Origin of the sequence: Yersinia nurmii (genome assembly GCF_001112925.1) — a bacterium.
Taxonomy (GTDB): Bacteria; Pseudomonadota; Gammaproteobacteria; order Enterobacterales; family Enterobacteriaceae; genus Yersinia; species Yersinia nurmii.
Window position 1 is genome coordinate 228,859 of record NZ_CPYD01000003.1, and the last position, 57,671, is coordinate 286,529.

Sequence of the window (57,671 nt, forward strand, 5' to 3'; positions counted from 1 at the left end):
GTTTGCGCCATTACGCCATCGTCACAGGCCACTACCAGCAGGGCGTGGTCGATACCGCCCATTCCTGCCAGCATATTGGATAGAAACTTCTCATGACCGGGAACATCAATAAAACCGAGACTACTGCCATCCGGCTGCGGCCAATAGGCGTAACCCAGATCGATAGTCATACCACGCTGTTTTTCTTCCGGCAGACGATCGGCATTTACGCCGGTTATAGCCTGTAATAGCGTGGTTTTACCGTGGTCAACGTGACCGGCGGTGGCAATGATCATCAAACAAGCTCCCTGAGCAAAGCATCTTCATCATCTAAACAACGTAAATCTAGCCACATGCGCCCATCCCGAAGATGACCGATCACCGGCTGATTCAGACGGCGCCAGCGGTTAGCCAGCGACAGCAGAGTGCTACCCCGCCCGTCTTTAGGTGTGAAGGTTATCGCCCAACTGGGCAAACGATCGACCGGCAAAGAACCGCTGCCAATCTGCGACCAGCATTCTTCGCTGGCAAGATCAAAATCCAGATAATGCGCGCTAAGCTCCGGTAATAGGCGCTCGGCGCTGTCATGCATCTCTTGCTGTGGACGAGTGAGTATGCGCAACGATGGCAGTAAATCTGCCAACCGATCCGGTTGTTGATAGAGACGTAGTGTAGCTTCTAATGCTGATAGGGTCATTTTATCGACCCGCAGAGCGCGTTTGAGCGGGTGCTGCTGAAGTTTGGCGATCCAGTGCTTTTTACCCAGAATAATCCCCGCCTGCGGCCCTCCCAACAATTTGTCTCCGGAAAAAGTAACTAAATCGACGCCAGCGGCAATCAGTTGCTGCGGCATTGGCTCGGCTGGTAATCCGTATTGGGTCATATCGATTAGCGAACCACTGCCCAAATCCGTGGCCGTCGGCACAGAAAACTCCTGCCCCAAGGCTGTTAGCTGAGATTCCGTTACCGCGGCGGTAAAACCTTGAATACTGTAATTACTGGTATGAACCTTCATCAGCAGACCGGTATTTTCACCGATTGCCTGCCGATAATCCTTCAAATGAGTGCGGTTGGTTGCGCCAACCTCAATCAATTGGCAGCCCGCTTGGCGCATGACGTCAGGAATACGGAAAGCACCGCCGATTTCCACCAGTTCACCACGTGAAACCACGACCTCTTTGCCCGCAGCGACCGCCGCCAGCATCAGCAATACCGCCGCCGCGTTATTGTTCACAATACAGGCGTCTTCTGCGCCGGTCAGTTCACAGAGCAAATCCGCTACCGCCCGATCCCGATGCCCGCGTCCGGCGTCTCCGAGATCATATTCCAGCGTCACCGCACCGCGCATCGCCGCCGTCACTGCGTTAATAGCAGACTCGGCCAAGGGCGCACGGCCAAGATTGGTATGCAATACCGTACCGGTGAGGTTGAATACGGGTTTCAGGGCGGGTTGGCGTTGGTTAAGCCGTTGACGTAATTCGGTAATCCAGCCGCTATGCCAGTGCGGCAGCGCCTGAGTCTGGCGGATGATCTCGCGGGCCTGCGTTTGCATTTTCCGCAGGATATCAGTGAGTAGCGTCGCACCATATTCATCCAGTAAAGGAGCCATTTCTGGCTCCCGCAACAGGCGGTCTATGGCAGGTAACTGGCTATAAAGTTGCTGAGGTTCTGCGCTCATAGTCACTCAAATCAGGGAGATAACGGAAAGTTATTCGCCGGGGAACAGGAACGGGTTAACGCTACTGCGGGCGAAACCTTCGCCTTCCATTTTGGCATCCAGAATCAGCGAGGCCAAATCATCAGCCACCGCTTCAACCTGCGGATCTTTTTCCTGATACAGAATTTTCAGATAAGTGCCGCAATCACCGCAACTTTCTGCTTTTACCGCTGCCAGTTCGCTATCCAGTGACCAGTAATTCAGATCGCGGCTTTGCTCGCAGTTACTGCATTTTATCCGCACGACGTGCCATTCGCTTTCACACAGATTGCAGTGCAAGTAACGCAAGCCATTCACTGTACCGATATGCACCACGCTGGAAACCGGAATACTACCGCAGACAGGGCAGAACTGACGGTGTTCACCATATTCCGCACGAGCTTTACCAGGGATCTGACTGGCCATTTGCGCCCAATACAGCGATAGCGCCGCCCAGATAAACGGGGATTTCTCACTGCCGATCTTGCCGAATTCACGATTCAACAATGCGTCAGCGTAGAGTTCCAGCTCATGTACCGATGATTTTTCCAGATTATCCAGCACGACCTGAATATGCTCAGGCGCATCCGGGCGCAGTTCGGCAATCAGCGCCGACAGCAACAAGCGCCAGTGCTCGGTACGAGGAAATACGCTCGCATCCAACGGCGGCTTGCCGCTAGCGGCTGAGTGCTCCAGTTCCGCCCGCATATCCAACGTCAGCGGGTGATCATGCAGCGCTTTTTGCTGCGCTTCGGTAATTTTAGCGGCAAAATCCAGATAATCAGACAACGGATTATCTAGCGCCAGTTGCCGTAAACGTTCGGTTCGGCGGGTATACAGGCTTTTTAAATTCGCGAAAAGTAACGGCGGGATTGTCCCCGCCGTTGATGCTCTTTCGCTTTGTTGACTAAGTTGGTCCTTAGGGACAATGCGAATACTCATTTCAGGGTTTCTCTTCCTGTTTTTTCTGACGGGTTTCCCGATACCAGCGCGGATGGTGCTTTTTCGCCCATGCCGCAGGCACCCAGCCTTCCACCATCGCCGTTATCGTGCCTTTCACCCAAATGGCCGCATAAATGTGAACCATGATGACGATGATTAGCCCCACCGCTGCCAATGAGTGCACCAGTAACGCCAGGCGAATCAATGGAATCGGGAAATACTCGGCGAAGTAAGGCCGCCAGATAACCACACCACTGGCCACTAACAGCACCAGACTTATAATTGCTGCCCAGAATACGCATTTCTGACCAAAATTATAGCGTCCTGTGTCGCCCACTTCCTCATTCATGGCAATTTTGTGGATATTCTTCGCCCAGACCAGGTCTTCGCGGTTGATCAGGTTATGTTTCCAGTAACGGAAAAACATGATCATAAACGCAGCGAACATAATCACCCCGGCGAAGGGGTGAAGAATTCGCGCCAGCTGCGGCGTACCGAAGATGTTCATCAACCAGTTAAAAGAAGGGAAGAAGAATCCCAGCCCGCTAATGGCCGCCAGCATAAAGCAGAAGGCCACTATCCAATGGTTGATTCGCTCCGGTGCGCTGTAGCGCTGGATCGGCTTTTCTTTTTTCATTTCCGCGTCTCCCCGTCTTGCTGTTCGGAAGATGGCTGAGTGGATGACGGTGAATCTGACGATGCAGGGACGGATTTATCCTCTTCATCCTCATCTTCTTCCACCCGGTTCGGGCCAACGCCAACATAGTGGAAAATACTGGCAGCAAAGGTGGCAGCAAAGCCCACCGCAGCCAATGGTTTCCAGATGCCTTTCCAGAAAGTAACCGTCGGGCTAATGGTCGGATTTTCAGGTAAACCGTGGTAAAGCTGAGGTTTATCCGCATGGTGCAACACGTACATAACGTGAGTACCGCCAACGCCCGCCGGATCGTATAAACCTGCGTTATCAAAACCACGGGTTTTCAATTCAGCCACGCGCCCTGCCGCCACTTCCTTCATCGACTCTTTAGTACCAAAGTGAATAGCGCCTGTCGGACAGGTTTTCACACAGGCCGGTTCCTGACCCACATTTACGCGGTCAACGCACAGGGTACATTTGTACACCCGATTGTCTTCCTTGTTCATGCGCGGTACATCGAAAGGACAGCCGGCAATGCAGTAACCACAGCCGATACAATGCTCCGATTGGAAATCCACGATACCATTGGCGTACTGAATAATAGCCCCTTCCGACGGACATGCCTTCAGGCAGCCAGGATCGGCACAGTGCATACAGCCATCCTTACGGATCAGCCATTCCAGCTTGCCGTTTTCCTCCACCTCGGAGAAACGCATTACCGTCCATGATTTAGCGGTCAAATCGGCGGGGTTATCGTACACCCCGACGTTATGACCGACTTCATCACGAATATCGTTCCATTCCGAGCAGGCAACCTGACAGGCTTTACAACCAATACAGGTGGTGACGTCGATAAGCTTCGCCACTTCAGCCTGATAGTTACGATCCTGCGGTGGTGGCGTCAGGGAATTAGTACCGGAGCGCCGAATAATGTCTTGAGATTGCAGTGACATAGTTGTTCTCCGTTACACCTTTTCCACGTTAACCAGGAACGCCTTGAACTCTGGCGTTTGCGTATTGGCATCGCCAACGAACGGCGTCAGGGTATTGGCAATAAAACCTTTCTTCGCCACCCCTTCATAACCCCAGTGAATAGGAATACCAATGGTATCCACTTCCTGTCCGTGAACGCTCAGCGTGCGAATACGTTTGGTCACTACCGCCTTAGCTTTGATATAGCCTCGGTTAGAGCTGACTTTCACCGTATCCCCGTGCTTGATACCTTTCTTCTCGGCCAGTTTTTCACCGATTTCCACAAATTGCTCCGGCTGGGCAATAGCATTCAATAACGCATGCTTGGTCCAGTAGTGGAAATGCTCGGTCAGACGATAAGTGGTACCCACATAAGGGAATTGCTCATGGGAACCCATACTTTCCAAATCGTCTTTAAATACGCGAGCGGCCGGGTTGGAAATCACGTTCGGATGCAGCGGGTTGGTACCCAGCGGCGTTTCAAACGGCTCGTAATGTTCTGGGAACGGCCCTTCCGCCATTTTGTCGATGGCAAACAGACGCCCCATCCCTTCCGGCTGCATGATAAACGGCCCGACATCACTGCCCGGTGCAGCGGCACTGTAGTCAGGAACATCAACTCCAGTCCATTTCGCTCCGTCCCATTCCAGCAACTGGCGTTTCGGATCCCAAGGTTTACCCTGTGGGTCAGCCGAGGCGCGGTTGTACAGAATACGGCGGTTCAGCGGCCATGCCCATGCCCAACCCAGCGTATTACCGAGGCCAGACGGATCGGCGTTATCACGACGTGCCATTTGGTTACCCGCTGGCGTCCAGCTACCGGCAAAGATCCAACAACCGCTGGCAGTGGTACCGTCATCGCGCAGATGAGCAAAGGTACTCAACTGCTCACCTTTTTTCACCAGCACTTTGCCATCGGCATCGGTAATATCTGCCAATGCGCGACCGTTGCTTTCCATCGCCACTTCTTCCGGCTCCGGATTGTCTGGCGTCAGGTAGTCCCAAGTCATATTGAGGACCTGTTCCGGCACCGCGCCGCCTTCACGCTGATACATCTCGCGCAAGCGCATCAGAATACCCGCCAGAATGCCACCGTCGTTCATGGCTTCGCCGGGGGCGTCAGCGCCTTTCCAGTGCCATTGCAACCAGCGGCCGGAGTTCACGATAGAACCGTTTTCTTCAGCAAAACAGGTAGATGGTAGACGGAACACTTCGGTCTGAATTTTTGACGGATCGACGTCGTTAAACTCGCCGTGGTTCTGCCAGAAATTCGAGGTTTCCGTATTCAGCGGATCGATAGTGACCAAGAATTTCAATTTGGAAAGTGAAGCTATTACTTTGTTTTTATTCGGGAACGAAGCCACCGGGTTAAAGCCCTGGCACAGATAACCGTTGACCTTACCCTGCGACATCATCTCGAAGTACTGTAGTACGTCGTAGCCTTTATCCCATTTAGGTAGCCAATCGTAGCCCCAGCTATTTTCCTTCTGCGCTTTATCCCCGTAGAAACTTTTCATCAAACTGACGAAGAATTTCGGGTAGTTACTCCAGTAGTTCACCTGACCCGGTAACAGGGTTTTCGGCGTATTGGCAGCAAGATAGGTTTCCAGATCCGGCTGTTTTTCGGACGGCAGGTTCATGTAACCCGGCAGGCTTTGCGACAACAGGCCAAGGTCAGTCAAACCCTGAATATTGGAGTGACCACGCAAGGCGTTAACCCCGCCACCGGCCATGCCCATATTGCCGAGCAGCAGTTGTATCATTGCCATGGTACGGATGTTTTGCGCCCCGACGGAATGCTGAGTCCAGCCCAACGCATACAGGAAGGACGCCGTTTTATTCGCTGCACTGGTTTCGGCAATGTATTCACAAACTTTGATAAAGTCTTCCTGCGGCGTACCACAGATATTGCTAACCACTTCCGGCGTGTAGCGGCTGATATGTTCTTTCAGCAGGTTCCATACGCAGTGCGGGTCTTGAAGGGTAACGTCCCGTTTGGCGTAGCCGTTTTCATCCAACTGATAGTTCCAGCTGGTTTTATCATATTTACGGTTATCAGCGTCGTAGCCGCTGAACAGGCCGTCTTCAAAGGCAAAGTCTTCCCGCACCAGCAGGCTGGCGTTGGTGTAAGCCTCGACGTATTCGCGATTAATTTTTTCGTTGGTGATCAGGTACAGCAATACGCCGGACAGGAACGCAATATCGGTACCGGAACGGATTGGCGTATAAAAATCAGCCACCGATGCCGTACGGGTAAAGCGTGGATCTATCACGATCAGCTTGGCATTGTTGTGGATCTTGGCTTCCATCGCCCAGCGGAATCCCACTGGATGCGCTTCTGCCGCATTACCGCCCATGACGATAACTAAATTCGCGTTCTTAATGTCAACCCAGTGGTTGGTCATCGCACCGCGACCAAATGTTGGAGCAAGACTTGCTACCGTTGGTCCGTGTCAGACACGTGCTTGGTTGTCTACGGCAAGCATGCCGAGAGCGCGACTAAATTTTTGAGTCAAATAACCCGTTTCGTTGCTGGATGCAGAGGCACACAGCATACCGGTGCTGAGCCAACGGTTAACGGTCACGCCCGCTTCGTTGGTCTTAATGAAATTCGCATCCCGGTCTTCTTTCATCAGTTTGGCGATACGAGTAAAAGCATCATCCCAACTGATTCGTTGCCATTTATCGGAGCCTGGCGCGCGGTATTCTGGATATTTAAGGCGACTTTCGCTGTGGATAAAGTCAATCAGGCCTGCACCTTTCGGGCAAAGCGCGCCGCGGTTGACCGGGTGATCCGGATCGCCTTCAATGTGGAAAATACTCTCTTTGGCGTTTTTTGCGCCATCGCCGAGGCTATACATCAATAGCCCGCAACCAACGGAGCAATATGTGCAGGTATTACGGGTTTCGCGGGCTCGCAGCAATTTATACTGCCGCGTTTCCGCCAACGCCACCGCCGGCGCAAAGCCGAGTGCCGCCGCCGTGGTTCCTGCCATACCGCCAGCGCAGATCTTAAAGAACTGCCTTCTGCTGACCTGCATGGGTCTCTCCTCAATTCACGATTGTCACAGTGTTTTTAACAGGCGCTTTCCCCGATAAAGGCGTCGGCGCTAAAATCGTTATCTCACTACCGCTTCGCAGCGATAGAGAATAAGGTTCACAGCCTTATCCTTACCGTGGAATACTACCACACTGTCATTATGGGATATAACACTCAGGATCGCATCAGTGAGCCAGATCAAACCAGCACGAACAGCCAATTCGACCACTATTTGCGGTGCCAGACAACTCGAGCTGTGGCAGCGGCAGGACTTAACCACCACTCAGCCCGACTGGCTGGCGGAAGAAGTGCCTATCGCTCTGGTATATAACGGAATTTCTCATGTCGTCATGATGGGGACGCCGAAAGATCTGGAGGCTTTTGCTCTCGGCTTTTCTTTGTCGGAAGGGATTATCAGCAGCCCGCAGGATATTTACGCTATCGACGTTAATCCCACCTGCAACGGCATCGAGGTGGCGATTGAGCTATCCAGCCGCCGTTTTGCCGGTTTGAAAGAACGACGCCGAGCCATGGCGGGCCGCACCGGCTGCGGCGTGTGTGGCATCGAGCAGCTGGCCGATATTTTCCGCCCAATAACACCTTTACCCTTCAGCCAACGTTTTGATTTAAACCAATTGGATAGAGCATTGGGGCAGCTTAAACAGGTACAAACCGTAGGCCAGCTCACCGGTTGCACCCACGCGGCGGCCTGGATCAATCCAGAAGGCGAATTATTAGGTGGCTGCGAAGATGTCGGTCGCCACGTAGCCTTAGATAAACTGTTAGGACTACGAGCTAAACAGCCGTGGCAGCAAGGCGCGGTATTGGTTTCCAGCCGCGCCAGCTATGAAATGGTGCAGAAGTCCGCCATGTGTGGCGTCGAGATTCTATTTGCCGTATCTGCCGCCACCACGCTAGCTGTTGAGGTCGCCGAGCGCTGTAATCTCACGCTAGTTGGCTTTAGCAAACCCGGCAGAGCCACGGTGTACACCCATCCGCAGCGGTTAATCTAAAGGCGGTGGTTTTTATTGGCTTAATACGGAGTTAAAAGCTGGACATAGAGGACGAAGCACACGGTTACCTTATTTCGCTTTAGTTCTGGGTAGAGGGTGCAACAGAGAAAGCCATTATTCTGAGTGTAAAGCCCCCAAAAAAGTGCCCGTCGTATCGAAGAGTGATTGAATTAAAAAGGATAGTAAAAATTTCGTCACACTTTTGCTTCATAGAAAACACGCAGTAACCACACAAAAACTACGGCATTGATAATCATTTTCAATATCATTTATTTAACTATAATGATCCGAATGCTTACGTGGCGCTCACCTTTTTGCGCCGCTCTACACTACGGAGACGATGAATATGAGTTACTCACTGCCATCCCTGCCTTATGCTTACGACGCACTAGAACCACATTTCGATAAGCAGACGATGGAAATCCATCACACCAAACATCATCAGACTTATGTCAACAACGCGAACACCGTGTTAGAAGCCTACCCGGAGCTGGCTAGCCTGAGCGTGGAAGACGTTATCAAAGACCTGAGCAAAGTTCCTGCTGACAAGCGCACCTTCATGCGTAACAACGCCGGTGGCCACGCTAACCACAGCTTGTTCTGGAAAGGTCTGGCGCTGAACACCACGCTGGAAGGCGATCTGAAAGCCGCTATTGAGCGCGATTTCGGTAGCGTAGACAAATTCAAAGAAGAATTCGAAAAAGCGGCGGCAACGCGTTTCGGTTCTGGCTGGGCGTGGCTGGTTCTGAAAGACGACGGCAAACTGGCCGTAGTGTCTACCGCTAACCAGGACAGCCCGCTGATGGGCGAAGCGGTTTCTGGCGCATCTGGCTTCCCGATTCTGGGTCTGGATGTGTGGGAACATGCTTACTACCTGAAATTCCAAAACCGTCGCCCAGACTACATCAAAGCATTCTGGAACGTGGTTAACTGGAATGAAGCGGCTAAACGTTTCGCTGAAGCGAAAAAATAAGCCCGATTAGCCAGAGTCAGCGCGGGTTTCCGCCCTTTCTCGCTAATGACCATGCCGGCAGCTGATTGCCGGCATTTTTTTGCCTATAGAAAGCCCAGTCTTATCCCTATTCCCGCTGATTGCGAAGATACACTCTAAGCACATCGCTATTTCCACGAGTTTCACCCCATCTCACCGCCGGGAATAGCTCTAGAGCGGCTATTAATACCGCTTTTTATTGCTAAAGTTTAACCATTACTTGCCGATAGATTGTACAAGAAGAACTATTGCCCACATCGCTATTGAGAAACAAATCCTGAGTAAAACAGGCTAGTGACTGCTCAATAGTTAAGCCAGCAATAATCATTCCCCAAAAACTAGACCCTTCCTTGGATTCACCTGCGCTGATTGATCTGTCTTAGGAATACCGCATAACGGAGAATAGTATGGCTGCTATGAGCAATTTATTTGGAAGCTTTGAGAACGTAAAAGTAGGGAAAAAACTGGGATTAAGTTTTTTCATTATGCTGCTGCTGGTTAGCATCATCGCAGGCACTGGTGCTTACCACTTTTCCGAGATCGAAGCGCGCGCCTATAAGGTTGACCTGAGCTATCAAATTAACGATGAAGTGAACCAGGCAAAGTACAATCGTGCGCTGTACGAACGATCTTACGATCCCGCATTTATGACCGCTAACGCCAAACATATCAATAATATCCTTACACTGTTGGCGCAAAATGAGAACATGAGCTGGAGCGCTGAAAACCGCAAAAACATCGATCGAATTATCGAGGTGATTAAAGCCTATCAGCTGGAACAGAGAGAGTTTCTGGCTACGGTTGAACGAAAAGATAACGTCCGCAAAAGCTGGAATATTTCTGAAACCCAGAAATACCTGAATCAGCTTGAACAAAACTTCCTGAATGAAGGGGCAGATACCAACACCCGCATCCTACTGGCAGAAATGAACCAGAAACTGATGGCGGTACGCTATAACGCCCGTGGGCTGCTGCTGGATCGCAATCAAGAAGCGGAAGACTCGATCATTACCGCCATTGATGTGGCGCAAAACGCCGCCAACGCATTCCTGCCGGTACTGTCTAGCGAGCAACAGAAAATGATGGCGCCGGTTATCGAGAGTTTGAAAGCCTATAAAGCGAATGTTCTGGCTTACTTACCGGCTTACGAGCAGGAAATTGCCGCAGGGAAACAGCTAGAAACTAAAGCTATCGAGCTGAATTCTCTGGTGAAAAATCTGTTTGTTCAGGAGTTACAAGGCACTCATGATGAAATCGACAATGCGCAGGCGCAGATGACCGTTGTCGCTATCGTGGCGCTTTTACTTGGTTTGTTAATCGCCTGGCGTATTACTCGCCAGATTACCGTGCCATTGCGCACCACGCTGGCGATGGCGGAACGTATTGCCACTGGCGATCTGACCGCGACCACCACTTCATCTCGTTCCGATGAACTGGGTCTGTTAATGAACGCCGTGGCGCGCATGAATGAAAATCTGCGCAGCATGATTGATGATATTCGCATTGGCGTCAGTCAGGTTTCTCATGCTTCTGGCGAGATTGCTGCTGGTAATACCGATTTATCATCACGTACCGAACAACAGGCCGCTGCGGTAGAAGAAACTGCCGCCAGCATGGAGCAGCTAAATGCCACGGTGAAACAGAACGCAGATAACGCACATCATGCCAATCAGTTAGCCACCGAAGCTTCTGATACCGCGCAGCAAGGCGGAAAACTGGTAAATGACGTAGTGCGAACCATGAGCGATATTTCCAGCAGCTCTAAGCGTATTTCTGAAATTACCTCGGTAATCAATAGCATCGCTTTCCAGACCAACATACTGGCACTGAATGCGGCAGTTGAAGCGGCACGAGCAGGCGAACAAGGGCGCGGTTTTGCCGTGGTCGCCAGCGAAGTACGTAATCTGGCGCAGCGCAGTGCACAGGCGGCAAAAGAAATCGAAGGGCTGATCGCAGAGTCGGTTTCACAGGTCAATAACGGCACATCTTTGGTGCAAAATGCCGGTCAAACCATGGAGAATATCGTTCGTTCGGTGACGCATGTACGCGATATTATGGCGGAAATCGCCTCAGCGTCCGATGAACAAAGCCGTGGAATCACGCAGGTCAGCCAGGCGATATCTGAAATGGATAGCACGACGCAGCAAAACGCCGCACTGGTAGAAGAATCTGCTGCCGCTGCCGATTCGCTGGCGGAGCAGGCGATTCTATTGGCGCAGGCCGTCGCCGTATTCCGTTTATCGGAAAGCGCTGAAGCCGGCGATTCGTCTCAGGTTGCGACTAACGCATCGCCAGCCGCATCTCGTCCAGCATCAGATAATGTAAAAGCAAATCAGCAGGATAATTGGGAAACCTTCTAATCCTCGCACTACGGGAGCCGCTTCGCGTGGCTCCCGTCCATTCACTCATATCGATTAACCCTGCGTTATCCATACCATTTTGCCATTGGTAGCCAGACTGATTGCAAGGTATTCTGAGTCTTCCCCGCGTAAGCAGACAAGGAGAGCTTAATGGTTTATCCGCAGGTTTATATCGGTAATATCGAGCCTTATCCCGGCAGCAGCCCCAGCGCCATTGGTAAGCGCCAAACGGACGGCAGCCTGATGCTGAAGCCGTTAGGATTAGAGGGTGATGAGCAGGCTGAAACACGCTTTCACGGCGGCCCTGACCGCGCTCTGTGCCACTATCCCCGGGAACATTATGCTCATTGGCGTCAGCAATTTCCAGAACAGGCGGATAGCTTCACTGCGCCCGCTTTTGGCGAAAATATCTCTACCGAAGGCTTAACCGAACAGAATGTTTATATCGGTGATATTTTCCGGTGGGGAGAAGCGCTGATTCAGGTTACGCAACCGCGTTCGCCTTGCTACAAACTCAATTTTCACTTCGCTATTGAGGATCTTTCGGTACTGATGCAGCAAACGGGTCTGTGCGGCTGGCTTTACCGCGTGATATCACCGGGAAAGGTGAGTGACGAACAGCCGATAGAGTTAGTGACTCGTTGCAGCGATATCTCGGTCGCAGAGGCGATTGCCATTGCTTTCCATATGCCATTTGATGAAGAGGAATATCACCGTTTACTTGGTGCCGCTGGGCTGTCTGCTAGCTGGAGTAAAACCATGGTGATGCGATTGACTCATGGCAAAATAGAGAATTTCAATCACCGCCTGTTGGGTCAGGCGTGAGCCTAAAGATTTGATCTACGTGTTTTACGGGAAACATCTAGATATCTGACTAATACAAAAGAAAAACCGGGTGATAGCATGGCCATCAACCCGGTTTCTATTTCACCGCGTATAAAAATCAGAACGCTTTTTTCGCGTAACCGGTCACTTCTTTCAGCCCCATTTCACGGCCTAGTGCCGTCATTGGGTGCACCACGATCAAGCCACGAGCCACTTTTTTCAGTGAACCCATATCGGCCTGTTCTTTTTTGGTGATGGCTCGGCTGAATGGCATTTTGGTCAATTCCTGCGCCTGAACGCTCAGGTTTTTTACCCGAACCTCTTTCAAACGCTGAATTTCAGCAGCCAGTTTCTCTTTTTCTTTCATATGCTGGGCGATCAAATCAACGTTACCCTGTTGAATGACTGCGGTATCTTTGTGTTTCAATGCATCCAGCATGTCGCTCAGACGTTTGATTTCTGCTTGTTCTTTCATAAAGTTGGCCCGTACATGCCACTGATGGGCACGAAAATTCGCTAAAGTTGGAAATAGGATATCACCTATAGTGTATCAGGATGCGCTTCTTTCGACAGCCCACACCTCAGCAGATCACCAGCCAACGCCTGCGGGTAATCCACTGATCTCACAGGCTGCCGCTCCTACCACCGCCAAAGCCCAAGTATAACTATCGTTAAACGGATAGCAGCATGACAGGCGGAATGCGTGACGGTAGCGCCCGCTGGGTGAATACAGCGTGCCCGGTGTCAGGCAAATATGCTGTTGCAGCATTTGATGATACAACGCAACGGTATCCACCGAGGGAGGCAATTCTATCCAAAAAACGAAGCCGCCGGCAGGTCGGGTCGCTTTCGTTCCTAGGGGAAAATGTCGATTAATTAAGATGCGCGCCTGTTCCACCTGAGTCGCGTAGCGGCGGCGCAATCCGCGTAAGTGATGATCGTAGCCACCTGATTCCAAAAATAGCGCTAGCGTTTCCGATAACAACGCCGGTTCTGCCATCGAAGAAACGGCCTTTAGCTTGTGTAAAGCTTCGGAGAAACGACCACCGTCAATCCAGCCTATACGAAAATCAGGTGCCAGCGTTTTTGTAAAACTAGAGCAGAATAGTATCCAGCCATCCCGATCGAAAGCTTTCACCGCTGGCGACAAACTGCTGCCAAACTGAATTTCAGCGTATAAACCATCTTCAATCAGCGGCACCTGATGATCGTTCATCAGGTTGGCCAGCCGTTTTTTGGCCGCCAAAGGCATTGTATAACCTAGCGGATTCTGCACCGTCGGCATTGCAATAACCGCATTCAGCCTCCCTTCTTGGAGCAGCAACTCCAACACATCCAGCGATAACCCTTGCTGCGGATCGGTCGGAATTTCAATGGTTCGCAAGCCTAAACTAGCTAACAATGGCATCAGATAGAAGTAGGTCGGTGATTCCAGGCCTACGCAGTCTCCCGGTTTAGTGGTGACACGCAGCGCCAGCTGTAACGCCTCCATACAACCGTGAGTAATGGTTATCTCTGAAGGATTTGTCACCATACCCAAAGTTAGCCCTCGACGAGCAATTTGCTGACGCAAACGATGACTGCCGGGTGGTAATGCGTATTTGCTGATTAAATCCGGCTGGCGGCGCAGCAAAGAAGCCATCACTCGCCCCAGCTTGGCGCTGGGATAAAAATCAGACGTTTGTGGGCAAGCCAATGAAATATTTGTAAAAATTGGGTTGGACTGAGCGGCAAACACCGTTTCTATCAAATCCAGCACCTCGTCCACCGGTTTACTAGCCGAAGCCGTTGGCACCAACGCACTGGAGGGAGTGCAAACATAGAAACCGGACTGCGGACGTGCCTCAATCAGGCCACGATCTTCCAACGTACGATAGGCGGCCACCACGGTATTAATGCTGACCTGATGGCTCTGGGCGCAGCTTCGCACCGACGGCAAGCGGCTTCCCGCAGATAAACTGCCATTATTTATCGCTTTGGTTAACCCATCTGCAAGTTGTAAATAGCGGATTTCATTAGTAATAGTAGACATGGTGACAATTCTCCGCTGTTCCGATGGGTACAGTTTATAGTTTTCTTTACTGTACCCATCAGAATAGAGAACTTCTGGTTCTGCCGCCACTGCCCATTGCTGGTTATGCTAATTCCTTTGTTTTATTTCACTGAGGAATACCCATGTTGGATAGCGCATTTATCAGTTATGTCACCGTTATGTCCATCACGCCCGGTCCGAATAATCTGCTGCTGGCTGCATCCGGCGTCAATTTCGGCCTGCGAAAAACCGTACCGATGATGTTAGGAGTGACCTTTGGCAGCGCCTTTCAATGCGCGCTGACCACAACGCTATTGGCATTGGTACTGAGCTGGGCCACGGTGATTCGCCTGCCGTTGGTGACAATAGGATGTGCCTATTTACTTTGGCTATCGTGGAAGATTTATATGTCTGGCGCGCCGGGAAGCAAGGAAAAACAGCAGCCAATGAGTTTTATTCAGGCCTCACTGTTTCAGGCCATCAATCCCAAAGCCTGGCTGATGAGCATCAATGTCGCGATTTTATTTACCCCTCGTCCCGGAGAAATGCTCAGCCACACGCTGCTACTGGTGACCGGATTTGCCTTACTCAATTTGCCGTGCGTGGGCGTCTGGGCAATCATGGGGGATAGGTTGCGTCATGCGTTAACGGTGAATTGGAAATTGCGGTTATTTAACGGATTAATGGCAGGACTGATGGCAACGACCGCCCTGTGGCTATTAGTCGATGAATGGATGGCGGTCTACCAATAAAAATTTAGGAAGGCAGAATCGGCGACAGTTTAGACACTTTTTTTAAGCTGATACGGGAAATGAACTCGGTAATCGACAATACCATCGTTGAACGCAAAACCTGCTGATAGCGTTGGTGCTGCATAGCAATAAGAGAAGGTTCGGCCTCTTCTGGTGTGAGAAATGTGGGAACGGGCGGTAACGCGGTAACACAGTGCAACTCCCCAAAGGGGCCGAGAATCTCATCGTCGGTGAAACGATATTCCGCGCCGTCGTGGTTCATCTCTTCACGCAGAGCCATTAAGAGTTCGGCATCTTCATATTCATGGCGGGAAATCACGCCCAAGGCATAAACCAGTTTCAAACGCACAGATAATTCGCCCAAGGGGCCGTCAACAATTAATAGCGGTTCCACGGCATACTTCACCGCATAGTCGTCCTTTCGGAAAACCTGCACCACTAAAATGTTTAAGGCTTCGGCCAGTAGATCGACGGCGGCGATAAGGAAACTTCGAACGGTTTTACCGGCGTTAAGCTGTTCCAGAACCCTATTTTCAAATGCCTGTGCTTTTTCAATCATCTGTTATCTACTACAGTGGTTGGTTAATGGCCATCCTGCGGACTTTTTTCCCCCTCGCATTCACGCGGCAGAAGCCCCGCGATAATGCAAACCCTACTGGGTTATACACCACTCACTGAGATAAATACCCTGTTGTTAAGCCGATATTTAGAGCAGAAAGACGCGTCCCACTGCTCTTATCATCATTAACAAACTTCCGTGATTACTGACGCGGTATTTATCTCCCGACGCAGGTCGGGAGGGCAAATCCGTTGGCATATCCCGTCGTGAGCCGCTTTTGCCAGCTTAACGCGCCAGGTTTTCCTGCATGGCGTTATACACATTCACCGCCTGTTCGACAACCTCGCTATTCGCAGGCAGGCCAGAAACTTGCGCCAGTGCAGCTTTTGCGCCTATTTTATCCAGTAACTCGACCCATTCCTGCGCCTGCGGGTCCTGATCACTGCGATAGCTCATGGCGGCGGCAATGCCTTTCACCAGATTATCGTGGGGCAGATGGTATTCCAGCGTGCCCAATAACGGTTTAATCAAACGATCGCCCGCGCCTAGCTTACGTAACGGCTGACGGCCCACTCGCTCAACGTCATCGTGCAGGTAAGGGTTTTCAAAGCGCGATAGGATTTTATTGATATAGGCAGCGTGTTTTTCAGGGTCAAAGCCATAGCGCTTGATCAGCACTGCGCCGCTCTCTTCCATTGCCCCTTTCACAACCTGACGAATTTCGGCGTCAAGAATGGCATCGCGAATGGTCTGTAGGCCAGACAGCTGCCCCAGATAAGCGGCAATGGCGTGTCCGGTATTCAAAGTGAACAGTTTTCGCTCCACAAACGCCATCAGATTATCGGTCAGTTCCATGCCGGCGATTTGCGGCGGCTGGCCTTTAAACTGGGTTTGATCGACAATCCACTCGCTGAAAGTTTCTACCGTCACCGCCAACGGATCGGTGCTGCCTTCGGCGGAAGGAGGCACGATTCGGTCTACGGCTGAATCGACAAAACCGACGTGTTCTTCCACCCAGGTCTTTTCATCTTCCGGCAACGTAGCCAAAACATGCTGTTTGAACTGGCTGGTCCCGCGCACCATATTTTCACAAGCGATAATATTCAGTGGCTGATTATTACCGGCCTGATGACGGGCAACCAATCCCTGCGCCACGATACCGGCAATTTTTGCCAAAACCTGCGGCCCAACGGCAGTGGTGACAATGTCGGCCTCAGCAATTAGCGCCACAACTTCCGGGCTACCGCTGTGTACCGCGCTGACGTTTTTCACTTCTTCAATGCGTGCCTGCTCACCGACAACTTTGACCTGATAGGATTTACGACGATTCAGTTCATCCAGCAAAGGCTGATTCACGTCAGCGAAGGTCACCTGAGCTCCGGCATCGGCCAATAATTTGCCAATAAAACCGCGGCCAATGTTACCTGCGCCAAAATGTAATGCTTTCATAGTTTTTTACCTTGAATTTGCCGTTGGAAAACGAGGGCCATTGGAGAATTCCGACCCCGATTCGGGCTGCGCAATTTGCTGCGCAGCCGGACAACACTCACCGCCCTCAGGCAGATTTCTTACCGGAGAGCAGGTCTAAAACTTCCTGCACACTTTCTGTTTTGCTCAGGCGCGCGATGACGGAATCATCATCCAGCGCATTGGTCAGGCTGGTGATGACCTGAATATGCTCGTTATTACGTGCGGCAATACCGATGACCAGACGAGCAACTTCGTCCTCTTCATCGCCAAAACTTACGCCATTCGGGTATTGGCAGAACACCACACCGGTACGTAATACGCGGTCTTTGGCTTCTATGGTGCCGTGCGGTACCGCGATAGATTCCCCTAAATAGGTGGAAGTCAGTTTTTCGCGTTCCAGCATGGCGTCAACGTATGCGGGCTCAACATAACCGCCCTTCACCAACTGCTCACCCGCAAAGCGAATGGCCTCTTCTTTCGTTGCCGCATGCAGATTCAGGAAGATGTTTTCTGTACCCAGCTTGAATAGTTGCTCTTCAGAAGCTTCAAAACTGTCATCCAGGGTTTCGATCACTTTCTTCACCAGCGGTGCGCTTTCCGCCTCTTTACTGGCTTCCAGCAGACGAGTCGTCAGATTGGTATACAGCTGGCTATCGAGGAAGTTGGTCAACGAGATGTGCTGTGCCTGCGGGGCGTGACGCATTGCCCGCTCAGTCAGATCTCGGTGGGTAATAACCAGATCGACATCTTCCGGCAAGTTATTGATTGCACAGTTAGTCACGGAGATATGCTTTAATCCGGCATCCTGTACTTTTTTACGCAGAACCCCGGCCCCCATCGCGCTCGACCCCATACCGGCGTCACAAGCCACAATGATTTTGCGCACGGTAGTCAGATCGCCCGCGGCAGCAGCAGCGTTAGCCGCCTGAACGCCTTTGGACTGTTGCTTCATGTTCTGCATGCGGCGAGTCGCTTCTTCCAGATTGTCTTCATCATCTTTAACTTTGCTGTTTTTCAGCAAGATGGCTGAGACCACGAAAGAGACAGCAAAAGCAGCGGCAACCGCCGCAATGTTAGCGAAGTAAGCACCCTTAGGCGTCATTGCCAATACGGCCAGAATAGAGCCTGGAGAAGCAGGAGAAACCAGACCGCCGTTCAGCAAAGTCAACGTGAACACGCCGGTCATACCGCCCAAAATCACCGCCAACAACAGGCGTGGATTCATCAATACATACGGGAAATAAATTTCGTGAATACCGCCGAAGAAGTGGATGATGGCTGCGCCGCCAGCAGATTGCTTAGCATTGCCTTTACCAAAGAACATATAGGCCATCAGCACGCCCAAACCTGGGCCTGGGTTGGCTTCAATCAGGAAGAAGATTGATTTGCCGGTTTCAGTCGCCTGCTGGATACCCAGCGGAGAGAAAATACCGTGGTTGATAGCGTTGTTTAGGAACAGGATTTTCGCCGGTTCGACGAAGATTGAAGCCAACGGCAGCAGGTTGTTTTTAACCATAACATGCACGCCAGCAGCCAGCATTTTGGACAGGATTTCGACCAGTGGGCCGATCGCCATAAAGGCCAGAATAGCGAGCAGCATCCCGAGAATGCCGGCAGAGAAGTTGTTAACCAACATCTCAAAACCGCTTTTGATTTTACCGTCAACCCAACGGTCAAAGCGCTTGATCGCCCAGCCGCCCAACGGACCAACGATCATCGCGCCGAGGAACATCGGCATATCCGCACCGACGATTACCCCCATGGTGGTAATAGCGCCGACGACGCCACCACGTTCGCCACCGACTAAACGACCACCGGTATAACCGATTAGCAACGGCAATAAATAGGTAATCATTGGGCCAACGAGCTTGGCTAAAGTTTCATTTGGCAGCCAGCCAGTTGGAATAAATAAAGCGGTAATAATACCCCAAGCGATAAATGCGCCAATATTTGGCATGACCATATTACTTAGGAATCGGCCAAAGTTTTGCACTTTAACCTTAATGTCTGGTGAAAGCATAAAAACACCCCTATTGGTACGCGCTAGCAATAAGAGCGCGAGATAATTATTAAGGCGGCACTGCGAAATCCGCCGAATTGCTGTATGCAAATTAAACTCTAGCATGGGCTGTAACGAGGGCGTAATCCGCGAAAATTTTGTGATTCAGATCACCACAACCACCCCCTAACTGTGGGTTAATTAGTGATATTGATCACATTTATTCCAATCATCAAAGTGAAATTAGTGCAATTATTCATCACATCATGAATTAAATGTGATGATGATCACCTTTTTTATCGTCTACTTTGTTTTAGAAATGTGATATTTATCACAATAAATTTTCCATCCAAAAAGGAATTAGAGCGGTTGCTTGAGGGACGCTCGGCTTATTAAGCCGTTTCGCAAGAGGGGATATATTTAAACGTGAATTAGTCAAATAGAAGATTGAGTTAAATGATATTAATCAATTGAAATCTATCAATAAAAATATAATTAAAGAAATTCCTAATTTAACACTCTAGAGCCAGCGGTTCTAAAATTGATAATTAATTAGTAAGACTGTCACTTTTACATTGGGTGAACTTGAAATTTACCCAAGGCTAACCTAGGGTTTAATCATAAAGAACAACCGATTAAGCAGTAAGATTTCATTTTTATAAAAATAGATCTGGCCAGCTAATTTAAGGGTAAATGATGAAAAAATATTATCTTATCTGTGGCGTCGGTATACCTATGATTATTCTCAATTCGGCTCTGGCGGCAACTACAACGGGCAGCATTAGTGCCACATTAACGCTGACTAACGGCTGTTTAGTTAACAACAGTGCAGCTACCAGCGGCTTGGCATTAGGTACATTGAGCTTTGGTTCATTCACCACCACCGGATTTACCGGCGGCTCGGCAACCCTTTCGGGAGCTTCAGGTACGGGAAGCAGCGCCATCAGCGTGAAATGCTCCCCTGGTATCACCCCAGTGCTGACGATTACCGGCAGTAATGCGGCTCCGGCCAACATACACGGCACTGTGCCGTCTACCGGCCCGCGCTATTTGGTCGGTACCACCAACACGACTCAGGCGATTGCCTATGGTCTTTATACTTCGAATACTTTTACCACACCGATTGTCAACGCCACCACGGTAACGCCAACCACCACCGGCGATGCCACCTACGGCAACCTGTATACCTTCTTCGGTAACATAACCGGCGTAACCGGCGGCACTGACATTTACCCAGATATTTACACCGATACTATCGGCGTACAGGTAACTTATTAACATCTGGGGGAATGGAGAGGCTATGTGCCATAGAAAATGGGGTTTTGCATTTTTTATCTATCATAGCCCGGCAATCTTAGTATTTTTGGTCTTCCCTGTATTGGCATTGCCGACACAATCCTTTCAGGTCGGGGCAATTATTGCCAATGGCTGCCTGATCAGCGGCACTAATACCGGCGTATTTGGGCAGATTAATTTCGGAACTTATCCGGGCACGTCCACCGCTCAGGTCAACGGTACTTACACGCAAAGCTCGACGATTACTCTCGCCTGCACGCCTAATACCCTTCTCAATATGAGTATTAACGGTGGAGCTAATTACACCTCGACCCGTAATCTTAAAGTCAGCGGACAATCCTATTTAGTGCCCTATTCGCTTTATAACAGCACAACCAATGCGGCTATTCCGATCAATAGCAACGTCGCCGTCAGCTTTAGCAATGCGAATAATATTACTTTGCCAATTTATGGGCTGTTAACTCTGAATGGAAATAACTATTCAGGGCTTTATACGGACACCTTAACAGTGACTTTAACCTGGTGATAAATACAATGAAAAAAATAAACGATCTCGCTAATAACGGTTATAAACCATTTGTTTTATTAATTTTAACCGGGTTTTCCTTCAATAGTTTCGCAACCAATAATGTGTTGATTTGGCCTATCGACCCAGTCATTCCCGCCGATCAAAAGGCCTCTAGCCTATGGGTTGAAAATAAAGGCGATCAAGCCACTATGATGCAGGTTCGTATTCTGGGTTGGCAGCAAACGGCGGGGAAAGAAGGGTATCTCAATCAACAAAACGTCATTGCCAGCCCGCCAATTATTCGTATTGAAGCCGGTAAAAAGCAGTTAATTCGTTTAATCAAACAGGTGAATCCTACTGCAGGACAAGAGCAGGCCTACCGCATTTTGATTGATGAAATCCCTACTCCAACGCTTTCTGCCAAAGCGCAGGAAGGCGCAGGCGTCAATTTTCAGATGCGTTACTCCATTCCACTCTTCGTCTACGGTGATGGATTGGATTACGACAATACGGTCGCAGTCAAAAATACCCATCAGCCACAACTGAGCTGGCAATTGGTAGAGCTACAGGGAAAAAAAATGCTGGAAGTCACCAATAGCGGTGCAATTCACGCGCGTCTGAGCGATGTGAAACTTCAGCAAGGCGGCCAAAATCATCAGGTAGCCGACGGACTATTAGGCTATGTTCTGGCGAACTCCAGCCAACGCTGGCCTGTCAGCGTGAGTTCCGCCAGTTCGCTGACCATGCAAGTCAATAATCAAAAAAATGTCAAACTCAGCATGAAGTAATTTAATAGGGACGATCAGACCGCATACCGATGAAAAACTACCGTCATTCTCCATTTTGGGGGCTGGTTATCATTACGACAGGTTTTTCTGGTATTTATACTGAATCGCAGGCAGATGAAGTGATGTCCGAGCTGCCACCGCCGCCGAGTGCGCTATCGGCCGATCAGGCGATTCAATATCAACTGGAACTTGTTATTAATCAATATGCAACGGGGCAAGTCGTACCGGTTGAGTTTCGGCGTGGGCATTATTTGGTACAGGGAAAGGATCTGGAGCAGGCTGGAATTGTCGCCGAGCACCTGACATTCCCAACGACTGATATCAGTGCCAATCCGAATATTAAACTAAAATATGACAGCGAAAACCAACGCCTGCTGCTCGACATCCCCACCAATTGGCTACCTAATCAGACGCTATCGAATAACATGGGAAACCCAAAATATCAGGCAGTTAGCAGCGCTGGGGCGTTATTCAATTACGATATTTATGCCTCCCGCTACGAAGGTAATAGCCAGTTGGCGGCATGGAGTGAACAACGCCTGTTCGGTACTCAAGGCTACCTGTCTAATTCTGGGGTGATAAAGCAGACGCTGGCCGGTGAATCTATCGATAATAACGGCGGCTACCTGCGCTACGACACCCGGTTTTCCCACTTCGATGAAACCAATGCCGTTCGCTGGCAAGCAGGGGATTTGATCACAGATTCGCTTACCTGGAGCAACAGTATCCGCGTAGGTGGGCTCAGCGTTTCCCGAGATTTTTCTATTCGCCCCGATATCATTACCTTCCCATTACCGCAGTTTTCCGGTCAGGCGGTCGTCCCCACATCCGTTGATTTATTTATCAACGGCAATATGACCAGCAGCAATAACGTTCGCCCTGGCCCTTTTACTCTGACCAACGTGCCTTTTATCAACGGTGCGGGAGAAGCGACGGTCATCACCAATGACGCGCTGGGGCGACAAGTTTCGGTCTCTTTGCCATTTTATGTCGCCAGTACCTTGCTCAAACCGGGCTTATCCGATTACGCATTTTCTACCGGAGCCATACGTCGTGGTTATGGGGTGGATAGCTTTAATTATGGCCCTGCCGCTGTCAGTGGCTCTTATCGCTATGGCGTAACCAACTATCTTACTCTGGAGAGCCACGCCGAAGGCGCGGAATCACTCGCTTTGGGTGGCGTAGGCAGCGTGTTTAAACTTGGGAATCTCGGCGTCGTTAACGCGTCTTACAGCCAGAGCCAAATGCGTGGCCAGAATGGCGATCAGATAAGTTTGGGTTATCAATATAATACCGGCCTTTTCAATTTAGGGACTCAGCAGACATATCGCAGCGATACTTTCGGTAATTTGGCAATTTACGATAATCAGGACGCCAACAGTACCAACAGCGGCAGCAATAATAACGGCGCGGTTTATTCCCTTAGCCGCCGCAGCGCACAATACTCTGCCAGTATTATGCTGAATGAATTCGGCAATCTGGGCGCCGCCTACATTGACGTCAGCGGAAGAAATGACGAGCGGACGCGATTGTTGAATCTCTCATGGAGCCGCACGCTTTTCTCCGGTAGCAATCTTTATATTTCAGCCACGCGAGATATTGGCGCTAGCGGTTGGTCCGGCGCAGTTTCGCTGGTCATTCCATTTGGTGCATTATCCAATACCAGTATTTCCAGCCAGCGTAGTATTGATGGACAAGCTCGTCAGCAGGTGAGCTACAGCCGCGGAATGCCTAGCGATGGCGGCCTGAGCTGGGATCTGGCCTACGCCCATCAATCCAATCAGAAAAATTATCAGCAGGCCAGCTTGAACTGGCGCAACGCCAGCTTTGAATCCAGCATTGGCGCCTATGGAAATACCGGAGATTACACCCAATGGGCAGATTTGAGCGGCTCGTTAGTATTAATGGATAAATCGTTGTTTGCTACCAACCGAATCAGCGACGCTTTTGTATTGGTCAACACCAATAATTATCCCAATGTGAGAGTGCGATATGAAAACCAACTGATTGGCGTGACCGATAGCGGCGGCCATCTTTTGGTGCCAAGAGTCACGTCTTATTACCCGGCTAAATACGATATTGATACCACCGACCTCCCGGCGGGTGTCCAAATTTCCAATACAGAAAAACGGCTTTCTGTGCAGCGAAACAGCGGCTATATGATTAATTTCGACATTAAAAAGTCAAACTCGCTCAGTTTTGTCGCCGTTGACCAACAGGGGAAAAGCCTGCCAGTGTCCAGTCGCGTGTTGAAAAATAATCAAACGCTCACTTATGTCGGCTGGGATGGCATCGTATATCTGGAAGCTCTCGATGCCAGCAATAGTTTGAAAATCATCACCCCAGACGGTCGTCAGTGCCAAATCACAGTGCCTTTTGACGCTTCGGCACCTCAGCCGGTCATACTCAAAAGCCCGATAGTCTGTCCACTTATTCCGGCTCAGGTGAATTAAATGAAAAAAATCATTGGCCTCGCAGTTCTTACTATCGGCTCACTGGTGGGCGGAATCCAAAGCGCTCAGGCGGCCTGTAGCACGACGTCTACCAACGGTTCCTTCGGTACCGCCACCTCTTTTGCCGTCAATACCACGGAAAGTAATACCTCGGGTTCAGTTACAGTAACCTGCGCAGCTCTGAGCATAGGTTTGCTCACTCAAGACTCCATCACCTTATCGCTGGTTAGCTCCACCGCCGTTAACGGAACCAATGCTGCAATGACCGCCGGTGGAACCGATACCATTCCGGTAACGGTCTGCGCAGCCGTTCCTACAGCGACAACCTGCGCTTCTCCGCTGCCGTTAAATGGCGCTAGCGTCACTTTTGGCGGTGCCAGCCTGATCAATCTATCTTTGACTCAAAAACAATTCACTCTACCAATTTATATACAAACGGTGATCGGCTCAAACGTAGCGGCGGGAACTTATACAACCACGTTGGGAATCAAAACCAACTACTCAATCTGCACCACGCTAGTCTGTCTGGGTACATCAGGGAATACCAATGGGCAACCCATAGTCCCGGTCACTGTGACCCTCATCGTCACTAACGACTGCACTACGATCACCGCGCCGCCCGTCAGTTTTGGCACTCAGCCCTTGCTCAGCAGCTTTGCCTCCGTCAGTAACCAGGCTATCAACGTAACCTGTACCAAGGGCAGTATTTATACCGTCAGTCTGGATAATGGGCAGCACGCAGTGAGCAATGTGCGCTATATGTCGGATGGAACCTATTCTATCGCTTACGACATTTATCAGGGCGCAACCAGTACCCGTTGGGGCAGCCTAACGGCTGGTCAAAGTTGGTCCAGCACGACCTCCACCGGTATTAGCAGCGATTTACTGACGCGTAATTTTGCCTATACGGCAAAGATTTTACCAGACCAAACCACACCGCAAGCCGGTACATATACCGACACCATTATGGTTTCATTGTCTTTTTAGCTGCATATAAGGGAAGTCAGGATCTGGTGCAAAAAGCCAAGGGAGGAGAGGAAGGGAAAGTGGAGAAGCACAAAGGGAAAGGCGTTATACCAAGCGGAGTAAATTCTGTCAGGCCACCATCGTCATGGCCTGACATGCACTAAACTGATTATTCCAGAGCAGCCTGAACGCTTTTCTTCGCGGCCGCCATCGCCGGATACTTAGCCACCAGATTGGTCATCATGGTGTTGTACTGTACGGCCTGAGCCTGAGTCGGGAACTGCACGCCACCGTTATTAAAGGTCACCTGTGCGCCCTGCTGTTGCAGGAAATCACCCACTTGTACCAAATCCTGCACGAAGGCAGCAACGGTCGGAATAGCAGGAATCAGTGCGGCAGATGGCTGAGTCACCAATTTGTCGTAAACCTGATTGTAAACCGCCTTCAGATCATCCGGCTGTTTCAACGCCGCATGAGCGGTATCGGCCTGATGCTTGGCAGTTTGAATTTGTTGGGTCAATAAATTGAGCGTGCCTGCCGCTTGCTGTAGCGCAGCACGTTTATTCACGTAATCCTGCGCCACGCGAATTTCATCAATCTGAGTGACGGCTGGTGTAAAACCCGCTTCGATTGATTTATTTAACTGCTGCGAAAAGGTCACTAAAATCGCGTAATCACCGGCATAGTTGCCGAATTTCTGCTTTTGATCTTCGCTCAGCGTTGGCAGTTTCATCCCGCTACGCATGACGGTATTTTGCAAATAGTCGATGAAAGCCTTGCGTTGCTCTGGCTCTTTATCGCCACATGCCGTGAGCTGGAACACCATAAACAGCGCCAAAATTGACGTTAACCAACGAGAATACCTTGTCGTATTCAGTGCAAAAGCCATGTGGAATTACTCCTGTAATAAACGTTTATTTTCACTAGTGTCCGTTCTTATTACCCATCCCTGAATCAATAAGAATAGCGCAAAGGGAGAGGTTTTCTCCCCCTTTGCTTTGACCGCAGGACCGTTACTGTAGCAGCGAAATATCCGCTACCTGCAAGAACAGCTCACGCAGTTTACTCAACAAGGTCAGACGGTTGATACGTACAGCATCGTCTTCGGCCATAACCATCACGTTATCGAAGAAGGCATCGACGTTTTCACGTAACGCAGCCAGTTCGACTAAAGCTTCCTGATAACGGCCTTCGGCAAACAGCGGTTCCAGCTGATCGCGCAGCACCACCAGATGCGTTGCCAGCTGCAACTCTGCGGTTTCTTTCAGTACTGCAGCGTTCACGCGATCGTTCAGCTTATCACTAGATTTCGCCAGAATATTCGATACGCGTTTATTGGCCGCAGCCAGCGCCGCTGCCGCTTCCAGAGTACGGAAATGGCTCACCGCTTTCACCCGCGCATCAAAATCTGCCGGTTTAGTCGGACGACGAGCCAACACCGCCTGAATAGTATCAACGCTATGACCTTCTTCCTGATACCAAGCGCGGAAACGGCCCAGCATGAATTCAACCACTTCATCAACAACTTTGCCGTTAGTCAGCTTGTTGCCATACAGGCGCACCGCTTCTTCGGTCAGGGTTTGCAGATCCAGCGGCAGGTTCTTCTCAACGATAATACGCAGTACGCCCAGTGAAGCACGGCGCAGCGCAAACGGATCTTTATCGCCTTTTGGATGCTGGCCAATACCAAAGATACCTGCCAGCGTGTCCATCTTGTCGGCTATCGCCAGCGCACAAGCGACCGGGTTAGACGGCAGATCGTCACCAGCAAAGCGCGGTTGATACTGTTCGTTTAACGCAACGGCAACGTCTTCAGCCTCGCCATCGTGGCGGGCATAGTGCATTCCCATCACGCCTTGGGTATCTGTGAATTCGAATACCATGTTGGTCATCAAATCACACTTGGAAAGCAGGCCAGCGCGCGTAGCGTGGTTAACGTCCGCACCAATTTGTTCTGCTACCCAACCGGCCAGAGCCTGAATACGGTCGGTTTTATCACGCAGCGTCCCCAACTGCTGTTGGAACAGCACGGTTTCCAGACGCGGCAGATTATCTTCCAGACGCTGTTTACGGTCAGTCTTGAAGAAGAACTCGGCGTCAGCCAAACGTGGGCGAACCACCTTTTCGTTACCGGAGATGATTTGCTGTGGATCTTTAGATTCTATATTGGCAACGAAGATGAAGTTAGGCAGCAATTTGCCCGCAGCGTCGTACACCGGGAAGTACTTCTGATCCCCTTTCATGGTGTAAACCAGCGCTTCCGCAGGAACAGCGAGGAATTTCTCTTCAAACTTCGCCGTCAGCACGACAGGCCATTCAACCAGCGAAGCCACTTCTTCCAGCAGGCTTTCACTCAGATCGGCAACGCCGCCAATCTTCTGCGCAGCCAGCTCGGCATCACGTTTGATAATGGATTTACGCAATTCATAGTCAGCGATAACTTTGCCGCGCTCCAGCAGGATCTGCGGATACTGATCGGCATTATCGATGGTGAATTCGGCTTCACCCATAAAGCGGTGGCCGCGAATCACGCGATCAGAATCAATGCCTAACACGGTACCAGGGATCAGCTCACTACCCAGCAACAGGGTCACGGTATGCACTGGACGAACGAATTGGGTTTCTTTATCACCCCAACGCATCAATTTAGGAATCGGCAGTTTGCTCAGCGCGGTATTAACCATAGCGGTCAGCAACAATTGTGCCGACTGGCCTTTAACGTGGGCGCGATACAGCAGCCATTCGCCTTTATCCGTAGCCAGACGCTCGGCCTGATCCACGGTAATACCACAACCGCGCGCCCAACCTTCGGCAGCCTTGGTTGGCTTGCCTTCGGCATCGAACGCCTGAGAAATGGCAGGGCCACGTTTTTCAACTTCACGATCGGCCTGAGCCGCGCTCAGATTGGCTACTTTAACCGCTAAACGGCGAGGAGCAGCAAACCAGCTGACGTCACCGTGAGATAAATTGGCGTTATCCAGCTCGGCGGTCAGGTTGGCAGCAAAAGATTCTGCTAGGGAACGAAGAGCCTTCGGCGGCAATTCTTCCGTGCCGATTTCCACCAGGAAAGTCTGTTGAGTCATGACAGCCTCTTAGTTCTGATTCTTTTTGCACATAGGGAAGCCAAGGGCTTCGCGGGAAGCGTAGTACGCCTCGGCGACAGCTTTGGTCAGCGTACGGATGCGCAGAATATAGCGTTGACGCTCGGTCACAGAGATCGCTTTACGTGCGTCCAGCAGGTTAAAGGTGTGACCTGCTTTCAAAATGCGTTCGTAGGCCGGCAACGGCAGCGGATTTTCCAGCGCCAGCAATGACTGGGCTTCTTTCTCATACTGCTCGAAGCAGGAGAACAGGAAATCCACATCGGCGTATTCGAAGTTATAGGTTGATTGCTCAACTTCATTCTGATGATAAATATCGCCGTAGGTGGTTTTACCCAATGGGCCATCACACCAGACCAGATCGTATACGCTGTCCACGCCCTGGATATACATCGCCAGACGCTCTAGGCCGTAAGTGATTTCACCCGTAACTGGTTTGCACTCCAGTCCACCGACTTGCTGGAAGTAAGTAAACTGGGTGACTTCCATACCATTCAGCCACACTTCCCAGCCCAGACCCCAGGCACCCAGCGTTGGGTTTTCCCAGTTATCTTCGACGAAGCGAATATCGTGAATGGTCGGATCCAGACCCAACTCTTTCAAGGAACCCAAATACAGCTCCTGAATGTTGTCTGGTGAAGGCTTAATGATCACCTGGAACTGGTAATAATGTTGCAGCCTGTTAGGGTTCTCGCCGTAGCGACCATCGGTCGGACGGCGGGAAGGCTGCACATAGGCAGCAGCGATTGGCTCTGGGCCAAGCGCCCGCAAGCAGGTCATTGGGTGGGAGGTACCCGCGCCGACTTCCATGTCCAATGGTTGAACAATGGTGCAGCCTTGGCGCGCCCAATATTCCTGTAACGTCAGGATCAGGCCCTGAAAGGTCTTGGTATCAAACTTTTGCATGTTGGATTCGCACGCGATACAAGTGGATAAAATGGAATGAATCAGTATACCCGCTGACCGTAAGATATACAGCCAGAATCCGGCGAGATGTGTAAATCAGAGGGGATTTGTTGATTAAATATCCAGATAAAGGGCGTGAAATAACGTATTAAACCGGAAATAACCGGCGAGAGCCTTAGGTAAAATAATAGAATTCCGATGAACTAATTGAATCAATCTATGAGTCGCCTGCGGAAATAGCACGGTCAGAACCGTATCCACTGATATAAACCGAGCGGTAATAAGTACCGGTAAGATACGGCCTGAAACTGTTAATAACGACAAGCTCTTTCACCGCCAGCCCCTTATTTTAATCAGCAATCCAGCAGTGCCATGCCAATGGTGACCACGCGACCGAATCGGTATTCTGGTCACGGCGGCGCCCTATCGGAGGAGCAAGGATCGGTTCCCAGGCACCCTGCTCGATAAAGCAATGATCCGATTTTTGGTCATCGCACAGATATGGGGAGGTATCACATGAAAATGCCCCTTCACCCAAGGGGTAAGCGGCAAGAGTATGAGAACAACCGAGGAGTAACCCCAGCCCAAAGGTACACACTGACGACATCTTCAGAATAATTCTCTTAGATAACATAATATACGCTCCTATATAATTATACATTGCAACAATAATGGTATTTAATGCTGCAATTGATTAATTATTAACCAACAGTTATCTGCGTCAAGTTTCTGCCCAAATATAAAATGAGTAGGTTGCTTATCAGCCACCGAACGGCGATTATCCTCCTGCCGAGCATCTCATAGAGGAAACAGTAAGATGGCTTTAGAACGCTGTGGTTGGGTCACTGCCGATCCGTTATATCTTGCCTATCACGACAAGGAATGGGGAATTCCTCAGCGAAACAGTCAGGCGCTGTTTGAGATGATCTGTCTGGAAGGACAACAAGCCGGTTTATCTTGGATTACCGTTTTAAAAAAGCGCGAAAATTACCGAAAAGCTTTCCATAATTTCGATCCTCACTTAGTCGCCCAAATGGGGCCGGAACAGGTGGAAGTATTAGTGCAAGACAGTGGCATTATTCGCCATCGTGGGAAGATTCAGGCCATTATTACCAACGCTCAGGCATATCTGGCTATGGAGGCTAACGGCGAAGATTTCTCCGAATTCATTTGGAGTTTTGTCGATAATACGCCGAAAGTTAATCACTGGTGGAGCCTAGCAGAAGCCCCCGCAACCACCCCTGTGTCAGATGCCATGTCCAAGATGCTAAAAAAGAAAGGCTTTAAATTTATTGGTTCAACTATCTGTTATGCCTTTATGCAAGCCACAGGCTTGGTGAACGATCACATGTGCAACTGCTTCTGTCATCCGGATAACGCCAATAAATGATTCGTAAAGCGAATACGGAAGACCATAATGCATTGATCGAGTTATGGTTACCAAGCACCATCGCTGCTCACCCTTTCGTGCCAGAGAGCTACTGGCACGAAAGCCTTGATTTGGTAAGCAATACCTATATTCCTCAGGCCAGCAACTGGATATATGAAACACCAAATGGCCCCGTTGGATTTATTAGTGTATTGAACGAGCAATTGATTGGGGCGCTGTTTATTGAGCAAAACTACGTCGGTCAAGGCATTGGCCATGCTCTCATGCAACATGTGCAAGCTCGTTATCCTGTGTTAATCCTTGAGGTTTACCAAAAAAATCAGCGAGCCTATCGCTTTTACCGTAAGCACGGGTTTAACGTTTCAGAGCGATCTTATAATGAAGAAACGGGAAATTATATTTTAACCATGCATTGGGTAAATCATCAGAGCTAAAAATAAATATTAGTGACTATTTTCCTATTAAGACCATTAAATTTTAATTACTTACTACTATTGACTTCGCTAAAAATAAAAAACTAAATGTTATTGGGTAGGTTAACATTCAAATACCCGCCTTATAAAAAAACACAGTGTAATAAATCATTTTTATATAGACCTAAACTTTCCTCGTCAATAAAACCCGAACCGATAATGAAATATTGTTTGTATATTCACATTTCATTAAAAACAGCGACTGAATGGAGCTATTACTATGGGTGATAAAACTAAGGCCCCGTTACTTTTATTCTTGCTTTCATCCACCCTATCCTTAGCCGAAGACGGGATATATTTCGAAGGTATATCTCAACAGGGACCCGTGTATGAAACCGAAAATAGGCAAAATGAAGAAATATGCTTTTACTCAAAAGATTATTTCAGTGGGGAATCATGGTGTTTACCCCCTAATAGCAAACTGGATCAGGAATCTCTCGCCGCTCATCCGAACATAAACTCTATACGAATACCTGATTACACTCAGGTTACGCTTTACCAGAATCAACGTGCTCTTACGCTGGTTGACAGCATCACTAACCGTGGCCTAACGTCCTTATTACCGAATAAAAAAATAACTCATATTGTTACCACCAATAAAAACTCGCCAATTTGCACATCACAATGTGGGATATCACAGAAAATCATTATTCCTGTAAATGATATTTACCCCAATCACACTCAAGAAAAAAAGGGGAAAGAAAAAATTATTTTATTAAGTTTCGCTATTAACAAGGACAGCTCATTCAATATAAACGTCACCAACAAGTTGGATATCACTGTCAATGCGTTAAGCCTAATTATTTATTCCATAGATAATAATCTGAACACTAGTTTCAAGGTGAGCCCACAATCTACGCAATTAACCTTTCTTATTCATTTCAAGAGTCAGGGGCTGGAGATTCATTACTTAGAAAGTACCCGTTCTCAACCACGTTATCTCTCTCCTCGCATGAGACTTGATCACTCATTTCTTTCTGCGCCAGATACGGAGCACGCCATCGCTATTTATAACGGCAATGGAGAAAAAACATTATTGATGGAGCATCTCGTCATGGCAGAAATTGATCGCCACAGCAGATATAAGCGAGGCTCCGCCGGTATATTAGGTTGCCTGGTATCCGGTCCACTTGCGCTTTACAACGTAGTCATTCATGGGCGTTGTAATCAGGTCGAAACCGCCTGGCACAGTATAAAAAGCTTTTTTGCAGGGAAAGATGAAACTCAAATGACGCCGATCGCGGGTAATGTCAACCCGTTAAAACCTCTGCTTAATCAGACGAATACTCAACCAGATGATACCTTCAGTCTGCAATTAACCCGCCTCGATATGCAATTGCATCAGCAGTCTATTACTCTGCCTGCCGTAGCGCGTTATTGTGGTACTACGCTGGAATATACCCTAAGTAGCCGTTATCCACGTCAAACTCCACCGGCATGCCACTACTGGCTGGCTTCTGTATTACAAGACTTTACTACGCTGTTTGGCCGCAGCTTACATACCTGGTCAACCGAATATCTCATACAGATAGTGAATGGTATTCTGGATAGGCAAACCATTGATAGTGACAATGAGGCTCGCAGTGCGGTAGCTAGCAGGCCGGAAACCAGCCAAAGATTGATTCAAACGATTATTGATTCAGCAAATATCTACGAGCGCTCTCAGCTTATCGATCATATTACTGATGCTTTTCATCATGCAATTTTGAATTATGCAAACTATTGCGTTTCAGCTCATTCAGCCGCTCTCAATAATAGTAGCGATAGCAACTCAAGCGAAGCAGAAACTGCCTGCGCTGCTCCACGGGATGCTCAAGATCTACCTTTAGGGCATTACGAACTGTTGTTGGAACATTATCAACATCAGGAAACTTTACCGCATATTTTACGCAATGGTGCTTGGGTAGTACCTGAAGAACGCTTTGAAATACAAATTTTCGAGAACTTATCAGCAGCACCCGAAGCAGACCAACGTGCGTTGCATAGCACGCTATCCGCATGGCGGGAAAGATATACTCTGCTCAATCAAGTCATTTCTTCATACCCTCCAGAACAGCAAGAGCTAATCAATTTGGGTCAGGAATTAAATCAAATATTACAAAAAAATCAGCAACAAAGCCTTACTGGCTATCAAAATTATCTGTGGGTAATTGTACGTTTAAACGGGGAAATTGTTAGCCTGACACTGGCTGACTATGACGGTGATAATATCGAAATTGCAGATAGAGACAGCATTGAACTCGCCCTCTCATTAACTAACCCACTTTTTGTTATTGGATCCAACCACGAAGGTACTATCAGAGGAAGTGGAACAGCCGGTGCAAGAGCATTGGCTCAATATATGAAAGATAAAGGAAAGAAAAAATTATTTTCTCTCGTGGTTTCAAAACCATCCGCAAAAGTAAAAATGAAAGTCGGTTTTAGATTGCACACTGAAATGTAAACTATTATTAGTTATAATTACTCAGAAAAAATGCGCCAAGACCCTCTTCATAAAAGAGAGAAAATAGATTTAAAGGAATATATCAAACTGCCCCCCTTCCAAATCATTAAGAATCGCGAGTCACATTAAAAAACGAAAAAAATAAATGAAATCTTGATAATGAGTAGAATTATATTAGCAGAGCAGAAAATGCCGCTGTGTAGGCTCTCACTCGCCATTTTAAAAAATGAATGTAAAAAATCAACCTCTGATGTTTCTTCTCAATTTTCATTCAAAATAAAAATAAAAATCGGATTCAAATATGATAAACGACAATATTAATAAAAAACTCATCCTGCCTAATCTCTCTACCACCTGTATCTTTGTTTTTTGATAAAGACACCTTTAGTGATTTCCTGTTAATAACTACTCATCATATATCTAAACTCACATTTAACTTGTCACCTCATCAGTGTGACAAGTTAAATTGTTTATCTAATGATAATAAAGTCACATTTCCACATCATAAATAACAAAGCAATTAAAAGGGATTAATATGTATAAAAATATACTGATTTCCATCCTGTTTTTGGTTGTATTAACAGGAACACCGAGCATAGGTTTATCCCAGGACTTACCTTACACAAATGGGGTAAATGATATAGGACCTACATATGCTTATGAAGAACCCGGAGTTGAAGGTGGTTATACGTTAATGCAACCGGAAGAGATATTTTATCTGGACATAAATGATCATTTTTCACAGGATTGGCAATCAAGACAAGGAATCTCCGTCAGTAACCCCTATTTGGATTGCGATACAGACTGCACAATATTACTGAGAAAAATTATCCCACTAAGCGATATATTTACTCAAGCCGCTATTGACCCGAGTCATTCCAGTCAGCAAGTCTTATTAAGTTTTGCCCTAACCGAAACCAATGAGTTCAATTTTAGCATTGAACAATATCTGAATATAATCGTTACTAAAGATAGTGTCCGTCTGCTTGGCGGTGCTTCGCCAAAAAGCATTGAAATCCCCCTTAATCATCAATCCAATCAGCTCACTTTTCTTTTCCACGTTCAAGACCAACAACTCTCTATGAGTTATATGGAGAGTGACAACACACAACAGCGCTACCTTTCACCCACAATAAATCTGGAAAAGAAAGAATCAGAAGAAATAAATTATTGGCCGGATATCGAGATATTCAACCTCAATCCTAGCAATCCTCTATTACTAAAGAAAATACTATTAACTAGTCAGAGCGCTCAAAGCCGCTTTAAACGCGGCATCGCCGGAAAAATAGGTTGCTATCTGTCTGGCCCATTGGCACTTTACAATCTGGTGGTACAAGGGCATTGCACTCAGGTTGAATCTGCATGGTCGAGCATAAAATCCTTCTTTGCCGGAAAGGACAGCACAAAAATGGTGGTGATTGCAGGGAATCCCATTCCGCTAAAACCGACGGCGCCTCCTCACTCTGAGCACACTGAGAACCTGAATGCCTTCGAGCTCACCGTTTTGAATACCCACCTGCATAATCAAGCACTAACGTTGCCTGCCGTAGCCGATTTCTGCCATACATCGATAAATGAAATCAAAGGTGCTCGCTATCCGCGACAAATCAGACACACTTGCGCCAACTGGCTATCCGTCGTGTTACAGGATTTCACTTTGCTATTCGGCAATAGCCTGCGTACCTGGTCCGCAGAGTATCTGACCCAAACGCTAAATGGTATTTTGGATCGTCAGGCAATTGATAATGATAACGACGCCCGAGATGCTTTTATTCGCCAACCTGCCGCGGGCGTGCGACTCATCCAAACCATTGCAGATATTGCTGATAGAGAAGGCCGAACCGAAGTTATTGAGCAAGTTAGCGGGGCATTTACCCATGCGGTCCAGAATTATACCAACTATGTGATCACTCAACCGCCCTCCGGCCCCTGTACTCCTTCCTGTAGCGATTCAAGTTCAAGTCATAGCAGCTGTAGTTGTTCCGATTGCGATATAGATTCACCATTAGCGGCTCAGGAATTACCGCTCGGAACTTATCAGTTGACGCTCTCCACCTATGTTCCTCAACATACGCAACCGCTGATTTTACAAAATGGATTATGGGTAGAGCCAGCGCAAGGTTTTGATATCGAGATAATCCGAGGTACCTTTGCAGAAACTCGCCAACGACGATATGAATTGATGGAGACAATCCAACTATGGCGTAATGCATACATCGAAAAAAGAGTGTATTGCAATAAATACGGGAATTTCCCCACGCAAATAGAGACGACACGCTACGCCGGACAGTCCACCAGCAGTCTTATCCGCAGTACCTTGCAGTACTTTGACGAAAATAACCTGATTGCAGTAGTCCGATTTAATAACCAAATTATTAATGTGAGCGCGGTATCTCGTTTTTCTGATTTCGATGGAGACGCAAGCATCATACGAGCTAAGATTATTGCCACATTGACTCACCCTGCCTACGTTTTAACCCCTAATAATGAAGGTACCGTCCGCCGTGCAGGTACGGCCGCTCTGCATCAACTCATCCAGCAACTCATTGCCGATGGCGTTCAAACGCTTAGTACGCATGTCATTTCAACGCCCTCCGCTATTGTGAAAAAACGCCTAGGCTTCAGTTTTATCCCTGATAAACCCTATGTCATCCCGCCAACACCTAACAGCGATCTTTAGCCACCGGCTCTCCGCCCTGATAATTTCTTATTCTGGGCGGACAACCATTTCAACATTTAAACAGCAAACTTTTCGTGCGCTCTTTGACGATAAACCGGCCAAAAACCCACATTACGCGGCACTATCAGAGTTTTCTCAATAGTATTCTGTGACGTTTTACCGGATAACGATGCCCATCATTTTCAGCTTCCAAACCCTTATCGGGAGCTTGCTTCAAGTTTTAGTGACGGCGGACAATTTCTTTATGAAACCCCCGTTGATAAACACATTTAAGGACATCACATGCAAAAACGCACGCTTGCCATTGTTGCTGCACTCTGCGCAACGTTGACTCTATCGGCCTGTACTACTAACCCTTATACCGGCGAATCTCAGGCTGGAAAATCTGGCTACGGTGCCGGTATCGGAGCCTTAGTAGGCGCTGGCGTGGGTGTTTTATCCTCCTCTAAAAAAGATCGCGGCAAAGGCGCACTGATTGGCGCAGCGGCAGGCGCAGCGCTGGGTGGTGGTGCCGGTTACTACATGGATGTTCAAGAAGCCAAACTGCGTGACAAAATGCGTGGAACCGGCGTCAGTGTCACTCGTCAGGGTGACAATATCGTACTGAATATGCCAAATAACGTTACCTTCGACACCGATAGCAGCAATTTGAAACCGGCGGGTGCCAATACCCTGACTGGCGTGGCTATGGTATTGAAGGAGTACGAAAAAACGGCGGTTAATGTTATCGGTTATACCGATAGTACCGGCGCTCGCGCTCACAATATGACGTTGTCCCAGCAACGTGCCGACAGCGTAGGTAGCGCATTGATCACTCAGGGCGTAGCGGCTAACCGTATTCGCACCATTGGCGCAGGCCCAGATAACCCAGTGGCAACCAATAGCACTGCGGCGGGTAAAGCACAAAACCGTCGAGTCGAGATCACTCTTAGCCCGCTGTAAGTGACAAAAAAGGTGACGGCTCATAACGTTCTGGCCGTCACCACTTCACACCCAAAACGTTCTCGCCTCAGAAAATCCCCGATAAACACCGCCACCGCGCAAAAATAACCCGTATCAATACCCTATGGATTTCACGTTGTGGCAAGGCGGCAACCGAAATAATCTCCAGGAGCTTAGTCCACTAAGTGACTGGGGTAAGTGAGGGAAGCCAACACCGCCACCGCGTGAAAGATGACGGTTATTTGTGATAATCTGCCGCCAGTTACCCTTCCAGGACTAAACCGTGAGCAGTACGAAAGGATCGCGCCCATCTGGGCGAACAACCATCAATGATGTTGCTAAGAGTGCGAAAACTGGCAAGACTAGCGTCTCTCGCTATTTGAATGGCGAACATAACCTGCTGTCCGATCGATTAAAACTGCGTATTGAAGAAGCTATCACTAAACTGAATTATCGACCTAGTCAGGTTGCCCGCAGCCTGAAAAGGGGGCGAACCCGATTGATCGGCCTGATTTTGGCGGATATCACCAACCCTTACTCTATTGACGTTATGCGTGGTATTGAAGCCGCTTGCCGTGCTCATGGCTTTACCTTGCTGATGTGCAATACTAACAATCAGGTCGAACAAGAGCAGCATTATCTGCAACTGCTGAGCAGTTATCAGGTGGAAGGGATTGTGGTTAATGCCGTTGGGATGCGGGAAGAGGCGCTATCGATGCTGCAACAGTCGCGCCTGCCGATGGTGTTGATCGATCGGAAAATCGCCGGTTTCTCCTGCGATATGATTGGTTTGAATAATGCCGAAGCGGCAATCATGGCTACCAATCATTTAGTCGAGCAAAACTATCAGTCTATTTTATTTCTTAGCGAGCCTTTGGGGCTGGTTAATACCCGCCGAGATCGCCTGATGGCGTTCAAAGCTGCGATGGCGGTACATCCTGAGCGTGCGGCGGAACACGCTGAAGTCACGCTGGAAGATAGCCAGCGAATCGATGACATTGTCGGTCAGTTCAACCAAAAACATGGGGATAAACGCCGTGCCATTCTAGTGGCTAACGGCAGCCTAACCCTGCAACTGGCACGCACCTTACGCCACAAGAATATTCAGTGGGGCATCGATATTGGCCTGCTCGGTTTTGATGAGTTACCTTGGGCGGAACTGGCTGGCGTAGGGATTACCACGCTTAAACAACCTACTTATCAAATAGGTTACGCCGCGCTCGAACAGTTAGTGAAACGCATGCAGGGAAGTGATGAACCTCCGGCTGATATCATGTTTTCTGGCGAACTGGTGATACGCGGCTCGACACAGCTTTAGTCCATCACTTTTGGCTCGTCACAATCCGATAAACACAGCGGCGGGAGCCAGATAAAATGTGCTCGGTACGCTCCACCGGTGCTTGTAAAGCCTGCCGGAAAACCTCTAACTCCGCGCGACAGAAGCCCTGACAACGGGTCGCCGCGGCGCAAATCGGGCAATGGTTTTCAATCAGTAAGATAGAACCATCTTCCTGCATTTCCCATTCGGCCATATAACCTTCGCGCGTACGAATAGCCACCAGCCGTTCCACCCGTTCACCAATATTACTGGCTCCTTTCATAGCCTGGCAATATTGATCGCGAGTTTCTTGTTCGCGGGTATCAATCAGCAAATTAAGAGCATCTTCGCCTAACTTAGTGCGAACCATACGCAGTAATTGCACGGTTAATTCGCCATGAGCATCAGGAAATCGCGCGTGACCAGCATCGGTTAATTGCCACAGTTGAATCGGCCGTCCGACGCCTTTAGCCTGAGCGACCGCAATCACCAGACCTTCTTTAGCCAGCTTGACAAACTGCTGACGCGCCGCTTCCCCTGTGGTTCCAAGGATCTTGCCCGCATCGGTTGCCTGTAGTGGGCCGCGGGTTTTCAGCAGCATCAGCAAGCGCTCGGCGACAGATTGCGTACTTATTGCCCCATGGTCGGTGATATTCATATAACTCCCGATATTAAAAACATATTGCCATTTACCAAGCATATGCTTGACTTATTAACCCTGCACGACCACAGTTATTCCAAGTTAACACTTGTTTAACTCAGTCTATCACCAAATCTTACTCAACAACCAGTCGTACTGGTCAGGATAACCACTGTGCTAATGAATGATGCGAGCCGCTGGAGCGATTTATTCTCCGGGAAAAATGCGGTTTTTGCCTTTGCGCTGTCGGCGGGCGTCGCGTTACACGCCATTAATATTTATATCGTAACAACCATTTTGCCGTCAGTGGTGCTGGATATTGGCGGGCTTAATCTCTACGCCTGGAATACCACGCTCTTCGTTACTACATCGATTCTTGGCTCAGCACTTTCCGCTCGCCTATTAAGTCGCTATGGTCCACGCGCGGCCTATAGCCTAGCCGCTTCGGCCTTTATGCTCGGTAGCCTGCTATGCGCTATTGCGCCAACTATGCCTATGATGCTGGTAGGCCGTGCAGTTCAAGGACTGGGCGGGGGTTTTCTGTTCGCACTCTCCTACGCCATGATCAATCTGGTCTTTCAGCAATCTCTATGGCCACGGGCGATGGCGCTAATTTCTGGAATGTGGGGCGTAGCTACGTTGATTGGCCCGGCAATAGGCGGCGTTTTCGCGGAAATGGGGGCGTGGCGTTTAGCGTTTTGGCTCTTGCTGCCGGCTACACTGCTGTTTGCAATATTCACCTGGCGAATTCTACCGGTGGGAACAAAACGTACCAAACCGTCCTCATCCCTACCGATAATCCAGCTGATACTGTTGACGACGATTGTACTAACCGTTTCAGCCAGCAGCATTGCCACTGATTTGCGCTATAGCGCCATAGGCATTACCGTCGCCACCCTACTGCTCACTTTAATGATCCGCATCGAGCGCCGTTCCGCCATTCGTTTATTACCGCAGGGCGCACTGCGTCTGGGCTCGCCGTTGGCAGCTTTGTACATCACCATGTCGTTACTGGCGCTTGGTATAACCAGTGATATTTTTGTGCCCTACTTTTTGCAGACTCTTCACGGCCAATCCCCGCTGGTTTCCGGCTATCTTGCCGCCACGATGGCCGCAGGCTGGACGGTTGCGGAAGTGCTGAGCTCCGGCTGGAAGAAAAACGGGATTCGCTTAGCCATTATTAGCGGGCCAATTATCGTTTTGCTGGGGTTGACCGCCTTGGCGATTTTGCTCCCACAAAAATCTATCGGCGACTGGCTAACCCTCGCACCTATCGCTCTCGCTCTGACGCTGGTCGGTTTTGGCACCGGCTTTGGCTGGCCGCATCTGCTTACGCGGATTCTACAGGTCGCCGCGGATGAAGATAAAGACATAGCCGGCGCCTCCATCACTACGGTGCAAATGTTTGCTACCGCTCTGGGCGCCGCACTGGCAGGTTTGGTGGCTAATATTTCTGGTTTAAACGATCCCGGTGGCGTTGCCGGTGCAGCCAGTACCGCACATTGGCTATTCGCTCTATTTGCCATCGCGCCGCTGCTGGCAATTTTTACCGCAATCCGCTGTGCGGCCATTCGTCAACCGATCGCAACTCTTACCACATCCGAACTGCACTAACTCATAGCCCGTAGAAAGTGGTCATATCCAGGCAGCCATGACTCCTTGATCTTTAGGGGGTAATGGCTGTTATGCTGGCTGGGCTTGAAACTTACTTATTCTTAGTTAGCCGGAGTGTGTAATGAAACCTTCTGTCATGTTGTATAAGCCCCTTCCTGCCGAACTGCGCCAACGTTTAGAGCAACATTTTACCCTACACTGCTTTGACGGACTGACATCGGAAAACCCGCAACCACTTCTTTCAGCATTGGCAAACGCCGAAGGCATCATTGGCTCTGGTGGCAAAATAGATCAGGATTTTCTTGATAAAGCCCCACGCCTACGCGCCGCCTCCACGATTTCTGTTGGCTATGATAATTTCGACGTCGAGGTACTTAATCAGCGGGGCATCGTCTTGATGCACACTCCAACCGTGCTAACCGAAACCGTTGCCGATACCATGATGGCACTGGTTCTGGCTACCGCTCGACGGGTAGTGGACGTTGCTGAACGGGTTAAAGCCGGCGAATGGCAGGATAATATTGATTCCAGCTGGTTTGGCGTCGATGTACACCATAAAACCCTAGGTATCTTAGGCATGGGTCGTATTGGTCTGGCAGTTGCCCAGCGCGCGCATTTCGGTTTTAGTATGCCAGTGCTCTATACCAGCCGTCGGCCCCATGCAGAAGCCGAGTCACGCTTTAACGCCCGTCATTGCGATCTGGATACTTTACTCGCTGAATCAGATTTCTTGTGCATCACCCTGCCGTTAACAGAACAGACTTTCCATATGATTGGGTCGGAACAATTGGCAAAAATGAAGTCCAGCGCCATTCTGATTAACGCGGGGCGCGGCCCGGTAGTCGATGAACAAGCACTGATAGACGCACTGCAAAACGGTACTATTCACGCCGCAGGGCTGGACGTTTTTGAGCAAGAACCGCTGCCACAAAACTCGCCACTGCTGAAGCTAAATAACGTTGTTGCCCTGCCGCATATTGGCTCCGCTACTCACGAAACTCGCTACGCTATGGCCGCCTGCGCCGTAGATAACTTGATTGCCGCGTTAACCGGCACGGTGACTGAAAACTGCGTTAACCCGCAGGTTATTGAAAAATAACCAAGAGAGATAGCCGCGCCCCCAATACGTTAATAAGCCGAACGGGCCTATAACTGCTTATAGGTCAGTCGGTTAGTTTGGCGACTGATGATAAATCCCCCGCTCATCCAGCCTTCTCCTCCCTGAAAAAACAATATGAGGATGAGGCTATTTTTCCACCGGCTGACACACTTAACTCGCCTCAAACCCTACAAAATCAAACGATCAGGAAGGCGCGTCATGAAACGTCTCACATTACCCTTATTGTTAGTATTTTCTCCCGCAGCCCTAGCCACTTGGTCGTTACAAGGCTTCCCTGCATTTTCCGAGCAAAGCAGCGGTATTTTCAGCAGCTCGGCCACGCTAACTAAAGGCCAATATCCGCTTAAATTTTATCAGGATAAGCAATGCTGGCAGCCAACTAACACCGTCAAACTCAACCAAACCTTTTCTCTACAGGCTTGTGATAATCAGCCTGAAATCATGTGGCGACTGTTTCGAGATGGCCAGTATCTGGCGCGCATAGATACCCGCAGCGGTACACCAACACTGACGCTGAGCTTAAAACAGCCCGCTGTTGATGAATCCCAAGCCGTTACCCATATTTGCCAGCGCTGGAACGGTCAGCCGGTAACCGTAGACGTCAGCCAGACCTTTGCCGAAGGGGAAAAACTGCGTGATTTCTATTCGGGCCAAACCGTTATCGTCACAGACGGCAAAATCGCACTGCAACCGGCAGAGCAAAGCGGCGGCCTGTTGTTGCTAGAACTCGCACAAACTCAAGGCCCTGCACCATTTAGCTGGCAAAACGCCACGGTTTACTTTGCGTTGACCGATCGTTTCAACAACGGCAATCCTGCCAATGATCATAGTTATGGCCGTAAAAACGATGGCCAGCAGGAGATCGGTACTTTCCACGGCGGCGATTTGGCCGGATTAACTCAAAAGTTGGACTATTTACAACAACTTGGCGTAAACGCGCTGTGGATTAGCTCACCGCTGGAGCAAATTCACGGCTGGGTTGGCGGCGGCACCAAAGGAGATTTCCCGCACTACGCCTACCACGGCTATTACGCGCTGGATTGGACCCGACTCGACGCCAATATGGGTGATGAACAGGATTTACGCCAATTGGTCGATCAAGCTCATCAGCGCGGCATCCGCATAATATTTGATGTAGTGATGAATCATGTGGGTTACGCCACTCTGGCAGATATGCAGAGCGGCCAATTTGGCTCATTGTATTTATCCGCAGAACAGGCGGAGAAAACGCTGGGCAAGCGCTGGACCGACTGGAAGCCAGGCAGCGGTCAAAACTGGCATAGTTTCAACGACTTTATTAATTTCAGTGATAAATCCAGTTGGGATAACTGGTGGGGTAAAAACTGGGTTCGCACCGATATTGGTGATTATGATTCTCCCGGTTTTACCGATCTGACAATGTCACTGGCTTTCCTCCCGGACATCAAAACTGAATCCACGCAGCCCAGCGGTTTGCCGTTGTTTTATCGCCATAAATCCGATACTTCAGCCAGAGAAATCCCCGCAGCTACGCCTCGAGATTACCTTACTCATTGGCTAAGCAAATGGGTTCGAGATTATGGCATTGATGGATTCCGAGTCGACACGGCTAAACACGTAGAAAAAGCGGCTTGGCTGCAGCTTAAACAACAGGCTACGTCAGCATTAGCAGAATGGAAAGCCGCTCATCCCGATCGGGCGCTGGATAATACTCCATTTTGGATGACCGGCGAGGCTTGGGGGCATGGCGTAATGAAAAGCGATTATTATCAGAATGGTTTTGATGCCATGATTAATTTCGATTTTCAGGATCAGGCTAAACAGGCACTGGACTGTTTCTCTGCCATTGACAGCACATATAGCCAAATGGCTGAAAAATTGCAGAATTTTAACGTACTGAGCTACCTTTCCTCACACGATACTCGCCTTTTCTTCCGCGACGATGCCGCTCAATCATTAGCAAAACAGCGGCGCGCCGGAGATTTGCTGCTGCTGGCTCCTGGAGCGATTCAGATCTTCTATGGTGATGAAAGTGGGAGAGAATTTGGCCCAACCGGATCCGATCCGCTGCAAGGCACTCGCTCGGATATGAACTGGAATGAACTGAGCGGCCCGAAAGGAGCGCTGCTGGCTCACTGGCAAAAAATCAGCCAGTTCCGCGCGCGTCACCCCGCGATGGGTTCCGGGATACAGAAGTCACAGCAAACTGCTGATTATTATGCGTTTAGCCGTCAGCATTTAGACGATAAAGTCCTTATTATCTGGAGTGGAGATAAAAAACAGTAACGCAGATTATTATCCTGATATATCGATTTTTGTTGATACATCTGCGCACAAGGCAGAATCATGGGTACGTTGCACCCGCAATTATCTGGCTGTATGGTGCTCCTTTACCTCCAGATAACAATTAGTCAGCATTTATGAAGTTTTCACTTTTTGGCGATAAGTTTACCCGCTACGCGGGCATTACACGGTTGATGGATGACCTGAATGAAGGATTACGCACACCGGGCGCTATCATGCTTGGTGGGGGCAATCCGGCTCAAATTCCTGAGATGGATGCCTACTTCCAGCAGCTATGTCAGGAGATGCTGGATAAAGGACAGCTCACAGAGGCGCTATGTAACTACGATGGCCCGCAGGGTAAGAATCTGCTGCTAAACGCGCTGGCAAAAATGCTGAGTGATGAGTTAGGTTGGCAGGTCGAACCACAGAATATTGCACTAACAAACGGCAGCCAAAGCGCGTTTTTCTACTTATTCAATTTATTCGCTGGCCGCCACGCCGACGGATCGCTGCGTCGGGTATTATTCCCACTGGCGCCTGAATATTTAGGCTACGCCGATGCCGGTTTGGATGAAGGGCTGTTTGTTTCGACTAAACCGAATATTGAGCTACTGCCAGAAGGCCAGTTCAAGTATCACGTCGACTTCGATCACCTGAAGATTACCGATGATATCGGGCTGATTTGTGTCTCGCGACCGACTAACCCAACCGGAAACGTCATTACAGATGAAGAGTTAATTCGTTTGGATGCTCTGGCACAGCAGCATGATGTGCCGCTACTGATCGATAACGCCTACGGCGTGCCTTTCCCCGGTATTATTTTTAGCGGTGCAACCCCACTGTGGAACCCGAATATTATTCTGTGCATGAGCCTATCGAAGCTTGGCCTGCCGGGTTCTCGCTGTGGCATCGTTGTCGCCGATGAAAAAGTGATTTCGGCTATCACGAATATGAATGGCATTATCAGCCTGTCTCCAGGTAGCATAGGGCCAGCAATAGCGGCAGAAATGATTCAACGCGGCGATTTGTTAGACTTATCCAACAAAGTTATTCGTCCGTTCTATTCTCAACGCGTACAGCATACTCTTGAAATTATTCGGCGTTATCTTCCCGCCGAACGCTGCCTGATTCATAAGCCGGAAGGCGCGATTTTCCTATGGTTATGGTTTAAAGACCTGCCGATTACCACGGAAATACTGTATCAACGCCTGAAGAAGCGCGGCGTATTGATGGTACCCGGCCACTACTTCTTCCCCGGTTTGGAACACGATTGGCCTCATACTCATCAGTGTATGCGAATGAACTACGTGCCAGACCCAGAACAGATCGAAAAAGGTGTCGCGATTCTGGCAGAAGAAGTGGAATTGGCTTATCAGGAAGCGCGCTAACAACAATGACGCGCGGAGAAAAATAAGGCGATATTCGCTATCGGTATAGTGAGCAGCAATATAGTAAACACTGGCATAGCAAAACTGCGCTATGCGGCAAAATCACCGAGCAGCTCCCTCAAACTCAAAAGGACAACCTCGGTTGTCCTTTTTGAAATTTAGCGACCCGAGAGCGCTACAAAGTCCAGAACAGCACGGCCAGTATCTGCGGTGACATAATCCTTAGGAACATTGCCAGCGGATACACGGTGGCATAAGACAGCGCCGCCGCGCCACTGGTTGGGTGTAAGCCATTGGCAAAAGCCAGCGCCGGTGGATCGGTCATGGACCCCGCCAACATACCGCACAGCGTCAGATAATTCATTTTAGTGAGAATGCGCGCCAAAATCCCGACGGTTAACAGGGGAATCGCGGTAATCATCGCACCGTAGCCAATCCACGCCAGCCCATCGCCATAAACCAGCGTATTAATAAAGTCGCCGCCTGATTTCAGCCCGACCACCGACAGGAAAAGTACTATACCCAGCTCACGCAGCGCCAGATTGGCGCTGGGCGGCATAAACCAGTACAGTTTACCGATGCTGCCGATACGCCCTAAAATCAATGCGATAACCAGTGGCCCCCCTGCCAATCCCAAGCGTAAAGCCGCAGGAAAACCGGGAACAAACAGCGGTATTGACCCCAGTAATACCCCTAATCCGACGCCGATAAATACCGGCAACATTTGTACTTGTTGCAGTTTTTGTTGAGCGTTACCAATAACAGCAGCAACCGCCTCAATGGATTCCGGTCGCCCTACCAAATTTAAAATATCACCAAATTGCAGGCTGGCATTGTTGCTGGCAACCAGCTCGATACCAGCTCGGTTTAGCCGAGTGATGGCGACGTCGTATTTCTGTTTTAGGTTTAGATCGCGAATTTTTTTGCCTAAAACAGCCTCGTTGGTCACCACCATCCGCGCCGATTGCAGCGCGCTACCGGCGGTGGACAGCGCCACATCCACCTCTTCACCAAGCACTAAACGCACTTTTTCCAGATATTCGCGTTGTCCAACCAAATGCAGATAATCACCTAACTCGATTATGGTAGCAGGCAGCGGCACCATCAATAAATCACCGCGTTTCAGGCGAGAGCACACCACATCATCGCTATTTAACAGCGGAATATCCTGCATAACCAAGCCATCCAAATTAGGATTACGGACCGCGACGTTCATGGTTTGCAGCAGTTCACGGTTTTGTCCGCTCCGACTATCAAAATCTTTGGCTTCACGATCGACATTTATCTTAAACCCTAGCCGGATCAGCCACATAACCAACAGAATCCCGCAAATACCAAAAGGATAGGCCATGGCATATCCCATTCCCATTTGCCCAACCAACTGAGGAGAAGATCCTAAATCCGTCAATACCTGCTGAGCCGCGCCCAGCGCCGGAGTGTTGGTCACTGCACCGGAAAAAATACCGAGAATGATCGGCAGTGGAACGTTGAAAAGTTTGTGGATAACCGCCGTTACCAAGCAGCCCATCACGACCATTAATATAGCGAAAGCATTCAGCCGTAGTCCGGAAACTCGTAGGGAAGAGAAAAAACCCGGCCCGACCTGAATCCCAATGGTATAAACGAACAGAATCAGGCCAAACTCCTGAATAAAGTGAAGCATGTCACCGTTGAGACTAACCTGATAAGTTTGGGCGAAATGACCAACAATAATTCCGCCAAATAACACACCACCAATCCCTAACCCAACGCCATATACCTTCCAATTACCGATCCATAACCCCAATACGGCGACCAGCGCCAACATACTGACGGTAAGGGCGATATCAGTCATAAATCACTTCCTTGCCTAAGTTTAAAATCCGGTCGACCGACTTCGGTCTTAAATTCTTACAATTAGTAGGGATTCTGGCAGAAGGGCAACGAGGGGACTGTGGGATGCACCACAAAATGCGCCGGATAACAGGAATGTTTCCGGCGCCAAACGCTAGGGAGGAGGGTTATACTTTTTTATTATCTGCACCGGCTCCGGGAAGGGAGACCGGTGCGAGTTGGGTAACTGCAAATTACTGCTGAACGGTTTCCGCGTTATCCAATGCCGGGCGACCTTCTACCGGACGACCGATAGTAATACGCTGTGGCTGGAGTGCTTCAGGAACTTGGCGCAGCAGGTCGATATGCAGCAAGCCGTTTTCAAACTGCGCATTATCAACGTTCAGGTGCTCTGCCAGAGTGAAGGTCAGATTAAACTCTTTACGAATCAGACCCTGATGCAGATATTCTACCTGTTTCTCCACTGGTGTTGGCTTACCACGAACCGTCAGGCGAGGGCCTTCAACTTCGATCTCCAGTTCACTTTGCTTGAACCCAGCCAGCGCCAGAGAGATACGGTAGTGGTTATCATCACTTTTTTCGATGTTATATGGAGGGAACCCCTGTGCCTCGGTAGAACCCTGCATGGTGCTTGCCAATTTATCAAAACCAATCCACTGACGAAGCAAAGGTGACAAATCATAATTACGCATAGTGTTAACTCCTTCTTTGAAGCGAGGTAATGGACTGCCACGGTAGCGTTAATAACTCCTTATCAAACCAAAATCTGCTGTTAAATAACAAGCAGGCGTTATTAACCCGTGACAGGTTGGCCCCCGATTACGGCAGGCCAAACTCTTGAGTAATAATGTGTCTAATACACATTGTTTAAATTTTATTTAATCTCAATCCGACGAGGTTTCATACTTTCAGGAACAATTCGTTCCAGATCGATATACAGCAGGCCATTTTCTAAATTGGCGCCTTTAATTTTAATATGTTCAGCCAATTGGAATTTTCGTTCAAAGTTTCGCTCCGCGATCCCTTGATATAAATAAGTGCGCTGCGCTGGAGTTTCTACGTGAGAACCACGAACAATCAACAGGTTATCCTGCGTGACGATCTCCAGTTCCTGCTCGGCAAAACCGGCAACGGCGATAGCAATACGGTAGTTATTTTCATCTACCAGCTCGACATTATACGGAGGATAGCCGCCGTTATTCTGGCTCTGACCCGTTTCTAATAAGTTAAAAAGACGATCAAAACCAATAGCAGAACGGTATAATGGAGCAAGATCCGAATTACGCATAACAACTGCCTCCTAAATTTATTAGCAAGGTTAAATAGGTCTTCCTTTATGGACAGACTCTTGGCCAGAATACCCTGTCAGGCATATTCTCTCTCGGCCTGATAATAAGATGGGATCGAGTTTTCTCATTTCAACTGTCAAAATGAAAAAAATTTTTATCTAAATATTTTTGCTCTAAAAATGGGGTTATCGCATACACTTAATTGGGAGCGCCGCCACATCTGCGTGTAATTATTATATTAAAGCGACAGCAAAATGTTATAACTCTGACAGATTGCTTTTATGTTGGCTGACAACCTGAACACTGCCAAATGAGATGTAACGATATGATAAGAACCACCGTTCTTCCTATGGTCACTGGCTGTACCCTGCTCTTTACTAGCGGCTGTTCCAGCATTATGACTCACACCAGTAGCAGTCAGGGCTACTATTCTGGCACCCAGGCTAACGTCGCCATGCTCAAGGATGACAACACCGGCTGGGCGCTGCGCCCACTGCTGGCCGTTGATTTACCCTTTTCTGCCGTAATGGACACGCTATTTCTCCCTTACGATTATCTGCGTTCAGATAACGATCCTGCGCCCGGCTCTCCCCGAGAACGTATCCGTCAGGAAGAAGCGCAAAATATGGCCGCCAGCGGCAATAGCGCAACCGCCAACACCCAACCCATTCAATAAAGATATTATTTATCGATTAATATAGGGCTTACCGGTTAATGATCAATTAGCCGGCTTCAACCACAAAAATTTGCGACCAACCGTCAATTTCCCGCATATAGGCAACTTTCGTCCCATCAGGGGAAAAGACCACCGCGTCTCCCAATGGTGGAACCGCGCTTCTCTCCGTTAGCTGCTGTACTCGGCCGCTGCCAATTTCGCAGCACACCACGCTGTTATCTCTGACAAAAGCAAGTCTGTCACCCTTAGGACTCCAGCTGAAAGCCGATTGCACTCCGTACTTGCCATGAGTCAATTGCCGTGATTCACCGCCCAGTGTCGATACCAGATAAAGCTGTACGATTCCCTCATCGTCCTTCATCAAACAGGCAATGGCGCTACCGTCTGGAGAGGAGCGTAACCAGTGGCGCGGCGTGGTCGCCAGACCTGGATATCTGCGTTCTTCCGTATAGGTCAACCGTCGTTGATTTACCCCCAGCGGAGGCGCTGGAAGACGGTATTCATCGCCCTCCAACGGTCTCGAACCTGCTCGGGCAAATTCTCGGTTTTGTTCTGGTAAATCAACAATAAAGACTTCAGGGAGTTTAGAACCATCCGCCGCGACCGTATCGCCAATAAACGCCAGCGCCCAGCGTTGTCGGCTGCCGTCGGCTTTCAGGTAACCCTGCTCGCCAATCCAGCCTTCTTCATAAGCGCGGTTGATTTCATCACTGCCTGGTCGGGGCGTTGACGTGGTACTGCTGACCAAAACGCAGAAATGGCTGCCATCATATTCACGATGATGATGCTTTGGCGGATTAACCCCATGCAACGGCACGGCAACGCCGACGTTACGTAAATCGAGCGCGGGATCGCGTTCATGCAGCACATGATCGTTATAGGTAAAACTCAGACGCGTGCCGTCGGGACTAAAAACGTGCACATGAGTCCCACCACGCAAAGCGCCGGGAGTATAAGGCGCAGTGATATCCAGAGCGTCCAACGTAATGGCCAGTTCCCGATCCGGCTCGCTGACAATCACGCCGCGCCGATGATGAAAATCATAATGCCACTGGCTATCCGGATGTTCTGGGCCGTGAATAAATACATAGCGAGAGGGAATATCAGGGCTGACGGTCACGACACCAACGTGAGCGCCATGCTGAGCACGATAAATAACCTCAATCATTCCCGTCTTACAATTAACTCTTTCAATAGTTAAACCGGTGAAAGAAGCCCCGTTTGGCCGAACGTCATAAACCAGCCATTGGCTGTCCGCCGTCCAGACATTGATATTGGTGAGCTGATGACCTCGAGGATCGAAAGTTAACTGTTTTTCCTGATGGTTCATATCGCTTCTCGCTGATAACCCGTATAGCGCTCATCCTGCCCCATTCGCCGCCCCCCGTCATCCGCGATATGCCATCCGCGCGACCCAACGGGCGATTTATTCACCTTCACTGCTTCCAATTTAGAATTTAATGTCTAATATAGAATTTTTAGTATAAATAAATCGAATATAAATAGAGTTACCTATGCTGAGCCGCTATCACACCATTGCCGATGCTATCGCAACCCTCTTTGCACCCTATGCCGAAGTTGCTATTCACGATATGGCAAGTCAGACGCTGGTTTATATCGCCAATAACTATTCACATCGTCAATTGGGAGAGGACTCCAATTTAAGCGAGCTGGCCTTAGATCAAAGTGCTCAGCTGCTGGGACCTTATCAAAAGCGCAATTGGGATGGTCGTCAGCTTCGGTCAATCAGCTCGGTGCTGCGGAACGATGAGGGGGAAATTATCGGGTTACTGTGTATCAATCTGGATATTACAGTGTTTGAAAATGCCAAAATAGCGTTGGATATGTTTCTCAATAACAGTGGGTTACAGCCTCAACCTGCGGTTTTATTTCAGGATGATTGGCAGGAACGTATCAATACTTTTATTCACCAGTGGTTACAGCAACAACAGCTTTCTCTCTCAACGCTGAATAATCATAGCCGCCGCTCCTTAGTTGAAGCGCTTTATCAGCACGGCGGATTTAAAGGCAAAAATGCCGCGGGCTATGTAGCGAAAATCCTCGGAATTGGCAGAGCAACCGTTTACAACTACCTAAAAAATAATAAGGAATCTCTATGAGTTCGCTATTTGAGGCCATTCAGGAAGCCCATCAGATTCTGCGCCCACAGGTACGCATTACGCCGTTGGATTACAGTCCGTTGCTTTCCCAGCACACTGGCTGTGAGGTTTATCTCAAATGCGATCATCTACAGCACACCGGTTCCTTTAAATTTCGCGGTGCCAGTAACAAACTACGCCTGCTGAACGAAGAACAACGCCAGCGCGGAGTGATCGCGGCCTCTACCGGCAATCACGGTCAGGGCGTGGCGCTAGCCGCAAAACTACTGGGCGTCGAAGCCACTATTTATGCACCAGAACAGGCCGCGACCATTAAATTAGACGCCATCCGCGCGCTGGGTGGAAAAATAGAACTGGTAGCTGGTGATGCTTTAAATGCAGAACTGGCTGGAGCCAAGGCGGCTCAAGAACAGGGGAAAATCTATATTTCCCCCTACAACGACGAGCAGGTTATCGCCGGACAAGGCACCTGCGGCATGGAAATAGTCGAACAACAGCCGAATCTGGACGCGGTTTTTGTTTCCGTTGGCGGTGGCGGCTATATCGCCGGAATCGCAACCGTATTGAAGACGTTGTCGCCAAAGACGCGGATTATTGCCTGTTGGCCAGCGAATGCCACCAGCATGTATAGCAATCTGCTAGCCGGTAAAATCTATGAAGTGGAAGAGCAGGAAACGCTGTCTGACGGCACCGCTGGCGGCGTAGAAACTGGCGCGATGACTTTCCCGCTATGTCAAAAACTAATCGACGAGAAAGTACTGGTTACCGAAGAAGAGATCAGGCAAGCCATGCAGTTAATTGCCCGTAGCGACCGCTGGATGATCGAAGGGGCGGCTGGCGTGGCGCTGGCGGCAGCATTGCAACAGGCACCACAATGGCAGGGCAAAAAAGTAGCGGTGGTTCTGTGCGGTAAAAATATCGTACTGGAAAAGTACCTTAAGGCCGTTTCCTGATGCTTATCCTCAATAAACAGCAAGTACTCGACAGGTTCGCCGTCGAACGCACCACTTTACTGCTCAAAAAAGGATTTATCGCGTTCAGCCAGCAGCAAGTTCAGATGCCGTCAGTACAGCATTTGTTGTTCACGCAGGCGAATGGTGATTGCTGTATCAAAAGCGGCTATCTGGAAGGAGACGAAAGTTTTGTCGTGAAAGTGTCCAGCGGATTTTACAACAATCCATCATTAGGATTATCCAGCAGTCAGGGTTTGATGATGGCCTTCTCGGCTAAAACCGGTGAACCACAGGCGCTATTAATGGATGAAGGCTGGCTAACCGCTCTGCGCACCGCATTGGCCGGTCGAATTGTTGCAGAACTCTGTGCCCCAAAACACATTACAGCTATTGGCATTGTGGGCACCGGCTTACAGGCTCGCTTGCAGTTGGTGCACCTGAAAACCGTAATTAATTGTCGGGAAGTCTGGGTTTGGGGACGAAATCCTGAAGCATTATGCGATTATCAGTCATTTGCTGAATTAGAAGGTTTTCGCGTACATATTACACAAGATGCCAGCCAGTTAGCGGAAAATTGTCAATTTATTGTGACGACTACGCCGAGCCGCGAACCTATTTTGCGGGCTAAAAACATTCAACCCGGCACTCACATCACCGCAGTCGGCGCTGATGCTGCTGGCAAACAAGAGCTGGAAACCCAACTTGTGGCCAAAGCAGACAAGATTCTGGTGGATTCATTAGTGCAATGCAGCGCATTCGGTGAAATTTCCCATGCTTTTCAGCAGCAGTTACTTCAGGCAACACGCATTAGCGAGATCGGTGAAGTATTAGCACTAAATAAGCCCGTTAGAAAAAATGATCGCCAAATCACGCTAGCTGATTTAACGGGTTTGGGCATTCAGGATGTACAGATCGTAAAAAGCATTCTGCTTTCCTGAGCCTAAGAGCAGGAAGGGGCCACTAATGGCCCCTAAAATGTTTTTTGCGTTATTTGGCAGCAAAATTAACGTTGATTCAGCACAAATTTTTCAATGGCTAGCGCTACGCCATCTTCTTCATTGGTTGCCGTCACGTACTGGGCAATCTCTTTTAGCTCGGGAATAGCATTCCCCATCGCTACGCCCAGACCAGCATATTCAATCATCGCGTAATCATTACTCTGGTCGCCTAAAGTCATCACATTTTCCTGTGCGATGCCTAGATGCTCCGCCAGCATTCTAACACCGGCGCCTTTATCAACGCGTTTACTCAGAATTTCTAGGAAATAAGGCGAGCTTTTCATAATGGTGAACTTATCGAACACTTCAGCAGGAATCTGTGCGATGGCGCGATCCAAAAGCTCTGGTTCATCGATCATCATTACCTTAGGAAATCGCATTGTTGGGTCCATTTCACTCACACTACGATATTTCAACGGAATTCCCGTCAGAACAGTTTCGTGAATAGTGTACTTACTGATGTCTTTGTTAGCGGTATACAACGTATTGTAATCAAAAGCGTGGAAATGTACGCCTAACTGCCGTGCCATCGCTTCGAAATACAGATAATCATCAAAGCTTAAGGTTTCCTGCAATACACATTCACCGGTCGCGGCTTTTTGAACTAATGCTCCGTTATTGCTAATGCAATAATCGTTGCTGTTTTCCATATTCAGTTCGCGCAGATATTGAGTGACACCGATATAAGGCCGGCCGGTAGCCAGTACCACCACCACGCCTTTTTGCTGTGCGGCCTCGATGGCCTGCTTAACTCTCGGGGTAATTTGGTGAAGTCCGTTAAGCAGCGTACCGTCCATATCAATCGCAATCAATTCAATAGCCATGAGACCCTCATATATTTTCATCGTCTTACATCATGCTAACGCGATTCAGCGAACGAATGCTAGCAAGGGTTTACTCAACCCGCTAGGTTCTCTATGAAACCTGGCTAGAAGCAGTAATATTGGCTGCAAATCGCTCCTAAACTGGCTTTTCAGGCAAAAAAAACCGGAGACAGTCGCCTGCTCCGGTTTTCTTACCGCCGCAATTTATCAGATATCGATATTTGCTGCTTTTAAGGCGTTTTCTTCAATAAAGGCACGGCGTGGCTCCACTGCATCACCCATCAGAGTGGTAAACAGTTGGTCTGCGGCAATGGCATCTTTCACCATTACGCGTAGCATACGGCGGCTTTCTGGGTCCATAGTGGTTTCCCAAAGCTGATCCGGGTTCATTTCACCCAGACCTTTATAACGCTGAATTGCCAGACCACGGCGGGATTCTTTCACCAGCCAATCCAATGCTTCTTCGAAGCTATCGACCGCGAAACGACGCTCGCCGCGCTCAACGTACGCGCCTTCCTCGATCAGACCACGCAGTTTCTCACCCAGCGTACAAATCTTGCGATATTCGCCACCGTGAATGAAATCGAAGTCCAGATCGTAATCGGTATCAACCCCGTGGGTACGAATGCGCAGAATCGGTTCAAACATCTGACGCTCACGATTTTCACGAACGATCGAGCTGTAGCTGCTACCGTGCTGTTCATTTTCATTCAGCAAGTTCACCAGAGAATCGATCCACTGCTGTACCGCTTCCTTATTACCTAAATCGTCTTCCAACAGCGTTGGCTGATAAATCAGGTTATTTAGCAACGCACGCGGATAACGGCGCTCCATGCGAGTAATGGTTTTCTGCACGCTGTAGTGTTCAGCAACCAGTTTCTCCAACGGTTCGCCAGACATTGCCGGTGCATCAGCGTTGATATGCAGAGCCGCGCCATCCAATGCCAGAGACATTTGATATTGCTCCATCGCATCATCATCTTTGATGTACTGTTCCTGCTTGCCTTTCTTCACTTTATACAGCGGCGGCTGAGCGATAAATACATGGCCACGCTCAATAATTTCCGGCATCTGACGATAGAAGAAGGTCAATAGCAATGTACGGATGTGAGAACCATCGACGTCGGCATCGGTCATGATAATGATGTTGTGATAGCGCAGTTTGTCCGGGTTATATTCATCCCGGCCAATCCCGCAGCCCAGCGCAGTAATCAACGTGGCGACTTCCTGCGAAGACAGCATCTTATCGAAACGCGCTTTCTCAACGTTCAGAATCTTACCTTTCAGCGGCAGAATCGCCTGATTCTTACGGTTACGGCCTTGTTTAGCCGAACCGCCCGCCGAGTCCCCTTCCACTAAGTAGAGTTCGGACAGCGCCGGATCGCGTTCCTGACAGTCTGCCAATTTGCCCGGCAGACCGGCCAAATCCAACGCGCCTTTACGACGAGTCATTTCACGAGCTTTACGCGCTGCTTCGCGAGCACGAGCGGCATCAATGATTTTACCTACCACGATTTTGGCGTCGGTTGGGTTTTCCAACAGATATTCGACCAGCTTCTCGTTCATCAGCGTTTCAACCGCGGTTTTCACTTCCGAAGAAACCAGCTTGTCTTTGGTCTGAGAGGAGAACTTAGGATCGGGAACTTTTACTGAAACTACGGCGATCAGGCCTTCACGAGCATCGTCGCCGGTGGCGCTAATTTTCGCTTTTTTGCTGTAGCCTTCTTTATCCATATAGCTGTTCAGGGTACGGGTCATCGCCGTACGGAAACCAACCAAATGGGTACCGCCATCCCGCTGAGGAATGTTGTTGGTGAAGCAGTAAATGTTTTCCTGGAAACCATCGTTCCACTGCAACGCCACTTCCACGCCAATGTCGTCTTTTACCGTAGAGAAATAGAAGACTTTTGGGTGAATCGGGTTTTTGTTCTTGTTTAGGTATTCGACAAACGCCTTGATCCCACCTTCGTAATGGAAGTGGTCTTCTTTATCGTTACGCTTATCTTTCAACTTAATGGAAACGCCGGAGTTCAGGAATGACAGCTCGCGCAGGCGTTTCGCCAGAATTTCATATTGGAATTCAGTATTATTGGTAAAGGTCTGGAAACTCGGCCAGAAACGTACCATGGTGCCGGTTTGTTCGGTTTCGCCTACAACTTTCAGCGGCCCCTGTGGCTCACCCATTTTATAAGTTTGCTCGTGAACTTTGCCTTCACGACGAATGACCAATTCCAATTTTTCAGAAAGGGCGTTTACAACCGAAACCCCAACGCCGTGCAGACCACCAGACACTTTATAGGAGTTATCATCAAATTTACCGCCGGCGTGAAGCACGGTCATGATGACCTCAGCCGCGGAAACCCCTTCTTCTTCATGCAGACCGGTAGGAATACCACGACCGTCATCCTGTACGGATACGGAGTTATCGGCGTGAATAGTCACCTGAATTTCTTTACAGTGACCCGCGAGGGCTTCGTCGATAGCGTTGTCCACAACCTCGAATACCATGTGGTGCAGACCGGTACCGTCATCAGTATCACCGATATACATGCCCGGACGCTTACGAACCGCATCCAGCCCTTTTAATACCTTGATACTTGAGGAGTCATAAGTATTCGACATCAACGTTTCTCGCTCATCTTTAATCCTGTGGTTGAACCTCTATTTTGCCATGTTCCACTCGGAACATCTTGCCCTTTTCACCTACCATGTCGGTTACTTGTTCAGCGCTAACCGCACTGACAAAAACCTGTGCCTGGGTGGCTTTCAAACGCTCAGCCAATAAACGGCGTCGGCCGGTGTCCAGTTCAGAAGCAAAATCGTCAAGCAGATACAGGCAACGCCGCCCGCTCTGTCGGGTGAGAAACTCACCCTGCGCTAACCGCAGCGCGCACATCAGCAGTTTTAGCTGACCGCGCGATAGCAAATCTTCTACCGGCGTACCCTCGGCCCGAATGCGGAAATCCGCTTTATGCGGCCCGACGGCGGTATAGGTTAGCGCTCTGTCACGCTCAAACTGGCGTTCCAGCAACTCACCGTAGTCGCTCTCTTTGTCCCAGCCACGCTGGAAAGAGAAACTCAAGGCGAACTCTGGCAGGAACAGGGCGCATGTCGCAGCAATATCTGCGGCAATGGCGTCACTGTATGCCGCTCGCCATTCGCTAATACGCTCAGCCAGCGGGATAATTTCCTGATCCCAAGGCCGTATTTGCGCATAGCGACTCACCTGGCGCAGCGCGGCGTTGCGCTGCTTAAGTAACCTTTTCAGGTTGCTCCAGGCGGTAAAGAAACCGGGTTCATTATGAAAGCAACCCCAGTCTAAAAAAGCGCGCCGAAACTTCGGCCCGCCGTTCAATAAGGTGAAACCTTCTGGCGTGATCAGCTGCATTGGCAACATCTGCGCCAGCTCAGCCACTTTAT

The 57,671-nt window shown here is 49.2% G+C and carries 47 protein-coding genes (2 of these 47 only partly in view); 24 read left to right on the forward strand and 23 right to left on the reverse strand.

Features of this window, described 5'->3' with window-relative positions; all coding sequences use genetic code 11:
* The 6 genes in view from selB to fdnG are tightly spaced (at most 30 nt apart) and all read right to left on the reverse strand, a layout consistent with a single transcriptional unit that may run on beyond the window.
* On the reverse strand, positions 1-275 hold the start of the coding sequence (gene selB, locus AD970_RS05770; protein ID WP_049597366.1) for a selenocysteine-specific translation elongation factor. 1,591 nt of this gene lie to the left of the window's left edge; the window shows 275 of its 1,866 coding nt (coding positions 1-275); its start codon is at positions 273-275; the stop codon falls past the left edge of the window.
* A complete protein-coding gene (gene selA / locus AD970_RS05775; RefSeq protein WP_049597367.1) occupies positions 275-1,657 on the reverse strand; it encodes an L-seryl-tRNA(Sec) selenium transferase in 1,383 nt (460 codons plus the stop codon). The genes selB and selA overlap by 1 nt, the downstream gene beginning before the upstream one ends.
* A gap of 30 nt (positions 1,658-1,687) precedes the next feature.
* Positions 1,688-2,617 carry a formate dehydrogenase accessory protein FdhE gene (gene fdhE / locus AD970_RS05780; RefSeq protein WP_049597368.1) on the reverse strand — a complete coding sequence of 310 codons (930 nt, stop codon included), beginning with the start codon at positions 2,615-2,617 and terminating at the stop codon, positions 1,688-1,690.
* A gap of 1 nt (position 2,618) precedes the next feature.
* Positions 2,619-3,254 (reverse strand): formate dehydrogenase cytochrome b556 subunit, encoded by a 636-nt coding sequence (gene fdoI, locus AD970_RS05785; protein ID WP_049597369.1) that lies wholly within the window; start codon positions 3,252-3,254, stop codon positions 2,619-2,621.
* Positions 3,251-4,207 carry a formate dehydrogenase subunit beta gene (gene fdxH, locus AD970_RS05790; protein ID WP_049597370.1) on the reverse strand — a complete coding sequence of 319 codons (957 nt, stop codon included), beginning with the start codon at positions 4,205-4,207 and terminating at the stop codon, positions 3,251-3,253. The genes fdoI and fdxH overlap by 4 nt, the downstream gene beginning before the upstream one ends.
* 12 nt (positions 4,208-4,219) lie before the next feature.
* Complete coding sequence (gene fdnG, locus AD970_RS05795) at positions 4,220-7,267, reverse strand: formate dehydrogenase-N subunit alpha (protein ID WP_157045459.1); 3,048 nt, start codon at positions 7,265-7,267, stop codon at positions 4,220-4,222.
* 187 nt (positions 7,268-7,454) lie between these two features.
* Here fdnG and fdhD point away from each other — a divergent pair, with 187 nt between their 5' ends.
* The 4 genes from fdhD to yiiM all read left to right on the forward strand — a co-directional run bounded on the left by fdhD (position 7,455) and on the right by yiiM (position 12,455).
* Positions 7,455-8,279: a formate dehydrogenase accessory sulfurtransferase FdhD gene (fdhD, locus tag AD970_RS05805; protein WP_049597373.1), complete on the forward strand. Its 825-nt coding sequence runs from the start codon at positions 7,455-7,457 to the stop codon at positions 8,277-8,279.
* 346 nt (positions 8,280-8,625) lie between these two features.
* Positions 8,626-9,252 (forward strand): superoxide dismutase [Mn], encoded by a 627-nt coding sequence (gene sodA, locus AD970_RS05810; protein ID WP_049597374.1) that lies wholly within the window; start codon positions 8,626-8,628, stop codon positions 9,250-9,252.
* Positions 9,253-9,677: 425 nt separating this feature from the next.
* Positions 9,678-11,630 (forward strand): methyl-accepting chemotaxis protein, encoded by a 1,953-nt coding sequence (locus AD970_RS05815; RefSeq protein WP_049597375.1) that lies wholly within the window; start codon positions 9,678-9,680, stop codon positions 11,628-11,630.
* A gap of 150 nt (positions 11,631-11,780) precedes the next feature.
* The gene (gene yiiM / locus AD970_RS05820) at positions 11,781-12,455 is read left to right on the forward strand and encodes a 6-hydroxyaminopurine reductase (protein WP_049597376.1); all 675 of its coding nucleotides are present in this window, start codon (positions 11,781-11,783) and stop codon (positions 12,453-12,455) included.
* 118 nt (positions 12,456-12,573) lie between these two features.
* Here yiiM and AD970_RS05825 read toward each other — a convergent pair whose 3' ends face one another.
* Complete coding sequence (locus tag AD970_RS05825; protein WP_049597377.1) at positions 12,574-12,930, reverse strand: YibL family ribosome-associated protein; 357 nt, start codon at positions 12,928-12,930, stop codon at positions 12,574-12,576.
* 114 nt (positions 12,931-13,044) lie between these two features.
* Entirely contained in the window at positions 13,045-14,487 is a 1,443-nt protein-coding gene (locus AD970_RS05830) for an aminotransferase-like domain-containing protein (protein ID WP_049597466.1), read from the reverse strand.
* A gap of 143 nt (positions 14,488-14,630) precedes the next feature.
* Here AD970_RS05830 and AD970_RS05835 point away from each other — a divergent pair, with 143 nt between their 5' ends.
* A complete protein-coding gene (locus tag AD970_RS05835) occupies positions 14,631-15,239 on the forward strand; it encodes a LysE family translocator (protein ID WP_049597378.1) in 609 nt (202 codons plus the stop codon).
* Between the two features lie 4 nt (positions 15,240-15,243).
* Here AD970_RS05835 and AD970_RS05840 read toward each other — a convergent pair whose 3' ends face one another.
* The 3 genes from AD970_RS05840 to AD970_RS05850 form a co-directional block, all read right to left on the reverse strand.
* Complete coding sequence (locus tag AD970_RS05840; RefSeq protein WP_049597379.1) at positions 15,244-15,798, reverse strand: MltR family transcriptional regulator; 555 nt, start codon at positions 15,796-15,798, stop codon at positions 15,244-15,246.
* 285 nt (positions 15,799-16,083) lie between these two features.
* Positions 16,084-17,247 carry a mannitol-1-phosphate 5-dehydrogenase gene (locus tag AD970_RS05845; protein ID WP_049597380.1) on the reverse strand — a complete coding sequence of 388 codons (1,164 nt, stop codon included), beginning with the start codon at positions 17,245-17,247 and terminating at the stop codon, positions 16,084-16,086.
* Positions 17,248-17,353: 106 nt separating this feature from the next.
* Positions 17,354-19,288 carry a PTS mannitol transporter subunit IICBA gene (locus tag AD970_RS05850; protein ID WP_049597381.1) on the reverse strand — a complete coding sequence of 645 codons (1,935 nt, stop codon included), beginning with the start codon at positions 19,286-19,288 and terminating at the stop codon, positions 17,354-17,356.
* Between the two features lie 714 nt (positions 19,289-20,002).
* On the opposite strand from AD970_RS05850, the gene AD970_RS05855 reads away from it, so the two are divergent.
* From AD970_RS05855 to AD970_RS05875, 5 genes are read left to right on the forward strand one after another with little or no spacing between them, the layout of a single operon-like run.
* The gene (locus tag AD970_RS05855; RefSeq protein WP_049597467.1) at positions 20,003-20,545 is read left to right on the forward strand and encodes a spore coat protein U domain-containing protein; all 543 of its coding nucleotides are present in this window, start codon (positions 20,003-20,005) and stop codon (positions 20,543-20,545) included.
* 22 nt (positions 20,546-20,567) lie between these two features.
* Positions 20,568-21,089: a Csu type fimbrial protein gene (locus AD970_RS05860; protein ID WP_049597382.1), complete on the forward strand. Its 522-nt coding sequence runs from the start codon at positions 20,568-20,570 to the stop codon at positions 21,087-21,089.
* An 8-nt stretch (positions 21,090-21,097) separates the two neighbouring features.
* A complete protein-coding gene (locus AD970_RS05865; RefSeq protein WP_049597383.1) occupies positions 21,098-21,859 on the forward strand; it encodes a fimbrial biogenesis chaperone in 762 nt (253 codons plus the stop codon).
* Between the two features lie 29 nt (positions 21,860-21,888).
* Positions 21,889-24,312 (forward strand): fimbria/pilus outer membrane usher protein, encoded by a 2,424-nt coding sequence (locus tag AD970_RS05870; protein ID WP_053215261.1) that lies wholly within the window; start codon positions 21,889-21,891, stop codon positions 24,310-24,312.
* Positions 24,313-25,299 (forward strand): Csu type fimbrial protein, encoded by a 987-nt coding sequence (locus AD970_RS05875; protein ID WP_049597384.1) that lies wholly within the window; start codon positions 24,313-24,315, stop codon positions 25,297-25,299. It begins immediately after the preceding gene.
* Positions 25,300-25,447: 148 nt separating this feature from the next.
* Here AD970_RS05875 and AD970_RS05880 read toward each other — a convergent pair whose 3' ends face one another.
* From AD970_RS05880 to AD970_RS19550, 4 genes are all read right to left on the reverse strand, one after another.
* A complete protein-coding gene (locus tag AD970_RS05880; RefSeq protein WP_049597385.1) occupies positions 25,448-26,167 on the reverse strand; it encodes a DUF3053 domain-containing protein in 720 nt (239 codons plus the stop codon).
* A 124-nt stretch (positions 26,168-26,291) separates the two neighbouring features.
* Positions 26,292-28,361 carry a glycine--tRNA ligase subunit beta gene (gene glyS / locus AD970_RS05885; protein ID WP_049597386.1) on the reverse strand — a complete coding sequence of 690 codons (2,070 nt, stop codon included), beginning with the start codon at positions 28,359-28,361 and terminating at the stop codon, positions 26,292-26,294.
* Between the two features lie 9 nt (positions 28,362-28,370).
* Positions 28,371-29,285, reverse strand: a complete 915-nt coding sequence (gene glyQ, locus AD970_RS05890; protein WP_049597387.1) for a glycine--tRNA ligase subunit alpha — start codon at positions 29,283-29,285, stop codon at positions 28,371-28,373.
* A 349-nt stretch (positions 29,286-29,634) separates the two neighbouring features.
* Complete coding sequence (locus tag AD970_RS19550; protein ID WP_157045460.1) at positions 29,635-29,919, reverse strand: hypothetical protein; 285 nt, start codon at positions 29,917-29,919, stop codon at positions 29,635-29,637.
* A gap of 183 nt (positions 29,920-30,102) precedes the next feature.
* Between AD970_RS19550 and AD970_RS05895 the strand changes: the two genes are divergently transcribed.
* The 6 genes from AD970_RS05895 to AD970_RS05925 all read left to right on the forward strand — a co-directional run bounded on the left by AD970_RS05895 (position 30,103) and on the right by AD970_RS05925 (position 38,531).
* A complete protein-coding gene (locus AD970_RS05895) occupies positions 30,103-30,675 on the forward strand; it encodes a DNA-3-methyladenine glycosylase I (protein WP_049597388.1) in 573 nt (190 codons plus the stop codon).
* Complete coding sequence (locus AD970_RS05900) at positions 30,672-31,109, forward strand: N-acetyltransferase (protein ID WP_049597389.1); 438 nt, start codon at positions 30,672-30,674, stop codon at positions 31,107-31,109. The genes AD970_RS05895 and AD970_RS05900 overlap by 4 nt, the downstream gene beginning before the upstream one ends.
* Before the next feature lie 259 nt (positions 31,110-31,368).
* Positions 31,369-33,591 carry a hypothetical protein gene (locus tag AD970_RS05905; protein ID WP_049597390.1) on the forward strand — a complete coding sequence of 741 codons (2,223 nt, stop codon included), beginning with the start codon at positions 31,369-31,371 and terminating at the stop codon, positions 33,589-33,591.
* Between the two features lie 535 nt (positions 33,592-34,126).
* On the forward strand, positions 34,127-36,271 hold the full coding sequence (locus AD970_RS19555) for a hypothetical protein (RefSeq protein ID WP_157045461.1): 2,145 nt from the start codon (positions 34,127-34,129) through the stop codon (positions 36,269-36,271).
* A 282-nt stretch (positions 36,272-36,553) separates the two neighbouring features.
* Positions 36,554-37,213 (forward strand): OmpA family lipoprotein, encoded by a 660-nt coding sequence (locus AD970_RS05920; protein WP_049597393.1) that lies wholly within the window; start codon positions 36,554-36,556, stop codon positions 37,211-37,213.
* Positions 37,214-37,496: 283 nt separating this feature from the next.
* Positions 37,497-38,531, forward strand: coding sequence for a LacI family DNA-binding transcriptional regulator (locus tag AD970_RS05925; RefSeq protein ID WP_049597394.1), 1,035 nt, complete (start codon positions 37,497-37,499; stop codon positions 38,529-38,531).
* Positions 38,532-38,535: 4 nt separating this feature from the next.
* On the opposite strand, the gene AD970_RS05930 is transcribed toward AD970_RS05925, so the two are convergent.
* Entirely contained in the window at positions 38,536-39,189 is a 654-nt protein-coding gene (locus AD970_RS05930; RefSeq protein WP_049597395.1) for a helix-turn-helix transcriptional regulator, read from the reverse strand.
* A gap of 162 nt (positions 39,190-39,351) precedes the next feature.
* Between AD970_RS05930 and AD970_RS05935 the strand changes: the two genes are divergently transcribed.
* From AD970_RS05935 to AD970_RS05950, 4 genes are all read left to right on the forward strand, one after another.
* Entirely contained in the window at positions 39,352-40,785 is a 1,434-nt protein-coding gene (locus AD970_RS05935; protein ID WP_049597396.1) for an MFS transporter, read from the forward strand.
* 121 nt (positions 40,786-40,906) lie between these two features.
* Positions 40,907-41,884, forward strand: coding sequence for a glyoxylate/hydroxypyruvate reductase GhrB (ghrB, locus tag AD970_RS05940; RefSeq protein WP_049597397.1), 978 nt, complete (start codon positions 40,907-40,909; stop codon positions 41,882-41,884).
* 219 nt (positions 41,885-42,103) lie between these two features.
* The gene (locus tag AD970_RS05945) at positions 42,104-44,170 is read left to right on the forward strand and encodes an alpha-amylase (RefSeq protein WP_049597398.1); all 2,067 of its coding nucleotides are present in this window, start codon (positions 42,104-42,106) and stop codon (positions 44,168-44,170) included.
* Between the two features lie 134 nt (positions 44,171-44,304).
* On the forward strand, positions 44,305-45,558 hold the full coding sequence (locus AD970_RS05950; protein ID WP_049597399.1) for a valine--pyruvate transaminase: 1,254 nt from the start codon (positions 44,305-44,307) through the stop codon (positions 45,556-45,558).
* A gap of 175 nt (positions 45,559-45,733) precedes the next feature.
* Here AD970_RS05950 and AD970_RS05955 read toward each other — a convergent pair whose 3' ends face one another.
* The 3 genes from AD970_RS05955 to ibpA form a co-directional block, all read right to left on the reverse strand.
* A complete protein-coding gene (locus AD970_RS05955) occupies positions 45,734-47,392 on the reverse strand; it encodes a putative transporter (protein ID WP_049597400.1) in 1,659 nt (552 codons plus the stop codon).
* A 232-nt stretch (positions 47,393-47,624) separates the two neighbouring features.
* A complete protein-coding gene (ibpB, locus tag AD970_RS05960) occupies positions 47,625-48,083 on the reverse strand; it encodes a small heat shock chaperone IbpB (protein WP_049597401.1) in 459 nt (152 codons plus the stop codon).
* Between the two features lie 182 nt (positions 48,084-48,265).
* A complete protein-coding gene (ibpA, locus tag AD970_RS05965; protein ID WP_049597402.1) occupies positions 48,266-48,679 on the reverse strand; it encodes a small heat shock chaperone IbpA in 414 nt (137 codons plus the stop codon).
* Positions 48,680-49,008: 329 nt separating this feature from the next.
* Between ibpA and AD970_RS05970 the strand changes: the two genes are divergently transcribed.
* Entirely contained in the window at positions 49,009-49,356 is a 348-nt protein-coding gene (locus tag AD970_RS05970; protein WP_049597469.1) for a YceK/YidQ family lipoprotein, read from the forward strand.
* A 46-nt stretch (positions 49,357-49,402) separates the two neighbouring features.
* On the opposite strand, the gene AD970_RS05975 is transcribed toward AD970_RS05970, so the two are convergent.
* Positions 49,403-50,686 carry a DUF3748 domain-containing protein gene (locus tag AD970_RS05975; protein ID WP_049597403.1) on the reverse strand — a complete coding sequence of 428 codons (1,284 nt, stop codon included), beginning with the start codon at positions 50,684-50,686 and terminating at the stop codon, positions 49,403-49,405.
* Positions 50,687-50,870: 184 nt separating this feature from the next.
* On the opposite strand from AD970_RS05975, the gene AD970_RS05980 reads away from it, so the two are divergent.
* Genes AD970_RS05980 through AD970_RS05990 form a run of 3 tightly spaced genes read left to right on the forward strand, consistent with a single transcriptional unit; the run spans position 50,871 to position 53,367 of the window.
* Positions 50,871-51,476, forward strand: coding sequence for a helix-turn-helix transcriptional regulator (locus tag AD970_RS05980; RefSeq protein WP_049597404.1), 606 nt, complete (start codon positions 50,871-50,873; stop codon positions 51,474-51,476).
* Positions 51,473-52,429 carry a threonine/serine dehydratase gene (locus tag AD970_RS05985; RefSeq protein WP_049597405.1) on the forward strand — a complete coding sequence of 319 codons (957 nt, stop codon included), beginning with the start codon at positions 51,473-51,475 and terminating at the stop codon, positions 52,427-52,429. The genes AD970_RS05980 and AD970_RS05985 overlap by 4 nt, the downstream gene beginning before the upstream one ends.
* Positions 52,429-53,367: an ornithine cyclodeaminase family protein gene (locus AD970_RS05990; protein WP_049597406.1), complete on the forward strand. Its 939-nt coding sequence runs from the start codon at positions 52,429-52,431 to the stop codon at positions 53,365-53,367. Before AD970_RS05985 ends, AD970_RS05990 begins: the two co-directional genes overlap by 1 nt.
* 65 nt (positions 53,368-53,432) lie before the next feature.
* Here AD970_RS05990 and yidA read toward each other — a convergent pair whose 3' ends face one another.
* The 3 genes from yidA to recF form a co-directional block, all read right to left on the reverse strand.
* Positions 53,433-54,251: a sugar-phosphatase gene (gene yidA / locus AD970_RS05995; RefSeq protein ID WP_049597407.1), complete on the reverse strand. Its 819-nt coding sequence runs from the start codon at positions 54,249-54,251 to the stop codon at positions 53,433-53,435.
* 207 nt (positions 54,252-54,458) lie between these two features.
* Positions 54,459-56,873, reverse strand: a complete 2,415-nt coding sequence (gene gyrB / locus AD970_RS06000; RefSeq protein ID WP_049597408.1) for a DNA topoisomerase (ATP-hydrolyzing) subunit B — start codon at positions 56,871-56,873, stop codon at positions 54,459-54,461.
* 19 nt (positions 56,874-56,892) lie between these two features.
* Positions 56,893-57,671, reverse strand: partial view of a DNA replication/repair protein RecF gene (recF, locus tag AD970_RS06005; protein WP_049597409.1) — the 3' portion only. Its footprint extends 307 nt past the window's final position; the window shows 779 of its 1,086 coding nt (coding positions 308-1,086); its start codon lies off the right edge, out of view — the gene reads right to left on this strand; its stop codon occupies positions 56,893-56,895.

What these genes read in the sequence shown, in the direction of transcription:
- selA (WP_049597367.1), bottom strand. Translation starts at nt 1,657, where the DNA reads ATGAGCGCAGAACCTCAGCAACTTTATAGCCAGTTACCTGCCATAGAC.
- fdhE (WP_049597368.1), bottom strand. Translation starts at nt 2,617, where the DNA reads ATGAGTATTCGCATTGTCCCTAAGGACCAACTTAGTCAACAAAGCGAA.
- fdoI (WP_049597369.1), bottom strand. Translation starts at nt 3,254, where the DNA reads ATGAAAAAAGAAAAGCCGATCCAGCGCTACAGCGCACCGGAGCGAATC.
- fdxH (WP_049597370.1), bottom strand. Translation starts at nt 4,207, where the DNA reads ATGTCACTGCAATCTCAAGACATTATTCGGCGCTCCGGTACTAATTCC.
- sodA (WP_049597374.1), top strand. Translation starts at nt 8,626, where the DNA reads ATGAGTTACTCACTGCCATCCCTGCCTTATGCTTACGACGCACTAGAA.
- AD970_RS05815 (WP_049597375.1), top strand. Translation starts at nt 9,678, where the DNA reads ATGGCTGCTATGAGCAATTTATTTGGAAGCTTTGAGAACGTAAAAGTA.
- yiiM (WP_049597376.1), top strand. Translation starts at nt 11,781, where the DNA reads ATGGTTTATCCGCAGGTTTATATCGGTAATATCGAGCCTTATCCCGGC.
- AD970_RS05825 (WP_049597377.1), bottom strand. Translation starts at nt 12,930, where the DNA reads ATGAAAGAACAAGCAGAAATCAAACGTCTGAGCGACATGCTGGATGCA.
- AD970_RS05830 (WP_049597466.1), bottom strand. Translation starts at nt 14,487, where the DNA reads ATGTCTACTATTACTAATGAAATCCGCTATTTACAACTTGCAGATGGG.
- AD970_RS05835 (WP_049597378.1), top strand. Translation starts at nt 14,631, where the DNA reads ATGTTGGATAGCGCATTTATCAGTTATGTCACCGTTATGTCCATCACG.
- AD970_RS05840 (WP_049597379.1), bottom strand. Translation starts at nt 15,798, where the DNA reads ATGATTGAAAAAGCACAGGCATTTGAAAATAGGGTTCTGGAACAGCTT.
- AD970_RS05845 (WP_049597380.1), bottom strand. Translation starts at nt 17,247, where the DNA reads ATGAAAGCATTACATTTTGGCGCAGGTAACATTGGCCGCGGTTTTATT.
- AD970_RS05850 (WP_049597381.1), bottom strand. Translation starts at nt 19,288, where the DNA reads ATGCTTTCACCAGACATTAAGGTTAAAGTGCAAAACTTTGGCCGATTC.
- AD970_RS05855 (WP_049597467.1), top strand. Translation starts at nt 20,003, where the DNA reads ATGATTATTCTCAATTCGGCTCTGGCGGCAACTACAACGGGCAGCATT.
- AD970_RS05860 (WP_049597382.1), top strand. Translation starts at nt 20,568, where the DNA reads ATGTGCCATAGAAAATGGGGTTTTGCATTTTTTATCTATCATAGCCCG.
- AD970_RS05865 (WP_049597383.1), top strand. Translation starts at nt 21,098, where the DNA reads ATGAAAAAAATAAACGATCTCGCTAATAACGGTTATAAACCATTTGTT.
- AD970_RS05870 (WP_053215261.1), top strand. Translation starts at nt 21,889, where the DNA reads ATGAAAAACTACCGTCATTCTCCATTTTGGGGGCTGGTTATCATTACG.
- AD970_RS05875 (WP_049597384.1), top strand. Translation starts at nt 24,313, where the DNA reads ATGAAAAAAATCATTGGCCTCGCAGTTCTTACTATCGGCTCACTGGTG.
- AD970_RS05880 (WP_049597385.1), bottom strand. Translation starts at nt 26,167, where the DNA reads ATGGCTTTTGCACTGAATACGACAAGGTATTCTCGTTGGTTAACGTCA.
- glyS (WP_049597386.1), bottom strand. Translation starts at nt 28,361, where the DNA reads ATGACTCAACAGACTTTCCTGGTGGAAATCGGCACGGAAGAATTGCCG.
- glyQ (WP_049597387.1), bottom strand. Translation starts at nt 29,285, where the DNA reads ATGCAAAAGTTTGATACCAAGACCTTTCAGGGCCTGATCCTGACGTTA.
- AD970_RS19550 (WP_157045460.1), bottom strand. Translation starts at nt 29,919, where the DNA reads ATGTTATCTAAGAGAATTATTCTGAAGATGTCGTCAGTGTGTACCTTT.
- AD970_RS05895 (WP_049597388.1), top strand. Translation starts at nt 30,103, where the DNA reads ATGGCTTTAGAACGCTGTGGTTGGGTCACTGCCGATCCGTTATATCTT.
- AD970_RS05900 (WP_049597389.1), top strand. Translation starts at nt 30,672, where the DNA reads ATGATTCGTAAAGCGAATACGGAAGACCATAATGCATTGATCGAGTTA.
- AD970_RS05905 (WP_049597390.1), top strand. Translation starts at nt 31,369, where the DNA reads ATGGGTGATAAAACTAAGGCCCCGTTACTTTTATTCTTGCTTTCATCC.
- AD970_RS19555 (WP_157045461.1), top strand. Translation starts at nt 34,127, where the DNA reads ATGTATAAAAATATACTGATTTCCATCCTGTTTTTGGTTGTATTAACA.
- AD970_RS05920 (WP_049597393.1), top strand. Translation starts at nt 36,554, where the DNA reads ATGCAAAAACGCACGCTTGCCATTGTTGCTGCACTCTGCGCAACGTTG.
- AD970_RS05930 (WP_049597395.1), bottom strand. Translation starts at nt 39,189, where the DNA reads ATGAATATCACCGACCATGGGGCAATAAGTACGCAATCTGTCGCCGAG.
- AD970_RS05935 (WP_049597396.1), top strand. Translation starts at nt 39,352, where the DNA reads ATGAATGATGCGAGCCGCTGGAGCGATTTATTCTCCGGGAAAAATGCG.
- ghrB (WP_049597397.1), top strand. Translation starts at nt 40,907, where the DNA reads ATGAAACCTTCTGTCATGTTGTATAAGCCCCTTCCTGCCGAACTGCGC.
- AD970_RS05945 (WP_049597398.1), top strand. Translation starts at nt 42,104, where the DNA reads ATGAAACGTCTCACATTACCCTTATTGTTAGTATTTTCTCCCGCAGCC.
- AD970_RS05950 (WP_049597399.1), top strand. Translation starts at nt 44,305, where the DNA reads ATGAAGTTTTCACTTTTTGGCGATAAGTTTACCCGCTACGCGGGCATT.
- AD970_RS05955 (WP_049597400.1), bottom strand. Translation starts at nt 47,392, where the DNA reads ATGACTGATATCGCCCTTACCGTCAGTATGTTGGCGCTGGTCGCCGTA.
- ibpB (WP_049597401.1), bottom strand. Translation starts at nt 48,083, where the DNA reads ATGCGTAATTATGATTTGTCACCTTTGCTTCGTCAGTGGATTGGTTTT.
- ibpA (WP_049597402.1), bottom strand. Translation starts at nt 48,679, where the DNA reads ATGCGTAATTCGGATCTTGCTCCATTATACCGTTCTGCTATTGGTTTT.
- AD970_RS05975 (WP_049597403.1), bottom strand. Translation starts at nt 50,686, where the DNA reads ATGAACCATCAGGAAAAACAGTTAACTTTCGATCCTCGAGGTCATCAG.
- AD970_RS05980 (WP_049597404.1), top strand. Translation starts at nt 50,871, where the DNA reads ATGCTGAGCCGCTATCACACCATTGCCGATGCTATCGCAACCCTCTTT.
- AD970_RS05985 (WP_049597405.1), top strand. Translation starts at nt 51,473, where the DNA reads ATGAGTTCGCTATTTGAGGCCATTCAGGAAGCCCATCAGATTCTGCGC.
- AD970_RS05990 (WP_049597406.1), top strand. Translation starts at nt 52,429, where the DNA reads ATGCTTATCCTCAATAAACAGCAAGTACTCGACAGGTTCGCCGTCGAA.
- yidA (WP_049597407.1), bottom strand. Translation starts at nt 54,251, where the DNA reads ATGGCTATTGAATTGATTGCGATTGATATGGACGGTACGCTGCTTAAC.
- gyrB (WP_049597408.1), bottom strand. Translation starts at nt 56,873, where the DNA reads ATGTCGAATACTTATGACTCCTCAAGTATCAAGGTATTAAAAGGGCTG.